At 70.7% G+C, this 57,671-nt stretch carries 29 protein-coding genes (2 of these 29 only partly in view); 17 read left to right on the top strand and 12 right to left on the bottom strand.

Translation table 11 applies throughout. The features are described 5' to 3' along the window. On the bottom strand, positions 1–286 hold the 5' portion of the coding sequence (dgcN, locus tag GTZ93_RS09070) for an N-acetyltransferase DgcN (protein WP_139915083.1). Its footprint begins 728 nt before the window's first position; only the first 286 of its 1,014 coding nucleotides appear in the window; its start codon is at positions 284–286; the stop codon falls past the left edge of the window. 115 nt (positions 287–401) lie between these two features. Here dgcN and GTZ93_RS09075 point away from each other — a divergent pair, with 115 nt between their 5' ends. The 5 genes from GTZ93_RS09075 to GTZ93_RS09095 all read left to right on the top strand — a co-directional run bounded on the left by GTZ93_RS09075 (position 402) and on the right by GTZ93_RS09095 (position 6,658). Beyond that, a complete protein-coding gene (locus GTZ93_RS09075) occupies positions 402–1,022 on the top strand; it encodes a hypothetical protein (protein WP_139915082.1) in 621 nt (206 codons plus the stop codon). 170 nt (positions 1,023–1,192) lie between these two features. Then, on the top strand, positions 1,193–1,738 hold the full coding sequence (locus GTZ93_RS09080; RefSeq protein WP_257978912.1) for an RNA polymerase sigma factor: 546 nt from the start codon (positions 1,193–1,195) through the stop codon (positions 1,736–1,738). Next, positions 1,735–4,836, top strand: a complete 3,102-nt coding sequence (locus tag GTZ93_RS43230) for a CHAT domain-containing protein (protein WP_139915080.1) — start codon at positions 1,735–1,737, stop codon at positions 4,834–4,836. The genes GTZ93_RS09080 and GTZ93_RS43230 overlap by 4 nt, the downstream gene beginning before the upstream one ends. Positions 4,837–4,919: 83 nt before the next feature. Further along, the gene (locus GTZ93_RS09090; protein WP_139915079.1) at positions 4,920–5,402 is read left to right on the top strand and encodes a hypothetical protein; all 483 of its coding nucleotides are present in this window, start codon (positions 4,920–4,922) and stop codon (positions 5,400–5,402) included. Between the two features lie 311 nt (positions 5,403–5,713). After that, positions 5,714–6,658, top strand: a complete 945-nt coding sequence (locus tag GTZ93_RS09095; RefSeq protein ID WP_139915078.1) for a hypothetical protein — start codon at positions 5,714–5,716, stop codon at positions 6,656–6,658. Between the two features lie 18 nt (positions 6,659–6,676). On the opposite strand, the gene GTZ93_RS09100 is transcribed toward GTZ93_RS09095, so the two are convergent. Then, the gene (locus GTZ93_RS09100) at positions 6,677–7,207 is read right to left on the bottom strand and encodes an FHA domain-containing protein (protein WP_120574237.1); all 531 of its coding nucleotides are present in this window, start codon (positions 7,205–7,207) and stop codon (positions 6,677–6,679) included. Between the two features lie 183 nt (positions 7,208–7,390). Between GTZ93_RS09100 and greA the strand changes: the two genes are divergently transcribed. From greA to thrC, 5 genes are all read left to right on the top strand, one after another. Then, complete coding sequence (gene greA, locus GTZ93_RS09105; RefSeq protein WP_120574236.1) at positions 7,391–7,897, top strand: transcription elongation factor GreA; 507 nt, start codon at positions 7,391–7,393, stop codon at positions 7,895–7,897. Between the two features lie 116 nt (positions 7,898–8,013). Next, a complete protein-coding gene (gene recG / locus GTZ93_RS09110; protein ID WP_139915077.1) occupies positions 8,014–10,986 on the top strand; it encodes an ATP-dependent DNA helicase RecG in 2,973 nt (990 codons plus the stop codon). A gap of 87 nt (positions 10,987–11,073) precedes the next feature. Continuing rightward, positions 11,074–11,709: a protein-L-isoaspartate(D-aspartate) O-methyltransferase gene (locus GTZ93_RS09115; protein ID WP_139915076.1), complete on the top strand. Its 636-nt coding sequence runs from the start codon at positions 11,074–11,076 to the stop codon at positions 11,707–11,709. Between the two features lie 101 nt (positions 11,710–11,810). Then, the gene (locus GTZ93_RS09120; RefSeq protein WP_139915075.1) at positions 11,811–12,377 is read left to right on the top strand and encodes a hypothetical protein; all 567 of its coding nucleotides are present in this window, start codon (positions 11,811–11,813) and stop codon (positions 12,375–12,377) included. Continuing rightward, positions 12,374–13,705, top strand: coding sequence for a threonine synthase (thrC, locus tag GTZ93_RS09125; protein ID WP_139915074.1), 1,332 nt, complete (start codon positions 12,374–12,376; stop codon positions 13,703–13,705). Before GTZ93_RS09120 ends, thrC begins: the two co-directional genes overlap by 4 nt. Before the next feature lie 24 nt (positions 13,706–13,729). Here the strand turns inward: thrC and ribB are convergent, their stop codons facing one another. Then, a complete protein-coding gene (gene ribB, locus GTZ93_RS09130; RefSeq protein ID WP_120574231.1) occupies positions 13,730–14,857 on the bottom strand; it encodes a 3,4-dihydroxy-2-butanone-4-phosphate synthase in 1,128 nt (375 codons plus the stop codon). A 214-nt stretch (positions 14,858–15,071) separates the two neighbouring features. On the opposite strand from ribB, the gene GTZ93_RS09135 reads away from it, so the two are divergent. Further along, positions 15,072–15,413 (top strand): hypothetical protein, encoded by a 342-nt coding sequence (locus tag GTZ93_RS09135; protein ID WP_233596525.1) that lies wholly within the window; start codon positions 15,072–15,074, stop codon positions 15,411–15,413. After that, positions 15,410–16,066, top strand: coding sequence for a dTMP kinase (tmk, locus tag GTZ93_RS09140; protein WP_139915073.1), 657 nt, complete (start codon positions 15,410–15,412; stop codon positions 16,064–16,066). Before GTZ93_RS09135 ends, tmk begins: the two co-directional genes overlap by 4 nt. Here tmk and GTZ93_RS09145 read toward each other — a convergent pair. Continuing rightward, entirely contained in the window at positions 16,029–17,315 is a 1,287-nt protein-coding gene (locus GTZ93_RS09145) for an AMP-binding protein (protein ID WP_139915072.1), read from the bottom strand. The genes tmk and GTZ93_RS09145 overlap by 38 nt on opposite strands. A 390-nt stretch (positions 17,316–17,705) precedes the next feature. Here GTZ93_RS09145 and GTZ93_RS09150 point away from each other — a divergent pair, with 390 nt between their 5' ends. The 3 genes from GTZ93_RS09150 to GTZ93_RS09160 all read left to right on the top strand — a co-directional run bounded on the left by GTZ93_RS09150 (position 17,706) and on the right by GTZ93_RS09160 (position 20,462). Next, positions 17,706–18,722 (top strand): peptidoglycan recognition protein family protein, encoded by a 1,017-nt coding sequence (locus GTZ93_RS09150; protein WP_161662735.1) that lies wholly within the window; start codon positions 17,706–17,708, stop codon positions 18,720–18,722. A 9-nt stretch (positions 18,723–18,731) separates the two neighbouring features. Beyond that, entirely contained in the window at positions 18,732–19,406 is a 675-nt protein-coding gene (locus GTZ93_RS09155) for a hypothetical protein (protein WP_139915070.1), read from the top strand. Between the two features lie 318 nt (positions 19,407–19,724). Then, entirely contained in the window at positions 19,725–20,462 is a 738-nt protein-coding gene (locus tag GTZ93_RS09160; RefSeq protein WP_120574216.1) for a competence/damage-inducible protein A, read from the top strand. Positions 20,463–20,471: 9 nt separating this feature from the next. Here GTZ93_RS09160 and GTZ93_RS09165 read toward each other — a convergent pair whose 3' ends face one another. Then, the gene (locus GTZ93_RS09165; RefSeq protein ID WP_139915069.1) at positions 20,472–25,541 is read right to left on the bottom strand and encodes a tetratricopeptide repeat protein; all 5,070 of its coding nucleotides are present in this window, start codon (positions 25,539–25,541) and stop codon (positions 20,472–20,474) included. Between the two features lie 259 nt (positions 25,542–25,800). On the opposite strand from GTZ93_RS09165, the gene GTZ93_RS09170 reads away from it, so the two are divergent. Both GTZ93_RS09170 and GTZ93_RS09175 read left to right on the top strand, forming a co-directional pair. Continuing rightward, on the top strand, positions 25,801–27,018 hold the full coding sequence (locus GTZ93_RS09170) for a DUF1015 domain-containing protein (RefSeq protein ID WP_120574214.1): 1,218 nt from the start codon (positions 25,801–25,803) through the stop codon (positions 27,016–27,018). Positions 27,019–27,022: 4 nt separating this feature from the next. After that, positions 27,023–28,270: a threonine synthase gene (locus GTZ93_RS09175; protein ID WP_139915068.1), complete on the top strand. Its 1,248-nt coding sequence runs from the start codon at positions 27,023–27,025 to the stop codon at positions 28,268–28,270. A gap of 12 nt (positions 28,271–28,282) precedes the next feature. Here GTZ93_RS09175 and GTZ93_RS09180 read toward each other — a convergent pair whose 3' ends face one another. The 7 genes in view from GTZ93_RS09180 to GTZ93_RS09210 are tightly spaced (at most 53 nt apart) and all read right to left on the bottom strand, a layout consistent with a single transcriptional unit that may run on beyond the window. Further along, positions 28,283–29,134, bottom strand: coding sequence for an aspartyl/asparaginyl beta-hydroxylase domain-containing protein (locus GTZ93_RS09180; RefSeq protein WP_161662736.1), 852 nt, complete (start codon positions 29,132–29,134; stop codon positions 28,283–28,285). Between the two features lie 29 nt (positions 29,135–29,163). Further along, positions 29,164–30,129: a biosynthetic peptidoglycan transglycosylase gene (locus tag GTZ93_RS09185; RefSeq protein ID WP_161662737.1), complete on the bottom strand. Its 966-nt coding sequence runs from the start codon at positions 30,127–30,129 to the stop codon at positions 29,164–29,166. Positions 30,130–30,182: 53 nt separating this feature from the next. Beyond that, positions 30,183–31,508 (bottom strand): glycosyltransferase, encoded by a 1,326-nt coding sequence (locus tag GTZ93_RS09190; RefSeq protein ID WP_139915065.1) that lies wholly within the window; start codon positions 31,506–31,508, stop codon positions 30,183–30,185. A gap of 24 nt (positions 31,509–31,532) precedes the next feature. After that, positions 31,533–33,053: a glycosyltransferase gene (locus tag GTZ93_RS09195; protein WP_139915064.1), complete on the bottom strand. Its 1,521-nt coding sequence runs from the start codon at positions 33,051–33,053 to the stop codon at positions 31,533–31,535. Then, the gene (locus tag GTZ93_RS09200; protein ID WP_161662738.1) at positions 33,050–48,652 is read right to left on the bottom strand and encodes a non-ribosomal peptide synthase/polyketide synthase; all 15,603 of its coding nucleotides are present in this window, start codon (positions 48,650–48,652) and stop codon (positions 33,050–33,052) included. Before GTZ93_RS09200 ends, GTZ93_RS09195 begins: the two co-directional genes overlap by 4 nt. Positions 48,653–48,696: 44 nt before the next feature. After that, entirely contained in the window at positions 48,697–53,241 is a 4,545-nt protein-coding gene (locus GTZ93_RS09205) for a type I polyketide synthase (protein WP_139922974.1), read from the bottom strand. After that, positions 53,241–57,671, bottom strand: partial view of a non-ribosomal peptide synthetase gene (locus GTZ93_RS09210; protein WP_161662739.1) — the 3' end only. It continues 10,491 nt past the right edge of the window; 4,431 of the gene's 14,922 nt are visible here — the last part of the coding sequence; its start codon lies beyond the right edge, outside the window; the stop codon is at positions 53,241–53,243. The genes GTZ93_RS09205 and GTZ93_RS09210 overlap by 1 nt, the downstream gene beginning before the upstream one ends.

Below are 57,671 nucleotides of genomic sequence, written 5' to 3' on the forward strand. Positions count from 1 at the left end.
TGGCCACGTCCATCCCGGCCTCCAGCGCCCGCACCAGCGTGTCCACCCACGCGTCCGCCAGCACGCCGCCCGGATTCACCACGCCCACCACCAGCGTTCGCGCGCCCTTCGCCTTCGCCTGGGCGATGTCCATGTCCGGCAGGCCACAGTCCGCCACGCAGCCCGGGAGGCGCAGTTGACCCACGCACCAGTCGGGCCGCCAGTCCACGATGCCGTGCGCCGTCTTGGCCGCGAGCTGATCCCTCACGTCTCCCAGGAACAGCAGGTAGGGCTTGTCGATGTCCACGCGCGGTGCCTTAGCACGGCCGAAAAACGGCGTGGAAATGGCGCGGGGGAATAAGCGCGACACCGGACGTAACAGGGAGGAGCCCGCGGATGGGCTCACTCTTCCGGAGTCACCCATGCGCTTCATCCCTACCGCCGCGTTCGTGTTCGCCGCCTCGCTCGCCACCGCCTGTGGGGGACCTCTCGAGGAGGAGACCCCTGGCGCCGAGGTCGTGGACGAGTCCATCGCCAGCCAGGAGCAGGGCGTCGACGAGTCCTGCGTGGGCTCGGGCGTGGTGCTGGCGCAGCCGGACGGCGCGTCGGTGGCGGCCGTCTTCCCCCACTGCTCGTACGCGGACATCTCCGCGGCCTCCAACGACGGCACCTATGATCAGCCGTCCTGCGTGCACCGCTTCGTGACGGAGATCACCGGCCTGAACGGCAACTACGCCCAGCCGTTCGTGGAGGTCATCCCGGCGTCGAGCAACGTCACGGAGAGCGCCTGCAAGGGCGTGGCGATCACCGGCGCCGCGTTCGGCTACGCGAACGGCGTCTGGTGGGGGCTGGGCTCGGTGAGCACCACCGGTACCTGGTACCCGGCGGGTCCCTTCTTCCCGGCGTTCTGCGGGCTGCGCGTCAACATCGGCACGGGCGGGTCCGGCTACAGCAAGATTCGCGTCACGGGCTTCGGAGCGGCGCTGGGCGTCTTCAAGGCCCGGGTGCGCACGGGCGTTCGCATCGGCAACGGCCCCTGCTAGCCCTCCTGCCTGCCATTCCGGGTCTCCCACCTGTCGGGTGGGAAGCGCCTGGGAGGGTGTCGATGGACTTCGCGGGCGGGGCGGCTCCTGCTAGGAACGCCCCCGTGGTCTTCCGCCCGCGATCGCCCCGCGCCGTCCCGCCCGGGGAGTCCTCCGCATCCGAGCCGGAGGTGCCTTCGGCCTCCCGTGGGGACGCCGCGGAGTTCCAGGCGCTCATCGCGCGGTGCGCTCCGGCGTTGGAGGAGCGGGCCCGCATCCTCTGCCGGGGCCGCAACCCGTCGGACGCGAAGGACCTGTTGCAAGAGACCTACGAGCGGGCCTTCCGCGCGTTTCATACGTATGACCGGTCCGCGCCTCCCATGGCGTGGCTGGCGTCCATCCTCGTTCGACGCTTCCTCGACTGGTGCCGGCATGACCGGCGCCACCCCCAGGATGAATTCACCGACGCGATGGGGGACACCCTGGCGGAGGCCGAAGCCGCCCCGGAGACATGGGCGCGCTACACGTTGGATGACGTGTGGAAGGCGGTGGAACAGCTTCCCCCGGAGCTGCGCGAGGTGGTCCGCATGAAGGACATGGAGCGACAGAGCTACGCGGAGATCGGCCGACGGCTCGGCATCCCGTCCATGACGGTGGGCACCCGTCTGTTCCGCGCACGCAAGAAGCTCAAGGAGCTGCTCCTCGCGCGGGAAGGCACCGCGGGGGGCACGGCGTGACCGTCTCCTGTGAACAGCTCGCCGCCTTCGTGGACGGGGAGCTTCCGCCAGAAGAGGCCGAGGCCTTCCAGGCCCACCTTGCGACCTGCGCGGAGTGCCAGGCCGGCCTGGAGGACCAGGTGCAGGCGAGCCTCCTCGTGCAGGCCGCCGCTGACGCGCGTGCCGTGTCCGGCGCCGGGGAAGCCGTGAGGCCTCCCGGTACGGACGCACGGCCCGTGGCGTCCCCCGGTTCGGCTGGTTCGGAAGGTGGCTCCGCGGGTTCAGGACTCCGTGCCGTTCCCGGGACGGGAAGCCGGTCCGAGCCGGCGTCCGATGCCGGGACGCGCGCCCCGTCCGCTCGCCCCCGCGCCCGTACGGCATGGGATCGCCGCCGCGTGGCGGGTTTCGCGGCCGCTGCCGCCGCGGTGGTGCTCGCGGTGCTGCTGGTGGGACGTCCGTGGCGCTCCTCGGAGACAGAGCGCGCGCTGCCCTTCGCGCTGGCTTCCGCGCGCCCGCTGGAGGGCCGGCTCAGTCACCCGGGCCTCGCGGACTACCGGGCCACGGGCACGATGCGCGGCGGCGCTGATGGACGGCCGGAGCTGGATCTCAAGGCCCTGTCGGAGCTGGAGGCGAAGGGCGATCTGCACGGCGTCGCGACCGCCTGGCTCGCGGCCGGGGACTTCGAGCGCGCGGAGCGCATCCTGGAGCGGCTGCCCGCGTCTCCCGCCGTCACGGGCGACCTGGCGCTGGCGGCCCTGGGCCGTGCCCAGCCGGAGCGCGCGCTGACGCTTCTGGAGAGGGGCCTGGAGACCGCTCCGGACGACGCACGGCTGCACTGGAACCGGGGCCTCGCGCTCCAGGCGCTCTCTCTGGAGCTGGCCGCCGCGGCGGAGTTCTCCCGCGTGGCGCAGGCGAAGGAGCCCGGCTGGAGCACCGAAGCCACCGAGCGCGCGGACGGCCTGCGCAAGGGCGCGCTGGCGCGTCGGGACTCGTGGCAGGCCATGAACGCGGCCGGCATGGAGTTGGCGCTGGAAGGCACGCCGTACCCGGGCTCGATGGCGCGGCGCAACCCGGACCTGGCGCGGCTGTACCTCTACCACGCGTTGCGCGCGGCCCCGTCCGTGGAGCGCGTGAAGACGCTGGCCCCGCTGGCCGCGCTGCTGGACGACGTCACCCGCACCCAGACCGCGAGCGCCTACGCGACGCGCGTGGCGGCGGCGGACTTCAGCAAGCGCGGCCCACTGGCCAACACCTACCGCGAGCTGCTGGCCGGCACGCATTCGCTGCAGGGCGCGGAGGTGGACGCGTTCCTCGCGCGGCTGCGGCGCTCCGGCGAGCGCGACCTGCTGCTGGGCGCCATCCTGCTGCTCCACCAGGAGGACCGCTTCGTCGACGAGCTGGCGACGCTGGTCCGTCAGTCCGGTGAGCCCGCCTGGTATGACGCTCCGCTCGCCCGTGGCCGGGCCCAGGTGGCGCAGGCCCGGGGCGACATGGAGACGGCGGAGACGTCCCTCAAGAACGGGTTGGCGGCCTGCCGGAGCGCGGGCTTCCAGGACCGTTGCGTGGACCTCCAGCGGCACCTGGCGGCGCTCTACAACCGGATGGATCGCCGCCACGAGGCCGGGTCGCTGGCGCGCTCCGCGCTGGAAGAGGCGTTCCGCACCGACAGCTGGTTCCAGGAGGAGGTGCTCCTGTCGGACCTGGTGACGAGCGCGCGGCTGAGCCACGCCCCGGCGCTCGCCCGTGCCTACCTGGACGAGTTCGTCCAGCACGCACCGGAGGACTGCGCACGCCGGTCGGAGTACCACCACGCACGGGCGCTCCTCTTCGTGGAGGACCTGGACGCGAAGCGGGCCCGGCGCGAGGTGCAGGACTCGCTCGCCTGTCCCACCGCGCCCACGCTCCTGGAGGTCGCCGTCGCGGGAGACCTGCTGCGGCTGGAGGGCAGCACGGTGCCGGGCCGCGAACTGGACCGCGTGCGCGAGCGCATCCGCGTGCTGCGTGAGGACCCGTCGCTGACCACCGGCGAGCGGTTGCTCGTGGACCACATCGAAGGGCGCATCCTCATCGAGCGCGACCGTGAAGACGGCCAGAAGCTCCTGCGCGGGGTCATCACCGGCTCGGTGCTCCACCGTTCCACCGACATCGAGGCACGCAAGGCCTGGGCCCACAGCCACCACGTGCTGGTGATGGACGCGGGCCGGGCGAAGGAGTGGGGCCCCGCGGTGGACCTGCTCGCGCGGGAGGTGGACCGCACCGCGCCCACGTCGTGCCTGCTGGCGCTGGCGGGCCAGGATGAACGGATGCTCTTCGTCGCCCGAGGCCCCACCGGCGCGAGCGACGGCCTGTACCTCCACGCCCTCAAGCAGCCCCTGCGCGAACAGGTGCCCGCGGTGCCGGAGAGACTCCTGCAGTTGCTCGCCGGCTGCGACGTGGTGCGAGTGCTCGCGGAGCCCATCCTCCTGGGGCGTCCGGGGCTGCTGCCCGGGGACCGTGCGTGGAGCTATCTGGCTCCGGGCGGTCACCGCGTGGAGGCTCCGGCCTCGGCGCCCGTGCCGAAGCGGCTGGTGGTGTCGGACGTGGAGCCGCCCGCGACGCTGGGGCTGCCGCGCCTGATGCCGTGGAAGGGCATGACGGGGCAGGGCGACGTCCACCTGCGGGGCCGCGCGGCGACGCCGGAGGCGGTCCTCGCGGAGATGGAGGACGCCACGGAGGTGGAGCTGCACACGCACGGCCTCTCAGGCACCGTGTCCGACGCGGCCTTCCTGGCGCTGTCCCCGGACGCGGCCGGCCGCTACGCGCTCACCGCGGAGGAGCTGGAAGGGCACACGCTCCGGGGCACCCCGGTGGTGATGCTGGCCGCTTGCGACGCGAACGTGGGCGCGTGGCGCTACCACGCGGTGTCCAGCCTGCCGTCCGCGCTGATTCAAGCGGGCGCGCGGGCCGTGGTCGCGCCCTCCACGGAGGTGCCGGACGTGGAGGCCAGTGCCTTCTTCCAGGCGCTGGTGGACTCGCTGCGGCGAGGCACTCCGCCTGCCCAGGCGCTCCGGGACACCCGCGCGCGGTGGCTCCAGCAGGGCAGCGCCCGGTGGGTCCAGGACCTGGTCGCGTTCGAATAGACTCCCGGCGAATATCCGCGCCGCCGCGCGTAAAGGAACCGGGAGGATTCATGATCACGCGTTGGAAATCCGCAGTGGGAAGCATGGCCGTGGGGGTTGTCGCCCTGTCGGCGGCGCAGGCAGGGGCCCAGCCGGCGAGGGTCCAGAACAATCAGGTGAAGCTCGCTCCGGCGAAGCCCATCGCGAGCCCGGCGAAGTCGAAGTCCACCGGCTCCGTGGACGTGGCCGTGGACGAAGGCGCCAAGGGCACCCGCATGTACCGGTACGACCGGGGCAGCGGAAAGCTCACGCTGGTGAAGCAGCTCACCCAGAGAGAGGCGGCCAGCACCACCGCCGGCTTCAAGGAGCTGTCGGCCGTGGAGGCTGGTGGCGGCACGGCCCTGGTGGATCCGGACCGCGGCGGCGCCGTCGCCCCCGAAGGCAAGCCTCCCAAGGGCGGCCCCCCGGGCGGACATGATCCGGGCCAGCATCTCACCCAGACGGACCTGGCCAACATCAACCGCGAGCTGGGCAGCCTGAAGCTGAACAAGTCCCAGGTGAAGATCGCCACCCAGGCCCAGCGGTAATCCCAGCCGCTCAGCGGAAGGAACGGACGGCCGTGGCGCAGGGGTGAGGACACGTATCCTTGCCCCGGAGGGCCACGGCCTTCACGTTCCTGGATGAACTCCGGCCCACGCGTTCAACCCCAGACGCCCGGAGTGTCTGCCCTGACCTCGCTCCCGCGTTTCCCGCACCTCTCGCGCCTTGCCACACGTACAACGTGCTCGCACTTTTCGTGCGTGAGGGGGCACTGCTCGCCCGTTTGTCTTTGACGCCCTCCTTGTCCAAACGTTCGTGGGTCCGGCTGGAGCGCCCGCGGCAGCAGGAGGTTGCACACATGGGGAACGTGGAGAACGGGCGTCGTCGTGGCGCGGGGGTGCTCTCATGGTGGGCGTGGGGACTGACCGTGGCCGTCCTGGGCGCGGGATGTGACCCGGGCGGCCGGGAGCCCGCGCCAGCGGATCCGCTGGCCACGCAGGAGCAGGCGGCCCTCAGTTACAACAGCCTTTCGTACAACGGGTTGTCGTTCAACGGGCTGTCATTCAATGGCCTGTCCTTCAACGGGCTGTCGTTCAATGGCTTGTCATCCACGGCCTTCGCGTCGTGGTACGGCGCGAATCCGGCGCTCGCGGCGGAGGTCATGCGCTACATCGTGCGTTGCGCCATCCCGGAAGGGCAGACGCGCACGTACACAGATGCGCAGACGAACACGGTGCACACGTGGACGGGCCTGCTGGGCCTGGCGCCGGGCTGGGCCGGAGGGGCGCCCGCGACGGAGGCGGAACAGCAGATCGTCTCCGCGTGCCTCGCGGCGCACAGCAATCCCTTCGGCGTGAGCGTGCCCATCTCCGTGTTGGGCCGGGACGGCCTGGGGGTGGCCATCCCCGCCTCCGAGGGTGAGCTGGCCACCTTCGCCCGGCCGGAGTCGTGCTTCTTCGGCAATCTCTTTCAGGGGCAGGGGCTCTACGCGGGCAGCCAGAACCCGCCCCTGGACGCGACCCAGAGCACCACGCGCGCGTGCGCGGTGGTGGATGGCTCCGGGATGCCTCGCATGACGTGCGCGCCGCTCATCTACGTGGGCAGCTGCTCGGACGTGTGCACGCAGGAGGGAACGACCTTCGCGAGCTGCACGGTGGGTGGCGTGAGCTTCCAGCCGCTCACCACGCGCGTGCGCGACTCGGACCTGTCCGTGTGCGGCGATGGCACCTGCCAGGTGACGGAGTCCTGCGGAGCGTCCAACTCATACAACGCGTGCGCGGCGGACTGCGGCGCCTGTCCGTGAGGTGCGCGCGGGCGGCCTTCAGCCGGAGTGGGAGCCCAGGCCGGAGGCCGCGCCCACGCGCAGCCGTTCATGCAGCGCGTCCGTGAGCAGGTACCAGAACTGGACGTTGCCGAAGCTGAGGATGTCGCCGCCCCGGAGCGGCACCTCGCGCTGCCCGATGGTGCTGGCATTGACGAAGGTGCCGTTGGTGGAGCCCAGGTCGCGCACGGTGCAGCGGCCCGCCGCCCGGCTCCACTTGAGCTCCGCGTGCTGCTTGGACACGGACGCATCGTCCAGCACCAGCTCGCAGTCCAGCCTGCGGCCAATGCGGAGCACCTCCGAATCCCGGAGGGTGGGGAGGGTGGCGACGAGCAGATCGTCGAACTCGAAGAGCAGGGCGAGCATGCCCTGCTCGACGTCGCCGGGGTCCGCCATGCGGGTGGGCGCGAGCGCGGCGGCGGACAGCTCCGACGGCGGACGCTGCACCAGCGCGAAGGGGCCCAGCTGATGCTGGAAGGCGCCCACGGGGAGGGCGGAGGCGAGTGCGCGCAATTCCTGGACGGACAGCACGTGGAGCAGCCTAACGGGTCGGCCGTCGGGCGCCCAGCCACTACCGGACGATGGTTGTAAGGCTTTCGTTGACCGGCCAGTCACTCGTTCCCTACATTGACCCTTTCGAGTCGCGGGTCGGGTTCCAGGAGGGAACGCCAGACCCCCGATGCGCAGCCAGGTGATGGAAGGAGCGGTGGTTCGATGAGCGGGAGCGACAACATCCCGATGACCCCCCACGGTCTGCAGAAGCTCAAGGACGAGCTGAAGCACCTCCAGTCCGTGGAGCGGGGCAAGATTTCGCGTGAGATCGAGGTCGCGCGTGCGCACGGCGACCTGCGAGAGAACGCGGAGTACCACGCGGCCAAGGAGAAGCAGTCGCACATCGAGGGGCGCATCTTGACCCTCGGCGACTGGATCGCCCGCTCGGAGGTCATCGACCCGGCGAAGCTGGGCGGCGACAAGGTCATCTTCGGCGCCACCGTGGAGCTGGTGGACACGGAGAACGACAAGACCATCAGCTACCGCCTGGTGGGTGAGACGGAGGCCGACCTGAAGAAGCGGTGGATCGCGGTGACCTCGCCGGTGGCGCGCGCGCTCATCGGCAAGAAGGTGGGCGACGTCGCCACGGTGCAGAGCCCCGGCGGCGTGCGCGAGCTGGAGGTCACGGCCATCAGCTTCGAGGATCCGCAGGAAGAGTCGGCCAGCTAGCGCTGAAGCCCGGCTGGCCGGGTGTCCTTCGGGGGGGCGGGCCTGGGCTCGCTCCCCCGGTTTCGTTTTCCCTGCGGCGTCAGAGCCCTTCGTAGGATGGAGGCTGGAAATCCCGCGTGAACCACCCGCTCGCCAGCCTTGTTGGACCTCTCAAGTACGCGTGTCAGCGTGACTTCGCCCAGCTCGGGATCGTGCGGGATCTGCGCACGTTGATGGAGCGCACCCTGGCGTCGGCCGGGGGCGTGGACGCGCGGGCCCTGGAGGACTTGAGGGCGGCGCTGCCGCACGTGGATCCGCCCGCGCCGCCGGAGCACCGCAAGGCCGCGCTGCGCCAGGTGCTGGGCGCGCTGAAGCTCAGCGGCGTGGTGCTGCCGGAGGAGCTGGAGCGGGTGGTCGTCACGGGGGAGATCAACGCCGTGGCGGCGGGCTTTCCCCGGTCGCCGGAGCGTGCGCACGTGCTGGAAGGGGAGCTGAACGCCGCGCCGCCGCGCCGCCGGTTGACGCCGCCGCAGGGGACGGTGGAGGCGCGTGGCAACACCGTGCCGCCGTGGCGTTCGCAGGACCCCGTGCCGCAGGTGGGTGGTGGCGTTCCGGCGGCAACGCCCGCGCCCGCATCCCGGCAGCCGCAGGCCCGTGCAGCTGCGTTCTCGCCGGGAGCGGGTCCTCAAGGTGGGAATGCAGGTCCCACGAAGGGCGAGCCCGTGCCCTACGGCGCGCGCATGGCGGCATCCCGGGGCGCCGCGATGGGGCCCGCGCAAGGTGACGCCCAGCCCTACGGTGCGCGCATGGCCGCGGCCCGGAACGCCGCAGTTCCCTCGGGTGCTGCGGCCCGTGCTCCCGGCACGAAGCCCAATGCGAGCACCGAGCCTCGCAAGGGAGCACCGCCGGCGGACCGCGCTCCCGCGGAGAAGGCCCGGAAGAAGAAGGCCAAGGCCGTGGGCGCGGAGGCGTCCCGCTCCGAGGCGAAGCTGCTGTCCATCGCGCCGCGCACCGGCCCGCTGTCCGCGCCGCTCAAGACGCTGGGCAAGCGCCTGGGGCCGCGGCTCGTCGCGGTGCTCGACAAGAAGGGCCTGCGCCGCACCGGCGACATCCTGTTCCTGTTGCCACGCTGTTACGAGGACCGCCGCAAGCTGCGCACCATCGCGGAGCTCATCCCCGGCGAGCGCGGCGTGACGGTGGGCACCGTGAAGACGGCCGACTTCGTCCCGGGGCGCGGCGGCAAGCGCATGTTCCGCGCCGTCGTGGGGGACCGCTCCGGCAGCATCGCGGCCACCTATTTCAACGCCGGACCGTGGCTCAAGAGCCGCTTCTCCGTGGGCAAGCAGCTGGTGCTCTCCGGCGAGGTGCGCGCGTCCATGAACGGCCGGGAGATGGCCCACCCGGAGCTGGAGCCCGCCGAGGACCTGGAGAACACGACCTCCGTCCACTTCCACCGCATCGTCCCCGTCTACCCGGGCTTCGAGCGCGGCGAGCAGCGCTCCTTCCGCGAGCTGACCTCGCGCATCAGCGAACAGCACGCGCACCACCTGGAAGAGCCGCTGCCCGCGGACCTGCGCCGCCGCTACCACCTGATGGGCCTGCCGGACGCGCTGCGCTTCATCCACTTCCCGCCCGACGACGCGGACCTGGAGGCGCTGGACGCGCACCAGAGCCCCGCGCACCGCCGGCTCGCGTTCGACGAGCTGTTCTTCCTCCAGCTGGGCATGGCCCTCAAGCGTCAGGGCATCAAGGCGGAGGAGGGCATCGCCTTCGACGTCACCCCGGCGCGGCTGGACAAGGCGCGCGCCGCGCTGCCCTTCCAGCTCACCGGGGCGCAGGCGCGCGTGGTGGGAGACCTCGCCCGGGACATGGCGCGTCCGGAGCCCATGAACCGGCTGGTGCAGGGCGACGTGGGCAGCGGCAAGACGGCCGTGGCGCTGGTGGCCGGCATGGTGGCGCTCCAGGACGGCTACCAGGTGGCGGTGATGGCCCCCACCGAAATCCTGGCCGAACAGCACGAGCGCACCTTCCGCCGCATCCTGGAGCCGCTGGGCTACCGCGTGGGGCTCATCAGCGCGGCGGGCACCGCGAAGCACAAGCGCGAGGTGCGCGAGTCCGTGGCGAAGGGCGACATCCACCTCGCCGTGGGCACGCACGCGCTGCTGGAGGGCGGCGTGTCCTTCCAGAAGCTGGGGCTGGTGGTCATCGACGAGCAGCACCGCTTCGGCGTGCTCCAGCGCCACACGCTCATGAGCAAGGGGCTCACGCCGGACGTGCTGGTGATGACCGCCACGCCCATCCCGCGCACGCTCGCGATGACGCTCTACGGCGACCTGGACGTGTCCATCATCGACCAGCTGCCGCCGGGCCGCACGCCCATCACCACGCGCGTCTTCAACAACGAGCAGCGCGCGCGCGTCTACGAAGCGGTGGGCTCGGAGCTGGCCAAGGGCCACCAGGCCTACGTCGTCTATCCGCTGGTGGAGGAGTCGGAGAAGCTGGACCTGGAGGACGCCACCCAGGGCGCGACGAAGCTCCAGGGGGTGTTCCCCAACGCCAGCGTGGGCCTGCTGCACGGGCGCATGAAGCCGGAGGAGAAGGACGCCGTGATGGAGGCCTTCCGCGACAAGCGCATCCAACTGCTCGTCTGCACCACGGTGGTGGAGGTGGGCGTGGACGTGCCCAACGCATCCGTCATGGTGGTGGAGGCCGCGGAGCGCTTCGGCCTGTCGCAGCTGCACCAGCTGCGCGGACGCGTGGGCCGTGGCGCCGCGGCCAGCTACTGCTTCCTCGTCGCGGGCGCCGCGCGCTCCTGGGAGTCCACCGAGCGGCTGGGCGTGATGGAGCGCAGCAGCGACGGCTTCGTCATCGCGGAGAAGGATCTGGAGATCCGCGGCCCCGGCGAGTTCCTGGGTACGCGGCAGAGCGGCCTCCCGGAGCTGGCCGTGGCGAACCTCGTGCGCGACGGCGATCTCTTGTCGCTCGCCCAGACGGAAGCGCGGCGGATCATGGACGCCGACCCCCAGCTCCAGAAGCCGGATCACCAGGGGCTCGTGAAGGCGCTGGAGGAGCGCTGGGAGGGCCGGCTCGCGCTTGCCCGGGTGGGGTAGGCGCGGAGAAGCCAGCGCCTGCTCCCCGGATTGTCCCGGACTGGGGTCGTGCTTACATTTCCGCCTGGAGGACCACGGGGGTACGCGATGGGAGACTGGGGGCGAGCGGAGTATCTGGCGCGGCAGGGCATCCGGGATCGCCGGGTGCTCGCGGCGATCGCCAACCTGAGCCGCGCGGACTTCGTGCCCGTGGGCTCGCGGGACTCGGCCCATCAAGACGTGCCGCTGCCCATTGGCCACGGGCAGACCATCAGCCAGCCCTACGTGGTGGCCCTGATGACGGAGGCCCTGCGCCTGCGCGGCTGTGAGCGCGTGCTCGAAATCGGCACCGGCTCCGGCTACCAGACGGCGGTGCTGGCGATGCTGGCCCGCGAGGTCTTCACGGTGGAGATCGTCCGCGAGCTGGCCCGGCCCGCCCGGCGGTTGCTCCACCATCTGGGCTTCACCAACGTGTTCTACCGGGAGGGTGACGGCTCCCAGGGTTGGGCCCAGGCCGCGCCCTTCGACGCCATCATCGCCACCGCCGCGCCGGAGGACATCCCCCGGGAGCTCCTGCGCCAGCTGAGGCCCGGGGGGCGGATGGTCATCCCCGTGGGCTCCGTGAACGAGCCGCAGGAGTTGCTGCGCATCCGCCGGAGACAGCCGGGGATGCTGCCCCGGGTGGAGCGCCTGCTGCCGGTGCGCTTCGTCCCCATGACGGGACTGGGCTCCGCCCTGCGCTGAGCGCCACCCGGCGGGTGCGACAGGCCGCGCGCCTGCATGCCCACTCCCCGCCTCCCCAGGTCGCGTTGCCGAGCGGTGAGGGGACCGGTAACGTCCCGACCATGATCATCTGCCCGGTCTGCGACCACGTGCAGTCGGAAGGCGAAGAGTGCGAAGGCTGCGGCAAGCGCTTCCCCGGCCTCATGAACATCCCCGCGCCTGTCGTGGCCCCGTTGGCGGAGCTGGAGCTGACGCACCACGCGGGAGGCCGTGTGCCGGTGGACGCGCCCGCGCTGCCGGAGCTGGACCTGACGCGGCTGCGCTCGGGGCCGGACCTGCCGGCGATGGTCGTGCCCGACCTGGAGTTGACCCGTTCAGGCGCCACGGGCGAGGTGCCCGTCGCGCAGATGACGGACCTGGACACGGGCCGCGCGCAGGACGACGGCGTGCGCACCGCTGCCCCGGTGGGCGCGGTGACGTGCCGCTACTGCCGCAATGTCCAGGCGGAAGGCCTCTTGTGTGATGGCTGCGGCATGCGGCTGCCCCGGGTCCGGGTGGCGGCTCCCGCGACGGCGAAGCGCGGCGGCGGGGACGAGGACGAGCGCGTGCCCTGTCCCTCGTGCCACGTGCCGTCCAGGCCGGGCCGCCCGTGCGTGGCGTGCGGCACGAAGGTGGAGGTGGAGGCGTGACGGCTCCAGCGCTGAAGGCGGGCTACGCGTGCAGCGAGGGTTGCGGCTTCACGGCCTCGCTGTGGGACGTCGTCTACCGCTGCCCGCGCTGTGAAGGCCTGCTGGAGGTGGCCCACGACGAGGCCGCCCTGCGCGCAATCCCCGCGGCGGAGTGGAAGCGCCGCTTCGAGTCCCGCTTCGCGACGTCGCGGCTGCCGGACGGCTCCGGCGTCTGGGGCAAGCGCGAGTGGGCGCTGCCCGAGCTGCCGGTGGAGGACATCGTCTCGCTGGGCGAGGGGCGGGTGCCGCTCAAGCCGCTGCCTCGCATGGCGGCGGAGCTGGGGCTGGGCTCGCTGATGTTGAAGGAGTGCGGCGTCTCTCCGACGGGCAGCTTCAAGGACTGGGGGATGACGGTCCTGGTGTCCGCGGTGAAGCACCTGCGCTCGCGCGGCACGCCCATCCGCGCGGTGGCGTGCGCGTCCACGGGCGACACGTCCGCGGCGCTGTCCGCGTACGCCGCGGCGGCGGGTATTCCGGCGGTGGTGTTCCTGCCGAAGAACAAGGTGTCGCTCGCGCAGCTGGTGCAGCCCATCGCCAACGGGGCGCGCGTGCTGTCGCTGGACACGGACTTCGACGGCTGCATGAAGCTGGTGCAGGCGGTGACGGCGGACACGGGGTTGTACCTGGCGAACTCGATGAACTCGCTGCGCATCGAGGGCCAGAAGATGATCGCCATCGAGCTGTGCCAGGACCTGGGCTGGGAGCCGCCGGATTGGATCGTCATCCCGGGCGGTAACCTGGGCAACGCGAGCGCCCTGGGCCGGGGACTGGATCTGCTCTTCACCCTGGGGCTCATCACCCGCCGGCCGCGCATCGCGGTGGCGCAGGCGCAGCGGGCGAACCCCCTGGCGCGTGCCTTCCGGGGCGGCTTCCAGGAGCTGGTGCCCATGCAGGCGGGAGCGACGCTCGCGTCCGCCATCCAGATTGGCAACCCGGTGTCCTTCCGCCGCGCGGTGCGGATGCTGCGCGCGTTCGACGGCGTGGTGGAGGAGGCGTCGGAGTCCGAGCTGGCGAATGCGGCGGCCCGGGCGGACCGCGAGGGCACCTTCGCCTGTCCGCAGACGGGCGTCGCGCTGGCGGCGGTGGAGAAGCTGGCCGCGTCGGGCGTGATGGCGAAGGGCTCCAGCGTCGCGGTGGTGGCCACCGCTCACGGGCTGAAGTTCGCGGACTTCAAGGTCGGCTACCACCGGGAGACGCTGAGCGACGTGAAGGCCGCGCACGCGAACCCGCCGGTGGAGCTGCCCGCGGACCTGTCCGCCGTGCGCGAGGCCCTGAAGGACCTGGGCTGAAGCCTCGCGCGCCTCCGGGTTTCGCTACTCCACGTCGAGCGACAGGCGCGACTCGATGGTGAGACCGAAGCCGGAGAGGCCCCGGTAGGTCATGTCCGTGTTGGACATCACGCGCATGGTGCTCACGCCCAGGTCGGTGAGGATCTGGCAGCCCATGCCCACGTCGCGGGACTCGTTGGCCGCGCGGCTGACGGACGCGTTGCTGCCGTCGCCCGCGCGCTTGTGGTGGATGCCGAAGTCGTTGCCGTGCATGCCGGGCAGGTAGACGATGACGCCCGTGCCCTCGCGCGCGACGTTCTCCATCGCGCGGTCCAGCAGCAGGTTGCACTTGCAATCCGGTGACCCGAACACGTCGCCCAGGGCGCAGGCGCCGTGCAGGCGCACCAGCGGAGCGGGCTGGACCTTCGACGGGTCGCCCTTCACCAGGACGAGCGACTTCGCGCCGTCGGGCGTCCACGTGTAGGTGAGGGCGGTGAACTCACCGTGGCGGGTGCGCACGACGCTCTGGCCGGACTCACGGCGCACCAGGCGGTCCTTGCGGCTGCGGTACTCGATGAGGTCCGCGATGGTGACGAGCTTGAGGTCGTGCTCACGCGCGAACTGCTTGAGGTCCGGCATGCGCTGCATGGTGCCGTCGTCCTTCACCAGCTCGCAGAGGATGCCGGACGGCTGCAGGCCGGCGAGCCGCGCCAGGTCCACGGCCGCCTCGGTGTGGCCCGCGCGGCGCAGCACGCCGCCTTCGCGGTAGCGCAGCGGGAAGATGTGGCCGGGGCGCAGGAAGTCGTCCGCGGTGGTGTTCGGGTCGGCGAGCGCGCGGATGGTCTTCGTGCGGTCGCTGGCGGAGACGCCCGTGGTGGTGCCGTGGCGGAAGTCCACGGAGACGGTGAAGGCGGTGCGGTGGGACTCGGTGTTCTCCGCCACCATCTGGGGCAGGCGGAGCGAGTCGAGCCGCTCGGCGAGCATGGGCTGGCAGATGATGCCGCTGGTGTGGCGGACCATGAACGCCAGCATCTCCGGGGTGGCGAGCTCGGCGGCCATGATGAGGTCGCCTTCGTTCTCACGGTCCTCGTCGTCGGCGACGATGACGCACTTGCCAGCCTGGATGTCGCGGATGGCCTCCTCGATGGTGTTCAACTCGGAGTCACGGCTCATGTCGGGGGAACTCATCCTGCTGACGACGTGGAGAGGCATGGTTCGCGGCATGTAACGCGAGGGGGGTGGGGTGGCAAGCCATGCTCGGGGAGCGAGCGTGCGTCCGTTCAATGGCTGGGATGAGCGCAAGCTGTGACTGCGCGTCTGTGTAGGTGGGTGCTGCCCGGCGGGCGACTCGACGGGCTGGGGCACGTGATGTAGGGTGCTCGGCTCCGTGAGCGCAGACATCCAGCAGGACAAGCGGGCCCGGTTCGACCAGTTGCAGGAGAGCCTGTCGACCCGCCAGAGCACCACCCACTTCACCCACGCGGGTGTGTCCGTCATCGCCTTCATGTTGATTTCAGGGGCGGCGGGGAAGCTGTTCTACGACTCGCTGCGCACGCCGCTCTTGGCCTGGGGTGCCGCACTGCTGGCGCTGGGGCTGCTGGCGTACGGCTTCCTCAGCTACCGAAAGGGTCGCGCGGTGCTGGTGGAGGAGCTGCAGCAGTACGAGGCGCTGCTCGCGCTGCGCCGCGAGCTGCACCTGGACAACCCCGCCGCGCTCCTTCCCCGGTGAGCGCCGCCAGGAAGGTCGCCCTGCCGGGGCGATTCGTCGTGCTGGAAGGCCTGGACGGAGCGGGCACCACCACGCAGACGGAGCGGCTGGCGTCCGCGCTGAGGGCGGACGGGCACGCGGTGGTGACGACGCGCGAGCCGTCCGACGGTCCAGTGGGAACGATGCTGCGCCAGGCGCTCACGGGCCGCCTGGGCTTGCCGCAGGGCCGTGGACCGTTGGCGCAGGAGACGTTGGCGCTGCTGTTCGCGGCGGACCGGACGGATCACCTGCACGCGCGAGTGCTGCCGGCGCTGGAGGAGGGCAAGGTGGTGTTGTGCGACCGCTACGTGCTGTCCTCGCTGGCGTACCAGGGCGCGAGCCTGCCCATGGCGTGGGTGGACTCGGTGAACGCGCACGCGGTGTCGCCGGACCTGACGCTGTTCGTGGGCGTGGATCCGAAGGTCGCGGCGAAGCGCCGGGCCGTGCGCGGAGGCCCCGCGGAGCTGTTCGAAGCGGACGAGGCCCAGCGGCGGATCGCGAAGCAGTACCTCAAGGCCATCACGCTGCGCACGAAGCGCGAGCGCATCGTGCACATCGACGGTGAGCTGTCCGTGGAGGCCGTGACGGAAGCGTGCCTCAAGGAAGTGCGGCGGCTGCTCGCGCGCAAGCGCTGAGCCCCGGCTGTCGAGGGTGGGGTGCTCCCGCGACGCGGAAGCCGCGGACGAGCGTCCACAACAGCTCCAGCACGGAGCTGTCGAAGCAGATGCGGCTGACGGCGAGCCAAGTGCCCACGGGCGCCGCGCCCACCCGTGAGTCCATGGCGCTGAAGAAGTCCGCCACGCTCCGGTGCGTCACCATCACGCCCTGGGGCCTGCCGGAGGCGCCGGATGCGTAGAGGACGTAGGCAGGGGCGTCCAGCGTCGTGCCCGCGCGCGGAGGCCCCATCACGTCCAGTTCGAACGCGTCCTCCGAGTCCAGCAGGACGGTGCACACGCCGTCCGTCGGCAGGTACTGGACCAGGCGGGACTCCGTGACGAGCACCCGAGCCCGTGAGTCCTCCATCATCGCGGCCAGCTGTTCCCGCGGGCAGTCCGGATCCAGCGGAACGAACGCGCCGCCTGCCTTGAGGACGCCGAGCATCGCCACCACCATGCGGGTGGGGCGCTCCACGCACAGACCCACGCGCACGTCCCGATCGACGCCGTGCTCGCGCAGGTGCCACGCCAGCGCGTCGCTGGCCGCATCCAGCTGCGCGTAGGTGAGCGTTTCATCTTCCACCGCGACCGCGTCCGGCGTGCGAGCCACCTGCGCGCGGAACTGCGCGGGGAGGCAGCGCGAGTCATCCGGCGGCGTCGGGCCGTTCGACTCGGGGAGCAGCATGTACCGTTCGTCCGTGTCGAGCAGCGGCACGTCCATGGACACGGAGGGCAAGGCTTTCTGCGCCCGGGCTGGCGGCGTCCAGTCCTCCGCGAGGGACGGCGGCACCATGTCCGTGGCCACCCAATGGAGCTCCCCCAGCTCCGGCGTCTCCGACGTGAGGCGAGGGGACATCTCCAGGATGCCGCTCGTCGTCAGCACGAAGCGCGCGCCGCAATCCCGAGCGATGGCAAGCAGCTGCGGCAGTGCGCTGTCCAACTGGGAAGGATCCGGCGGGGAGCACGGCACCGCGATGGCGTCCACGTACAGGCAGCCCATGAACCCCACGAGGTATTCGTGGCCCGGGGGATACAGCAGCAGCACCCGTTCGCCGGCCGCGTTCAGCGTCCGCAGCCACGTACCCAGTGCCCGTGCCCGGGTGTCCAGGTGCGAGAAGCTCCACTCCTCGGATGTGCCCTCTCCCAGTTGCTCCGCATGTGGATAGAGCAGGTCCGCCAGGTGGATGGTCGAATGGAAGAGGTCTTCGGCGTTCTCCGCTGCATCCATGAACAAGCCCTCAAACGAGGAATATCAGATAGTCACGGATGGTGGCACATGGGTCTGACATCACCTTCGCGAAGAAGGGGGCGGTGTTCGTAAGTGCGACACGGTGGGTTCGAATCCTGCCGCCCCTGGCGCTCACGCAGTGGCCTTCGTGCTATTCCTGCTTTTGCTGCTCTTGGACTGTCACAACTTCCTGCGGGGTGACCATTGCGCCAGGGGAGACCCATGCTTCAGAACCCAAGCAAGTCTTTGTCGACTCGAGCCCCTCCTCAGCGCCAGCTTCGTTGGATTGGCAGGATCCGCCCCTCTAGCGCGCGGATTCACAAGAAGCCGCACAGGAATCCCCAAGGTCAAATTCACGATGTCGTCGTCGACCTCCCGATGGGTACCCGCGTGACGGTGATTGGCAAGGAAGGAGCGAACTTGCATGTCCAGGCAATGCAGGGTGGTAAAGCCTACGACGGATATGTCTCGCAGGAATTGGTCGAGCATCTTTCGCCCAGTGCTCCTGGATTCGAGGAGTCCCTGGCCGCCAAGGATTGGCCAGCGGCAGCGCAGCACCTCAGCAAGCTTCAAAGAACCGAGATTGATGATTTATTGAAGTTATGCAGCGCAAGTGAGCTCGCGCACCTGACCCTGGGCGTGCTTTCCTCCAAGCCGGGCCCGTATCAACGTGTCTCCGAAGCCATCGCACGCTTGAACTTTGCCGCCTCGATTGCGGGAACGCAGTTGTGGCTCGCGCAGAGCGCCCTCGAATCAGAGCAGGCAAAGTTCCAGGTGAAAGTGATTGCTCGTGAAGCCTGGGGGGCCCTTCCGCCGGACAAAGGCAAAGGATGGGACGAATATCCCTCAAACACACACCTGCCGCTCACCCGCATTGTCGTCCATCATACTGCCGACCCGCTGGGGCAGACCGTCAAGGACCTGGAGAGCAAGGAGCGAAAAGCGGGCTATGCTGATATGCCATATCACTTCGTCATCGCCAGGAATGGTGAGATCTACGAGGGACGCAGGATCAATATCGTGGGCGCCCATGCAGGGGAGTTCAAGAATAACAAAGACATTACCAAGGATCCTGACTATGGGGCTATTGGCATTGTTCTGACTGGCGACTTCGAGAGTAGGATGGAGAATGGATGGTCGCCAGATAAACCCACGCAGGCACAACTCACCAGCCTGCAACGGCTCCTCAGTCATCTTGTATGGAAGTATAGCCTTTCCCCTGATTCCATCTTGAAGCATTCTGAGGTCAAGCGGGATGGCAAGCCAAAGGTCTGCCCGGGTGAACACCTGAGCTCTTATGTGGATCTTGGCAAGACAGTCGCGCGCCAGGCACTGAAAAGGCTGAAGGCCGCCGAAGATGAGTTCCAGGCCGCCGAGCAGCGTGCGTCGACGCTCAAGCTCAAATAGGATGATGGGATGGACACGGGCGACACCAATACCGCGCTAAGGCGCATGGAGGCCGAGCAACAACGGCTCCGCCTGCAGGTTCGCTGGCTGAGCATTTTGCTGGTCAGTTCGCTCGCTCTGTTTCTGGTGGGTGAGTGGCTCCGGTGGAAGAGCTTGTTGGGCGCACCTGGTGAGAGGCCAAGTGAACTGCGGGTGTCGCGCCTGATCATCCAGGATGAGCAAGGGCGGGTACGGGGGGAGTTGGGGCTCATGCCAGGTGCGCAAGAGCCCTCCTTGGCGCTCTATCATCCGCAAGGACAACGCTGGGCCTCACTCGCCATGGCGACCCCACCCGGCGCGCCACCTGCGCACCAGAGTGCTTCACTTTCTCTCCACGATGAATCAGGCAAGGCTCGGATCTTCCTGGGGGCTTCCGGCCGCGACAATGGCCTGGTCCTCTACGAATCCGAGGGGCATCCAGGCCTTGCCTTGTATCTTGATACAGACTCCCAAGGCCTGGTCATCAGGGGGAGCGACGCACCGCGGATACAACTCAGGTACACAGAACACGATGATGCCCGCCTCTCCGAACTCATCTTCCGGGATGATCAGAGCAGGCCGCAGGCTGCTCTGCAGGGAGGAGGCGGGGGAGGGGCCTTGAACATCTACCGCCCCGATGGCGAAAGCGCCTTCCGGACGCCCTGACACTGAGAGAGAGAGCAGTTCCGTGAAGCACGGCGGGATGGGCTGGAACAGAGCGGACGCGGCGGGATATCGACGCTGAGGCACTCCGCGACGCGCCAGAGAACACCTTGTCTCCGCGGTCTCCAACGCGAGCCGCTGGGTGACCTCCCTGCACACGGCTTGCACCTGCTGCACGGTGTCCGCGTAGGCGAGCACAGGATGGCCGCGCCGGAGAGCGCCGTGCCCGTGCCCCTTGCTGACTCCAGGACAGCACGGGTCCGCGACAGCGCACCGCGTGAGTCCACCCCCGGGGTCCGTTGGAGTAGACTCCCCGGCTCCATGGAGCGGACCGGCGCGGCGGCGATCATCATTGGCAACGAGGTCCTCACCGCGAAGGTGAAGGACGAGAATGGCCCCCACCTCATCCAGCGGCTGCGGGAGCTGGGCATCCCGCTCGTCTCGGTGGAGACCATCCTGGATGACGTGGACGCCATCGTGGACGCGGTGTCCCGCGCCCGGCGCAAGGCCCGCTACGTCTTCACCAGCGGCGGCATTGGTCCCACCCATGACGACGTCACCGTGCGCGCGGTGGCGCTCGCGCTGGGCCGGCCCGTGGTGCGCTTGCCGGAGATGGTGTCGGCCATCCAGGCCCGCGCGGGCACGTCGCCGGTGACGCCTGAGTCGCTGCGCCTGGCGGATGCTCCCGAGGGCGCGGTGCTCCTGGCCCAGCCGGGCATGTGGTTCCCGGTGCTGACAGTGGGGGACATGTTCCTGCTGCCCGGGGTGCCGCAGCTCTTCCGGCTGCAGCTGGAGACGGTGCTCTCACGGCTGAGCGGTACGCCGGTGCACCTGGTCAACCTGTACTTCAATCTGGGCGAGAGCGCCCTGGCCGCCGTGCTGGACCGCGTGGCGCTGGACATGCCCCACGTGGCCATCGGCTCCTATCCCGTCTTCGACGCGGCCATGGACTACCGCGTGAAGGTGACGGTGGAGGCCCCGGAGCGGGCCCACGTGGACGATGCCGTGGGCCGGCTGCTCGCGGGGTTCCCGGCGGACTCGCTGGTCCGCCGGGAGTAGCGCGGCGGACTACAGCGACAGGCCGATGCGCTGACGCAGGCGGAAGAAGTCGTCCGTCAGCAGCCACGACAGCAGGGCCTTCAGGTCCGCGCGCTCGCGCACCGCCTTGAGGATGTCGTCGGTGGTGCCGTCCTGGCGGTTGGCCACCACGTTCGGATCCTCGCGCAGCACCATGGTGAGGCCCACGGACGGGTCGCCGCAGACGAGCAGGCCCGCGCGGTCCGCCGAGAAGCCGAGCGCGTCCACCACCGTCGCGACGTCGATCTTCGACTGCTCGGACAGCGTCTGCGCGGGGCCTTCCGAGGCCTTCATCGCCTTGCGGTTGAAGGCCTTCTTGAGCTGCTTCGTCATCTCGTCGTTGCGCCGGCCCAGGCCGTTGAACTGCTGCGCGTGGACGCGGATGGCGTTGCCGAACAGGTCCACGGTCTCGCCCTGGGACAGCTTGGAGAGGACGGCCGTCTTGTTGAGCAGGCCCAGCACCGCCTTGCCGATGAGGAACTTCTGCTCACGGGCGTTGAAGCGGCGCACCACGTCCTGGCCCACGCACAGGGACAGGGGCTCCGTCGTCTCCGGCTGCAACATGCCGCGCCGGGCGAGGTAGACCTCGAACTCCTCCACGCCGAAGGTCTGCGCCACCGCGCGCACGGCCTTGAACACGGCCGAGTCCGGCTTGAGCTTGTCCTGCTTCGGGTTGACGCCGAGCATCTCGAACTGCGGCGGGTACACCTTGCCCAGGTGCTCACCCATGGCGCGCAGCAGGTCCGTCAGCGGGCCGCGCGCGGCCGGGTGCATGAGGACGGTGTCCACGTCCGCGGCGGGCAGCGCTTCACGCGGCTCCTGCGGCTGCCGGGCGCGGGCCTCCGAGTAGAAGGCCTGCTCCACCTCGTTGGTGGCGCGCATGAAGGTCAGCACCGCGGCGACGGCGAACGTCTTGTCCTGCTGCTTCTGGGCATCCCACAGCTTGAACAGCGCATGCAGGCTGTCCACGCGAGCGGGGTCCTGCCGCAGGATCTGACGGTGCTCTTCGATGGCGAGCGGGAAGCTGGCCATGTCGCGGCCATACAGATCCGCCAGCGCGGCGCGCGCCTGGAGGTTCTGTGGGTCCTGCTCCACCAGCTGCCGGTAGATGACGGTGGCGCGAGCCGGCTCGGTCAGGGGGCCCGCGTAGAAGCTCGCCACGCGCATGCGCAGGGACGCCGCGCGCTTGACGTCCGTGGACGCGGTGGCGGCCGCCTGGGCCTCCAGCATCTGCGCCAGCTCCGGCAGGTTGCGCTGGCGCTCGTAGAGGGCCACCAGCCGGTCCACCAGCGCGGGCTCGCCCGGCGTCAGCTCCAGTGCCTTCTTGTAGAGCGCCGTGGCGGAGGCGACGTCGCCCAGGCCCTCTTCGTGGATGCGCGCCAGCTCCACGGTGAAGCGCGCGCGGGCGTCGTTGGGCAGGTCCTGATCCAACAGCCGCCGCAGGCAGTCCACCGCGCCGCCGAAGTTGCGGCCCTGCGCGTACACCGTGGCCAGCCGCTCCAGCGCCTCCGGGTGGCGGGGCAGGGTGGCCAGCGCCGTCTGGAGGTGCGCCGCCGCGCGGCCCGGGTCGTTGAGGTGCTGCTGGTAGAGCGCGCCCAGCGTCAGGTGGTGCTGCGCGAGCACGCGAGGGTCACCGCCCTGCTGCACGCGCTGGCCGAGCATCTGCGCGGCCTCCGCGTACTGCTGCGCCTCCAGGAGGAGCAGGCCGCGAGTCTCCAGTGCGTCGGGGAAGCCGGGCTTGGCCGCCAGGGCCTTCTCCAGCACCTCGAGCGCACGGGCCCGGTCACCCAGGGCCACGTTGTGCAGCCGGGCCGCGGTGACGTACGCCGCCGCGGCGGCCTCCACGTCGCGCTGCGCGAGCCGGGCCTCCGCGCGCCGCTCGTGCAGGGCCGCGAGGTCGGAGGAACCGCCGCGCTGCGCGAGCAGCTCCTCCAGGCCGGTGGCCGCGCCCGGGTGCAGCGGGTCGCGCTCCAGCGCCAGGCGGTAGAGGGCCGAGGCGCCGTCCGGATCGTTGAGCTTCTGGGCCGCGAGCTTCGCGGCGGCGACGAAGCCCTCGATGGCGCTCTTGGTGTCGCGGCTCGCGCGGGCCTCGGTCTCCATCATGGTGCGCGCGGTGGCGAAGTCGCCCCGGCGCAGGGCCACGCGGCGGGCGCCCTGGAGCGCGGGGAGGCACTGCGCCTGGAGCTCCAGCGCCTGCAGGTACAGCGCGGCGGCCTGCTCCTGGTCGGGGTTCTTCTCCGCCAGCTCGGCGGCGCGCAGGAGCAGCTCCAGCGCCTCCGTGGCGTCGGTGGTGACGGCCAGCCGCATGCCGTACATGCGCGACAGGCCGGCGGTGTCACCGCTCTGGCGCAGCACGCGCTCCAGACCGAAGGCGAGGCGCGCATCGGAAGGGTCCGCGTCGAAGGCGCGCTGGTAGACCTCCAGGGTGCGCTCGGAGGGCGGGCCCTTCTCTTGATCCGCGGCGGCCAGGATGCGCAGGGCGCTGGACAGGCGCGTGTCGGTGACGCGCTCGGCGATGCGGGCGCGCAGCTCCGCGCGGCGGACGCGGTCCGACACGCGGATGCGCTCCAGCAGCATGAGGGCGGTGAGGTTGCCGGCCTCCAGGCCCAGCACGGACTCGCAGCACTGCGCGGCGCGGGACGGCTCCTGGAAGCGGTCCAGGTACAGCCGCGCGAGCTTGAGGTACGCCGTCACCTTGGCCGAGGGCGTCTGGCCCACCTGCGTCTCGCGGTCGAGGATGGACACCAGCTCCTTCACGTTGTCCTGCGCGACGTACAGGCGCTCCAGCGCGCGCAGCGTGGCGGCGTGGCCCGGCGTGAGGCGAAGGACTTCCTGGTAGCCCTCGATGGCCAGCTCCGGGCGGCCCAGCTGGTCCTCCCAGATGGCGGCGGCCTGGTAGAGCGCGTTGGCGCGCTCCAGCGGATCCGTGCGGTTGGCGGCGTCCGCGCGCAGCACCTCCACCAGGCTCTCCCACGCCTCGTGGGCGCGGTGGATGCGGGCGAGCGCGCGCAGCGCCGGGAAGTAGCTGGGCGCCAGCATCAGCGCCTCCTGGTACGACGCCAGGGCCTCGTTCTCCTGCTTGAGGCGGTGCTCGTATAGCTCGCCGATCTTGTAGATGAGCGCGGCGGCCGCGTCGGTGGAGGGAGAGATCTCCGACTCCGCGCGGTACATGTCGATGAGCTTCTCCCACCGGGTGTCCTGCGCGTACAGCCGGCCCAGGGCCTTGAGCGCGGGCAGGTACGAGGGCGACAGCGCGAGCACGCGCTCATACGCGGTGATGGCGCCCACGCGGTCCTTCAGGTGCTCGTCGAGGATCTCCGCGTTGCGGTGGAGCAGCGACAGCACCTGCTTGGTGTCCCCGGCGAACGACGCCTCCAGGTCGTTGGTCTCCAGCAGCTCACGGAAGCGTCCGGCGCGCTCGTAGAGGCGGGCCAGGTTGCGCAGCGTGGGCAGGTGATCCGACGCCAGGTCGAGGATGCGCTTCATGCACTCGATGGCGTGGTCCAGGTCACCCAGGCGGTCCTCGTAGATGACCGCCATCTTGTTGAGCGTGGTGATGACCTGATCGCGGTCGGACGTCTGGAGCAGGTCCTGCTCGAACATCGACACCAGCTCCGCGAAGCGGCCCTGGCGCTCGTAGAGGCGGGTGAGGGCCTTCTGCGCTGGGAGGTAGCCCGGCTGGAGCTGGAGGCACGCGTTGTAGCGCGCGATGGCGTCCTCCTGGCGGCTCAGGCGCTCCTCCAAAATCTCGGCCGCTTTGTACATGCGCGCGGCCTTGCCCTTGGCGTCCTCTGCGGCGGTGACCTCCGCGTCGAAGACGGCGACGAGGCCTTCCCAGTTCTTCATCCGGTACGACAGCTTGCCCAGGCCCGCGAGCGCGGCGGCGTGGCTGGGGATGCGGGCGAGGATGGCCTGGTAGCGGGCGGCGGCCTCCTGGTCGCGCTTGAGGTCGTCCTCGTACAACGCGGCGAGGCGCAGGTTGATGGCGACGAGCTCGCTCTCGTCGTTGATGGAGCCCACCCACGCGAGCAGCACGTCGGCCAGCTCCTCGAAGCGGCCTTGGGTCTCGTAGATGCCGGCGAGCGCGTTCAACACGAGCGGCTCATGAGGGCTCACGCGGCGCGCGGCGAGCAGCGCGGACAGCGCGTCGTCCTTGCGGCCCAGGCGGTCATGCACCTTGGCGATGTGGAGGTACGCGGGAGCGCCCTGGGAGCCCTGGCCCTTGGCCTCGGAGAGGAGGGCGGAGAGGAGCTCGTCGGTGCGGCCCTCGCGCTCGGCGACGCGCTTGACGGCGGCCTGGAGCAGCGGGTCGGAGCGGTCGAGCGCGAAGGCCTCACGGAACGCAGCGGCGGCGGCATCTTTCTGCTTGAGGCGCTCCTCCAACAGCATGCCCGCGGAGGTGAGGTAGTGGGCGCGCAGGGACGGCGGGACGACGGCGGTGGCGAGCAGCCGGTAGATCTCCACCAGCGCGCCCGCGTCGTTGCGCGAGGCGTAGACGGACTCCAGCTGGGTGAGGAGGGTGACGTCGGTGGGCTTGCGGTCCAGGGCCTGGCGCAGGGCATCCGCGGCGTCGTTGTCGCGGGACAGGCGCTCCTCGAGGATCTGCCCCTTCTCGAAGAGGAGGGCCGCCTGCTGACGAGGGTCCTCGGCGGCGATGAGCTCCGCGTCGATGAGCTGCACGACCATCTGCCAGTTGCCGACGTCGGCGAACAGGCGGCGAGCGGCGCGGATGTTGGCGAGGAACCGGGGCGCCAGCTTGTACGCGTTCTGGAACGCGACAGCGGCGTTGCGAGGGTTCTTGAGCGGCTCTTCCCAGAGCAGGCCGACCTCATGGAAGAGGAGGGCGGCGGTCTGCGGCTCGGTGGTGGCGAGCGCCTTGGCCTCGCGCTCCATGGACGCGATGCGCTCGCGGGCATCGTCCTCGGCGCTGGCCTGGGGGACGGGAGCGGGGAGGGTGCTCACGTTCTGGGCGAGTGTCTGGGCCGCGCCGGCCTCGGGGGCCCCGGGGGGAGGCACCGATGCGGAGGACGAAGGCCGCGTGACGTCATTGCTCTCGCTCATGGAAGCCGGCTCCAGGCACTTTGGAAATGAGAGGGGGAGACTGAACGGGAGTTCGTACCACGCGCTCGGCTGGCCCCTCAACTTCCCGTCTTTCCTGGCGATTTGAGTGCTGGGGAGGCAAGCGGACGGGCGGTGGGAGGGTGCTGGGGACACGTCACGCACCGCGCGCGGAACGCTACGCCCATGTCACCGTTATCCATGGGTTGCCTGGTATTCTTTGCCAGCTTACAAAGCAGGCCTACAACCAGGAGCGACATCCGTGGCCGACCTTCAGCCGTTCCGTGGGGTCCGTCCCGCCGAGGCGCTGGGACAGACGCTGTGCACGCCCCCCTACGACGTGGTGAGCACCGCGGAAGCGCGCGCCTACGCCGACGGCAACCCGCGCAGCTTCTTCCACGTCTCGCGGCCGGAGATTGGTTTGCCGCCGGGCACGGACGAGCACTCCGAGCCCGTGTATGCGCAGGGCCGACGCAACCTGGAGCGCTTCTTCGCCGAGGGCTGGCTGCGGCAGGACGACGAGGCGTGCTTCTACCTGTACCGGCAGCGCATGGGCGCGCACGTGCAGACGGGCGTCGTCGCCCTGGCCAGGGTCGACGAGTACGACCAGGGCCTCATCCGGAAGCATGAGCTCACGCGCCCGGACAAGGAGGACGATCGCACCCGGCACATCGACACGCTCGGGGGCAATGACGAACCCGTCTTCCTCACGTATCGGGCCGTGCCATCCATTGGCGCACTGATGGAGGAGGGGATGCGCTCCAGTCCCCAGTATGACTTCACCACCGAGGATGGCATTGGCCACACCTTCTGGAGGGTGAACGGGAGTCTCAACACGCGGCTCACGGCGGCGTTCCACGAAGTGCCCATGCTCTACATCGCGGACGGTCACCACCGTTCGGCGGCGGCCTCGCGGGTCCATTCGTTGCGCAGCCAGCGCGGTGAGAGCGGTGGACACAGCCGCTTCCTGGCGGTGGTCTTCCCTCACGACCAGATGCGCATCCTCGCCTACAACCGCGTGGTGAAGGATTTGAACGGGCTGTCGCCGGAGGCCTTCCTGGCGCGGCTGGGCGAGCGGTTCGAGGTGACGCGCGGGCAATCGAAGACTCAGGACCGGGCGCACCAGTTCGGCATGTATCTGGAGGGCGCCTGGTATCAGCTCACCGCCAGGCCGGGCTCGTTTGGCGCCACGCCGACGGAGGAGCTGGACGTGAGCATCCTCCAGAACAACGTGCTGGGGGCGCTCCTGGGCATCCGTGATCCGCGCAAGGACGAGCGCATCCAGTTCGTGGGCGGCATCCGGGGTACGGAGGAGCTGGAGCGCCTGGTGGACTCGGGCGCGTGGCGCGTGGCCTTTTCGCTTCCTCCGACGAGCCTGGAGCAGCTCATGACCATCGCGGACGCGGGCGAGATCATGCCGCCCAAGTCGACCTGGTTCGAGCCGAAGCTGCGCAGCGGCCTCGTGCTGCACCTGTTCTGAACCCATGGGGCTCGAACATCTGGTCCGCGCGACCTGCGTGCGCTGCGGCAGCCACTACGGCACGCAAGGGGTCTACACGTGCCCTGGCTGCGGCATCGAGGGCATCCTGGACCTCGAGTATGACTATGACGCCGTGGCGCGGACGCTGACCCGCGAGGCGCTGCGATCTCGCGTAGGGGACTTGTGGCGCTACCTGGAGCTGCTCCCGGTGGACAGCACCCGGGAGCTGCCGCATCCCCACGTCGGCATGACGCCCATCTACGACGTGCCTCGGCTGGCGGCCGCGGTGGGCGTGAGGGCGTTGAAGGTGAAGGACGACGGCCGCAACCCCACGGCTTCCTTCAAGGACCGCGCGAGCGCCGTCGGTGTCCTCAAGGCCCGGGAGCAGGGGAGCGACGTCATCGCCTGTGCGTCGGCTGGTAACGCGGCCGCTTCGCTCGCGGGGTTCTCCGCGGCCGTGGGATTGAAGAGCGTCATCTTCGTCCCGGAGCGCACGCCCGAGCCCAAGGTGGCGCAGGTCCTCATCTTCGGGGGCACCGTCCTGCGCGTGAAGGGCTCGTATGACGACGCCTACGCGGTCTGCCAGGACGCCTGTGCGCGCTTCGGTTGGTACAACCGCAACTGCGCGGTCAATCCCTATCTCATCGAGGGCAAGAAGACGGTGGGCCTGGAGATGGCGGAGCAGCTTGGAGAGGAATTGCCAGACTGGGTGGTCTTCTCCGTGGGCGATGGCTGCACCCTGGCCGGGGCCTGGAAGGGGTTGTGGGAGATGCACCGGCTGGGCTTCCTCTCCCGGCTGCCGCGCATGCTCGGCGTTCAGGCGCAGGGGAGCGCGCCCCTGGTGGACGAATACGTCCGGCGGGAGGGCTCCATCCGTCCGGTGGAGGCCCGGACGCTCGCGGACTCCATCGCGGTGGGACAGCCGCGCAACTGGCGCAAGGCCTTGCGTGCCATTTCCGAATCGCGGGGCGCCATGCTCGCGGTGGACGACGCGAGCATCCTGGAGGCGATGCGGAGGACGGCCCGGCTCGCGGCGGTCTTCGCCGAGCCCGCGGGGGCTTGCGCCGTCGCGGGGCTGACTCGCGCGGTGGAGCAGGGAATCGTGGGGCGCGACGAGTCCGCGCTGGTGGTCATCACGGGCAACGGGCTCAAGGACGTCCGGAGCGCGACCGAGGCCTCCGCGCAGCCCATCGACCTGCCCGCGGACATGGCGGGCCTGGAGCAGGTGCTCCGGGCGCGCCAGTTGATTTGATTTGCCGCGGGCTCAGGCCCGCTTGCCGGACGGGGGATTGCGCACGAGGTCGAACTCCTCGCCGAAGTACTCCTCCCACTTTCGTGAGTTCTGCTCGCTCCGGGTGATGTAGGGCGACAGGCTGATGAGCTTCACCACCGTGCGGTTGAGCCCGGACAGCACTGGCGGCAGCGGCCTCAGGAAGTCCACGAAGAGCACCACTCGGTCGCCGTCGTTCTCCTTGCGCACCTCGTGTTCGTGGGTGTCGTCGAAGATGAGGCTTTGCCCCTCGCGCCAGGAGGCCGTCTTGTCGCCCACGCGGATGTGACACGCGTCCGCGGGCTCGGGGACCAGCAGCCCCAGGTGGTAGCGCAGCACTCCCTTGTAGTGCCCGGAGTGCGGGGGGATGTGCTTGCGGCCCCGGAGGATGGAGAACATGGCGCTCGTCATGCCCGGGATGCTCTCCAAGAGACGCGTCGTTTCCGGACACCGGCGGCAGTTGTCCTCGAACTTCACCCCGTAGCCGTAGAAGACGAACGTCTTCCACCTGTCATCCGTGGTCAGCTCGCGCTGCTCGGGCATCAGGTCCTGGAAGTTGGGGATGATCTCCACCCCCCGCATCACCGCGTCCAATTCCTGTCGGATGACCTTCCAGTTCCGCTCCATGCGGCTGGTGAAGGGAAACGCCGCGGGGTCGAAGAAGGTGTTGTTTGCGTCCGGCCGCTGGTGGATGGCCTGGGTGACCTGCCTGGCCGTGAAGAGGGCCCCTTGCGTGAGGGCCGTGCCGGCCAGCTCCAGCGCCTGTTGTTTCAGCGCCTGACGCAGACCCGGGGGGCGCGGGGGAGGATTGTTCCCGGTGCTGGAGGGGCTTTGGGTGTCTTCCATGTCTGGCTTCCTGGAGAGGGATTGGAGGGTTAGAAGGGACCGAAGTGCGCCTCGGCCCGGTCCAGGCCACATTGCTCCGCGAGCAATTGATGTTCGGCGACGGGCGGCGACGGCTTGAGGCTGGACATGTCTGGTTTGGAGCGGGTGGGGCCCGGCGGTAGCGCCAGCGCTTGCTCGACGGGCAACGCCAGGGCTTCGCGCACGGGCCTTCCCGCGTGCAGCGCTCTGTAGATTCCCTCCAGGCGCTGGTGGGACAGGAGCCACTCGTCCGCGTTGATGACCGTGGCGCCGTGGAGCACGTCCAGGACGATGCGCTGGATGAAGGCGGACCGCTCCAGGTGGGTGTCCGCCAGCGGGCGCGAGGGCGCCGGCAGCAGCGAGGCCAGGAACACCGCCTCGAAGACGGTGAGATGATCCGGTGGCTTGCCCCAGTAGTGCTCGCTGGCCTGCGCGAGGCCCCAGACCCCTGGGCCCCACTCGACGACGTTGACGTACAGCTCGAGGATGCGGCGCTTGCCCAGCGTCTGCTCCAGCCGCGCGGCGATGACGGCCTCGCGCAGCTTGCGCGACACCGTCTGTTCAGGCCCCAGGTAGAGGTTGCGCGCCAGTTGCTGGGACAGCGTGCTGCTGCCGACGGTCCTTCCCGCGAGCCGGCTCACCAGCGCGGAGAGCATCAGGGAGTGGTTGAAGCCCCGGTGCCGGAAGAAGAGGGGATCCTCCGCCATCACCACCGCGCAGAGGACGCGAGGAGACACCTCCGCCAGCCCCACCCAGTCCAGCGAATGCTCCGCGCCCAGCCGCCCTTCGACGACGGCCCGTTGCATGTAGCTCGTCTGTCGCGGCGCCTGTTCCGCGAGCCCTGCGATTCGCGCGGTGGAGGGAGCCTCCGTCAGGGCATCCGCCAGGGCCGCCCCTGCCATGCCCAGGCCGCCCAGGCCCAGGACCAGCGCGGACCGCGCCAGCCACGTCCTCCAGCGCGGTCGTGGCGGCGTCATCCCTGGAGCAACTGCGGGCGGCGGGGGCATGGGCGGGCTTGGTTGAGAAGGGCTCACGCCCGGACCATGTGCTGCTCGAGGGACTCGGCCAGTGCCTGGTCCTGTTCGGCGGCCTGGAAGCAGTCCTGCATCCGCTCCAGGGCGCCGCGATACGAGGGCCCGCCGATGATCTCCTCCAACTGCTGGACGAGGAGGTCCGGCGTCAGCGTGTCGATGCGGGTGCGCACGCCCAGCCCGTGGTGGGCGACCCGCGCCGCCATGCCGGGTTGATCCCACTGGACCGGCAACACCACCATGGGCACGCCGAAGTAGATGCATTCCTTGATGCTGTTGAAGCCGCCGTGGGTCACCATCGCGGTCGCGCGCCGCAGCATCCGCAGCTGGGGCACGTGCTTCACGGACACGAGGTTGTCCGGTGTTCCTCCCGGGACCTCCTCCGTCCACTGGTTGGTGGCGACCACGAACTGCCAGCCCGGACGCTGGCGGGCCGCCTGGGCGACGGACTGGTGGAAGCGGCGGGCCTGATCCGCCTGGTTGACCATCGTCCCCAGCGAACACACCACCAGCGGGCGCTCCTCATCGAGCCGCTCCCAGGGGAAGTCCGGCTCCTGCCGCTCCAGGTCGATGCAGGGCCCCGTGTAGTGGAGGCCGGCGGAGGGCTTCGCGCCGCGGAACTCCACGAACTCGCGCGGGCAGGGCACGAGCAGGGGCTCGTGCGCGCCGGTGACGCGGCCGCCGAAGTCCAGGCTCGACACCGGGTAGCCATGCTTGCGCGCCAGCGCGCGCCGGAACTTCATCGCGTCCGGCTCCAGGCCCACCCAACTGCCCAGCGAGCCCAGCTTCGTGTCCAGCAGGATGCGCCCCCAGTCCACGGTGTTCCGCACGAGCGTGGGGAGGCCCTGGTCGGGGATGAGCCCCGAGCTGGTCGGTGGCGTCCGCGGCTCCCAGCGCAGGGGGATGCTCGTGCTCAGCGCGACGGCCGGCACCCGGTGGCCGTGGAGGACGAGCGACGGCTCCGGCAACAGAATGTCGACGACTCCGAGGTCCGGGCGCGTCCGCTCGACGATCGCGTCGAACTCGCCCTGGAGCAGCGCCTCCAGCATCTGCGTCTGCCTGCGGGCCATGTCGCGCAGGAACACCAGCTTGGACAGGCCGCTCAGCGTGCCGAGCTGGGCCTTGCTCCTGGCCTGGAAGCCCTTCGGATAGAGGGCCTGGAAGAGGCACTCGAAGCCGAAGCCCTCCGCGCGGATGAAGTCCTCCGTGTCAGGGAGGCTGCAGTAGATGATCCGGTGTCCGCGCTTCTGGAGCGCGCGGGCCATCTTGAACGTGGGGTTGATGTGCCCGCGTTCGGGCAGGGGAACGAAGAGGATGGTGGACATGCATGCACCTGGAAGAAGGGGCGGCTAACGCGGGCCGGGGTCGCGCAAGAGGGAGGGCTCCATGAAGGCGGAGTCCGGCGGGTACCAGGCCCATGCGCCCGGCGTGGACCCTGGTGGGCGGGTGGACTCTGGCGTCGCGAGCGACAGCACGCCCTTGTCGAAGAGCGCCTCCAGCGGCGCGAGCGGGGGGGCTCCGCGCAGGACGTCGCCCGCGGATTTGCCCAGCACCCGTGGCAGCAGCGCCTGTTCCTCCCCGCCCAATTGATCATCGCGGTAGTCGGACCGGAAGCGTCCACTGGCCGCGTCGAGCCGACGCACGGTGGGGCTCAGCCGCACGACCAGGTCCTCGAACGCCCAGTCAGGCCGCGCGGCGTCCGACTCCAGCCGGGAGAGGCAGGCGCGGAAGCTGGAGGAGAAGGCGGCGCGAGTGAAGGTGCGGCGGATGAGCGCGGAGCCTCGCTGGCAGGCCTCACGCAGCGGCGCTGGCGCGAGCACGTCCTGGAAGATGCGAGCCGCCAGGGAGGCGTAGGCGTCCGGGGCGCCAGCGGCCATCGCCTCGGTCTCGTGGACGAGGATGCCGTGGCCCGGCGGGAGCGCGTGGCGGTTGTTGCCCGCGCCGTTGGTGTAGACGGGACAGCCGTTGAGCACGGACTCCAGCACGTACATCCCGAAGGGCTCCGGGGTGACGTTGTAGGAGAGCCCGAAGCGGGCCTCGCGGACGAGGCGGAAGAGGGCGGGTTGGCTCAGGTGCGGGACGGGCAGCAGCAGGTCCTCCAGCGTCGCGTCCGCGGCCTGAAGTGCCTGGGCGAGCGCGTGCGCCTGGAAGGGGAAGCCGAAGCGGAGCACGTGTTGCAGCATCGCGAAGTCCTGGGCGGCCACCACCAGCCGCACGGGGGGATGGCCGTGCTCGCGGGCTTGCGCGCGCAGGCCCAGGAGGATGGCGCAGACGGCCTGCCAGTCCGCCTTGCCGGGCTGGATGGCGTGGCCCAGCACCTCGCCGCGATCCAGCGCCTCCTGCACGGTCCGGGGCAGCTCGACACCCGGGAGGCGCCCCTCGCCGTCGGGGGACTCCAGGCACGGCAGCGTCGGCACAATCGTGCTCACGTTCGCGGCTGCGCGCGGATCCAGGCACCGCCGCCCGGACCAGTCCGGGGTCAGCAGCAATGACTCAATGGTGTCGTGCATGTAGGGCGACAGCGCCCCGTACAGGTCGATGAGCGGGTTGCCCAGCCACGTCGCAGGGTGGCCGTGGAGGCCGTGGAAGAACACGAACGTCCGCCGCGCCAGCTCGCGGTTGGGCGCGCGGATGCCCAGGCCCATGTCGCAGTAGATGGCCAGGTCCGCGACGGGCCGGGAGTGCAGCGCCAGCACACGCCGCGCGTTCGCCACCGGGATGCCGGAGTCCCCCGCGTTGGGGTAGTGGCGGTTGAAGCGCTCGACGTCGTGGCCGAGCGCTCGCAGCTCCTCCTCCATCCAGGCGTTGATGGCGCCCGCGGCGTTCTGGAACGGCTCCGCCTCCAGGTACAGCCGGGTCCTCGTACTCATGCGACCTCCCGTGGCTTCGAGTCCGAAGGGGGCGGGGACAGCGACGTCAGCGGCCGGTCCGGTTCCTCCACCACCTCCATCAACAGCGCCTGGAGCGCGTCCGCCATCCGCGCGATCGTCGCGGCGTCGAAGAGCTCCGTGCGGTACTCCAGGTGGCCCGTGAGTCCATCCGGGCCGTCCGTCAGCAGCAACTGCAAGTCGTTGAGCAGCAGCCCCAGGTCCGCGTCCAGCGGCTGGATCTCCAGCCCGGCCAGCGTGACCGTGGGCGCGGCGGAGGCGTGGAAGACGTAGCCGAGCGGGCTCAGCGGACGGCGGTCCACGACACCTGGACGCAGCAGCGACACCAGCTCCGCGTGGGGCAGGTCCTGGTGCTCGGAGGACTCCAGGTAGCTGGCACGCACGCGCCGCAGGACCTCTCGGAAGGAGGGGTTGCCGGACAGGTCCGTGCGCAGCAGCAGGTAGCTGGCGAACATGCCCACCAGCGGCTCCAGCTCCGGGCGCGGGCGGTTGGCGTGCACGATGCCCACCACCGTGTCGCCGCACTGGAGTGTCCGCGCGAGGAACGTCTTGAAGGCCGCCAGCCCCAGCAGGAAGGGGGTGACGCTCTCGCGCCGGGCCAGCGAGTGGAACCGGGCCGACAGCGCGGGTGGGAGCGTGAAGCCGTGGCGGCCCTTGTGGAAGGTGCCATCCTCCGGGCGCGGGCGGTCCAGGGGCAGCGACGCCGGCAGCGGCTTCTCCAGGCGGCGGATCCACCAGTTGCGGTGGTGCTCCAGCACCTCGCCGCGCATCCACTCGCGCTGCCAGCGGGTGTAGTCGCGGTAGCTCACGGTGAGCTCCGGCAGCGGCGAGGGCTGCTCGTCGCGGAAGGCGGGGTAGAGCGCAGTCAGCTCTCGCAGCATCACTCCGCCGGACACCTGGTCGGTGAGTGCGTGGTGGACGGCGAGCATGAGGACGTGGCGGCTGTCCGTGACGCGGAAGAGGCGCGTGCGCATCAGCGGCCCGTGCTCCATGTCGAACGGGCGCCAGCCTTCTTCTTCCAGCCGAGACATCAGCGCCTGCTCGCGCGTGTCCTCGGGCAGGGGGCGGAGATCCTCCACGGGGAGTTCCCACTCCGTGGGCGGGGCCACGCGCTGCACGGGCTGACCGTCCACGCTGGGGAAGGTGGTGCGCAGCGGTTCGTGGCGGCGCACCAGTTCTTCAATCGTCCGCCTCAGGGCCTCCACGTCCAGGGGGCCGTCGAGGCGCAGCGGGGTGAGCACCTGGTTGTAGACGCTCGCCGCGCCCATGCGCTCCGGGGACCAGTAGGCGGCCTGTGCGTGCGAGAGGGGGACTTCGCCGTCCTCGGTAGAGGGCGTGATGGGGGGCGGCCTCGCGAGTGAACCGCTGCGTGGGGCCCGGAGCCGATCCGCGAGGCGGGCCACGGTGGTGCGGTCGAACAGCTCCTGAAGCGACACGTCCACGTCGAACACGGCGCGCAGGCGCGCCACCAGCTGCGTGGCGAGTAGCGAGTGGCCGCCCAGGTCGAAGAAGTCGTCGTGGATGCCCACGCGCTCCACACCCAGCAGCTCCGCCCACAGCGTCGCGAGCAGTTCCTCCACCGTGTCGCGAGGCGCGACCTGGAGCGCTGCCCGTGCGGGCGGAGTGCCCGGGACGGGCAGCGCGCGCGTGTCCACCTTGCCGCTGGCGGTGAGAGGCAGTGCGTCCAGGAACACGAACGCCGCCGGCACCATGTACTCCGGCACGCGTGCCTTGAGCATCGCGCGCAGCGGGGCTTCGTCGGGGGACTCGTCTCGCGAGACGACGTAGGAGACGAGTCGGAGGAGGGAGGGAGAGTCTTCGCGAAGGAGGGTGAAGGCGTCGAGGACGGAGGAGTGGTCGCGAAGGAGGGCGGAGACTTCGGAGGGCTCGATGCGGAAGCCGCGCAGCTTCACCTGGGAGTCGAGGCGGCCGAGGAACTCAAGGCGGCCGGAAGGCAGCCAGCGGACGCGGTCGCCAGTGCGGTAGAGGCGCTCACCCGGCTCGCGCGAGAACGGATGGGGAATGAACTTCTCCGCGGTGAGGGAGGGCTGGCCGAGGTAGCCGCGAGCAACGCCAGGGCCGGAGACGAAGAGCTCACCGGGGAGGCCGACGGGGACGGGGCGCAGGAGTGAGTCGAGGACGAAGAGGCGGACGTTGGGGAAGGGAGCGCCGATGGTGGGCTGAGAGGGAATGAGCTGCGACTCGATGGAAGCGCAGACAGTCACTTCAGTGGGGCCGTAGGCGTTGAGCAGGAGGCGCTGGGGGTGGGCCCAGCGTGAGGCGACGGCAGCCGGGAGCGCCTCGCCCGCGGAGATGACGGTGCGAAGGGAGTCGAGCCCCGTGGGGTCTAGCTGCGCGAGGACGGAAGGCGTGAGGGTAACGGCGGAGATGGAGCGGTCGCGGAGCAGGGAGTGGAGGGGCGGCCCTGGGAGGAGTTGCTCGCGAGGAGCAAGGTGGAGGCAGGCGCCAGCGAGGAGGGAAGAGAAGACCTCGCAGACGCAGGCATCGAAGCCGATGGAGGCGAACTGGAGGACGCGGGAGGAGGCGTCGAAGCGGTGCTCGCGGACGGCGGCGAGGGCGGTGTTGGCGAGGCCGCGGTGGGTGAGGAGGGTGCCCTTGGGCTTGCCGGTGGAGCCAGAGGTGTAGATGACGTAGGCGAGCGAATCGGGCAGGGAGCGTGGAGGAGGCGGCTGGGTGGAGCGCGAGGCCACCTGACTCCAATCCGCATCCACGCACACCAGTACTCCGCCGTGCGCCGGCAGCTCATCCGCTAGATGATCCTGGGTGACGACCACGGGAGCGCCGGAGTCGGCGAGCATGAAGGCGAGGCGGTCTGAGGGAAGCGTCGGATCCAGCGGCACCCAGGCGCCGCCGGCCTTGAGGACCGCGAGCATGGAGACGACGAGATCGAAGGAGCGCTCGAGGCAGAGCGCGACGCGGGTCTCGGGACCGACGCCGTAAGCGCGCAGATGCCAGGCGAGCTGGTTGGCGCGTGCGTCGAGCTGCTGGAACGAAAGGGTGTCGTCGCCAGCAGCGAGAGCGGCAGCGTCGGGAGTGCGGGCTACCTGCGCTTCGAAGAGCTGGTGGACGAGGCGCTCCTGGGGGAAGGCCACGTCGCTGGCATTCCACTCCACCAGCACCTGGCGCCGTGCCTCTTCCGTGAAGAGCGACAGCGCGCCCAGCGGCTGGTCGGGCGAGGCGAGCACCGCCTCCAGTGCGGTGCTCCAGTGCGACAGGAGCTGGTCGATGGCTTCCGCGCTGAAGCGCGCCGGGTCATACCCCAGCCGCAGGAGCAGCTGGCGGTCGGGGATGACCATCGCCGCGAGCGGATAGTTGATGCGCTCCAGGAAGCTGATGTCGCGGATCGCCAGGGCGCTGCCCCGCTCGATGACGGACGTGTCCACCGGGTAGTTTTCGAAGACGAGGAAGCTGTCGAAGAGGGACGAGCCGCGCGGCAGCTCGCTCCAGCCCTGCACCTTCACCAGCGGGCTGTGCTCGTGCTGGCGCATCTCCGCCTGCCATGCCTGAAGCTCCTTCAACCACCGCAGCACCGGCACGTCCGGATCCATCCGCACGCGCACCGGCAGGGCGTTGATGAAGAGGCCCACCATGGACTCCACGTCCGTCAGCTCCGGCGGACGTCCGGAGACAGTGGTGCCGAAGACAGCGTCGGTCGTGCCCGCGCAGCGGCCGAGCACCAGGCCCCACGTCGCCTGCACCAGCGTGTTGAGCGTGAGCTGGTGGTCGCGAGCGAACGCCTGGAGCGCCAGGGTCCGCTCCGCGCTCAGGTGGATCTCCCGCTCGCCGGGAGCCAGGGGCGCCGCGTCCGCGCTCACGGGCCGGGCGAGGGGCAGGGGCGTGGGCTCCGTGAAGCCTCGCAGCGACTTGCGCCAGAAGGCCTCCGAACCGGCGTCGTCCCGGCGCTGGAGCCATGCCACGTAATCGCGGAAGGGAGGGCTGGACCGGTCCGGAAGAGGCTCGTCGCGCAGGAGCGCCTGGTAGGTGGTGAAGAGCTCCTGGAACAGCAGGCCCAGGCTCCACCCGTCCAGCAGCACGTGGTGGTACGTCCACACCATGCGCGTGACGTTCTCCTCCAGCCGGATGAGCGCCAGCCGCATCAGCGGAGGCCGGGACAGGTCGAAGCCCTGGGCGCGATCGCGGGCCAGGAAGTCCTCCAGCCGGAGCTGCTGATCCGCCGGGGACGCGTCGCGCCAGTCCAGCTCCAGCCACGGGAGTGGGGCGCGGGCGCTGACCACCTGGAGCGGCTCGGCCAGTCCCTCCCAGAAGAGCGCGGTGCGCAGCAGGGGCTGACGCTCCACCAGCCGGTCCATGGCGCGGTGGAAGGCGTCGCGGTCCAGCGGTGCGTGGAAGGTCCAGGTGAGCTGCTCCAGGTACATGCCCACCTGGGGCTCGAACAGCGCGTGGAAGAGCATGCCCTGCTGCATGGGCGACAGCGGGTAGATGTCCCTCGCGAGCGGCGCCGTCTGGAGGATGCGCTCCAGGGCGCTCGGGGCGAGGCGGGCCAGCGGGAAGTCGGCGGGGGTGCGCCGTTCCGCATCCGTGCCCAGGCGACCGGCGATGATCCTCCGCAGTGCGTCGCCCCAGGCGGTGGCGAGCGCCTGGATGGTGGCGTGGGAGTGGAGCGCTTCGCTGTAGCTGACGAAGAGGTCCATCCGGCCGGAGAGCACGTAGCCGCCTGCCTCCAGCACGTGCGGCCGGCGCTCCGAATCGCCGATGGTGGGGCCCGCGGACTCACGCACCAGGGTGAAGGGGCCCTCGGCGCGCGAGTCCGTGTCGAACTGGCCCAGGTAGTTGAAACTGAGCTCCGCGGCAGGCAGGGCGCGCAGCCGCCTCGCCGCTTCGTCCTCGCGCAGGTAGCGCAGCAGGCCGTGGCCCAGTCCGCGCGACGGTACCTTCGCCAGCGCCTCGCGCACGGCGCGCACCGCGTCTCCCGGGCTGGCCTCCGAGGGGACCTCCAGCAGCGCCGGGTACAGCGCCGTGAACCAGCCCACCGTGCGCGACAGGTCCACGTCGTCGAAAAGGTCCTCGCGGCCGTGGCCCTCCAGGTCCACCAGCTGGCGCGGCTGGCCCGTCCAGGCCGCCAACGCCTGCATCAGCGCCGCGAGCAGCACGTCGTCGATGCGCGCCCGGTACGCGGCCGGCACGTCCTGCAACAGCAGGCGCGTCTCCTCCGCGCTCAGCGACACCGTCACTCCTCGCGCCGACGCGAAGGTGGCGTCACCGCCGGCACCATCCCGGGGCAGCGGGCGCACGCGTGAACGGGACGCGTCCAGCCAGAAGGGCAGCTCCGCCGTCACCGCTGGCGAATGCGCGTGCGCCACCAGCCGCTCCGCCCAGGCCTTGAAGGACGTGCTCTTGGGAGGCAGTGACACCGCGCGCGCCTCCTGGAGCTGCCGGTACACCGTGGCCAGGTCCTCCAGCAGCGTGCGCCACGAGACGCCGTCCACCGCCAGGTGGTGGATGACGAGCAGCAGGCGTCCAGACTTCTCCTCCGACGGGTCCACCAGCGCCGCCGCCACCAGCGGGCCGGCCTCCAGCGACAGGCCGCGCTGCAACTCCCCGGCGACCTGCTCCAGGCGCGTCGCGTCCACCCGACGCACCACCACTCCGCCGGGGCCGGGCTCGGCGCACGTCTGCCGCCAGCCCTCCGCCGTCCGGGTGAGGCGCAGCCGGAGCGCGTCGTGGTGCGCGAGCAGGTGGCCCAGCGCCGCTTCCAGCAGCGGCACTTCCATTGGTTGGCGCAGCTCCAGCACCATGGCCTGGTTGTTGTGGTGCGGTGCCTTCAGCTCGCGCTCCACGAGCCAGCGCTGGATGGGTGTGAGCGGCACCGGACCCACCACCGGCCCCTGCTCCCCGGTGGGCACGTCCGCCGGAACCACCAGCGGCGCAAGCTCCGCGATGGTCGGGTGCTGGAAGAGCTGCCGGGGCGTGAGGCGCAGGCCCACGCGGTGCGCGCGGGCGATGATCTGCAGGCTGACGATGGAGTCTCCGCCCAGCGCGAAGAAGTTGTCGTGCAGGCCCACCTTCTCCCGGCGCAGCACCTTCGCCCAGATGTCCGCCAGCCGCTGCTCGACCTCCGTCCGGGGCGCCACGAACGGTGTCCCCACCGAGCGCTCCAGCTCCGGCGCGGGCAGCGCCCTTCGGTCCACCTTGCCGTTGGACGTGAGCGGCAGGGACTCCAGCGCGACGAGCGCCGCGGGCACCATGTAGTCCGGCAGCCGCTGCTGAAGGTGCTGGCGCAGCGTTTCGATGTCTGGCGTCTGGCCCACGGCGGGCGTCACGTAGCCCACCAGCCGCTTGCCGCCCGGCGCGTCCTCGCGCGCCACCACCACCGCTTCGCGCACGGAGGGGTGCAAGGCCAGCGCGGTTTCAATCTCGCCCAGCTCGATGCGGAAGCCGCGGATCTTCACCTGCAGGTCCAAGCGGCCCAGGTACTCCAGCTGCCCGTCGGCGCGTACGCGCGCCAGGTCTCCCGTCTTGTAGAGGCGCTCGCCGGGGCGCGTGGCGAAAGGGTGCGGCACGAAGCGCTCCGCTGTCAGCTCCGGACGGTGGAGGTAGCCGCGCGCCAGGCCCGGGCCTCCCACGTACAACTCGCCCGGGATGCCCACGGGCTGGGGCTGGAGGCGCGAGTCCAGGACGAAGGTCTGGAGGTCCGGGATGGGCACACCCACGATGCTTCCCGAGCCCCCTTCCGCGTCGGCCGTGTGCACCACGCGGTAGGTGACGTGCACCGTCGTCTCGGTGATGCCGTACATGTTGATCAGCTGGGGCCGCGCGTCCCCGTGCCGGGCGAACCAGGGCCGCAGGCTGGCGAATTCCAGGGCCTCGCCGCCGAAGATGACGTAGCGCAGGGACAGCGCGCCGGGCTCGTCGGAGGTCGCGTCCGCGTGGAGCAGCTGGCGGAAGGCGGAGGGCGTCTGGTTGAGGACCGTCACCCGCTCGCGGCGCAGCAGCGACAGGAAGCTCTCCGGCGAGCGGCTCACCCAGTAGGGCACCACCACCACGCGCCCGCCGTACAGCAGCGCGCCCCACAGCTCCCAGACGGAGAAGTCGAACGCGTACGAGTGGAAGAACGTCCACACGTCCTGTGCGCCGAAGCCGTACCAGGGCTCCGTGGCGGTCATCAGGCGCACCACCTGCTCGTGCGCCAGCTGCACGCCCTTGGGCCGGCCCGTGGAGCCGGAGGTGTAGATGACGTACGCCAGGTTCTCCGGGGCGACTCCCGCGTCGGGGGCGTGGACGGGCTCCGCTTCGAGGCCGCGGTCGTCCAGCAGCACCACATGGGCGCCGTGCGCCGGCAGTGCTCCCTGGAGAGAAGTCTGGGTGACGAGCACCGGGACCCGGGTGTCCTCCAGCATGAAGGCCAGGCGCTCCACGGGGTACGACGGATCCATGGGGACGTAGGCGCCGCCCGCCTTGAGGATGGCGAGCAGGCCCACCACCATGTCCAGCGAACGCTCCACGCACAGCCCGACGAGCGTCTCCGGTCCCACGCCGAAGGAGCGCAGTCGCCACGCGACCTGGTTGGCGCGCGCGTCCAGCTGCCGATAGGTGAGGTGCTGCTCGCCGCAGGTGGCGGCGAGGGCGTCCGGCGTGAGGGCCACCTGCGCCTCGAAGCGCTGGTGCAGGGTGGGGCCTCGTGCGAAGCCCTCGCGCGGGGTGTTCCACTCCACCAGGTGCTGGTGGCGCTCGGCTTCGGTGAGCAGCGGCAACTCCGCCACGCGCCGCTCCGGGTGGGCGGTGACGTCGCGCAGCAGCACCTCCAGGTGCCCAAGCATCCGCTCCGCGGTGGCCGGCTCGAAGAGGTCGGCGTTGTACTCCAGTCCCAGCTGCTGGCCCTGCTCACTGTCGGTGACGTAGAGGGTGAGGTCGAACTTGGCGGTGCGCCCCTCCACGGGCAGCGGGCGCATCGTCAGCCCCGGCAGGGCCCGCTCCAGCTCCAGGCCGTGCTGGTGGACCAGCATCACCTGGAACAGCGGCGTGCGGCTCAGGTCGCGCTCCGGCTGGAGCACCTCCACCAGTCGCTCGAAGGGCACGTCCTGATGGGAGAAGGCGCCCAGCACCGCCTCGCGCGCCTGGGCGAGCAGCTCGCGGAACGAACGCTCGCCGTCGATGCGGGCACGCAGCACCAGCGTGTTGATGAAGAGGCCGATGAGCCCCTCCAGCTCCGGGCGCCCGCGGCCGGACACCGGCGTTCCCACGCCCAGGTCGTCCTGGCCTGAGTAGCGGAACAGCAGCGCCTGGAGCGCGGCCAGGTACGTGGTGAAGGGCGTGACGCCCTCTCGGCGGTGGAATGCTCGCAGTGCGTCCGACAGGTCGCGCGGCAGCCGGCGGGTGGCCACCGCACCCCTCGATGTGACGAGCGCGGGACGCGGCCGATCCGTGGGCAGCTCCAGCGCGCGGGGCATCCCGTCCAGCTGCTGGCGCCACCAGCCGAGCTGCGCGTCGAGCACATCACCCTGGAGCCAGGAGCGCTGCCACACAGCGTAGTCCGCGTACTGCACCGGCAGCGGCGGCAGCGGTGAAGGTTCGTCGCGCAGGAAAGCGTCGTGGAGCACGGCCAGCTCGCGCAGGAGCACCTCCAGCGACCAGCCATCGGAGACGATGTGGTGCAGCGTCAGGAGCAGCACGTGGCGCAGGGATTCCAGGCGCAGCAGCGTGACGCGCATCAAGGGGCCACGGGCGAGGTCGAAGGGCCGGTGCGCCTCTTCGACGGCGAGCCTGCGCGCCTCCTGCTCGCGCTCCGTCGCGGGCAGCGCCTCCAGGTCCACCACGGTGAGGGGCGCGGTGGCCTCCGCGTGCACGCGCTGCTCTCCGCCGTGCTCGCCTTGGAGGAACGTCGTGCGCAGCGGCTCGTGGCGCCGGATGAGTTCCTGGAAGCAACGCTCCAGCAGGCCCACGTCCAACTCTCCCTCCAGCTCCAGCGCGGCGGGGATGTTGTAGAGCGGGCTGCCGGGCTGCCACTGATCCAGGAACCACAGGCGCTGCTGGGAGAAGGACAGGGGCAGCGCGCCGTCGCGCGGCACGGGGCGAGGGGCCGGAGCGGAGCCTTCCTCGGGAGTCCGTGCGTCCACCAGGACTGCGAGCTTCGCGACCGTGGGCGCGTCGAAGAAGGCGCGCAGGGGCAGCTCCACGCCGAAGGTCTCCTGCACGCGAGCCACCAGGCGTGTGGCGAGCAGGGAGTGGCCACCGAGCGCGAAGAAGTCGTCGTGCGGGCCCACGCGCTCCAGCCGCAGCACGCGAGCGAAGAGGCCGCACAGCAGTTGCTCCGTGCGGGTCCGTGGCGGGGCGGAGGTGCGCGTCGCCTCCAACGCGGTGGTGGGCGCGGGCAGTGCCCTCCGCTCCAGCTTGCCGTTGGCGGAGAGCGGCAGTGCGGTCATCACCACGAAGGCCGCGGGCACCATGTACTCGGGCAGCCGCTGCTGGAGGTGCTGGCGCAGCGTGGCCGTGTCGGCCTCTTGGCCCGGGCCGGGCACCACGTAGGCCACCAGACGCGGATCGCCCGGCACGTCCTCGCGCGCCACGACCACGGCCTCGCGCACGGCGGGGTGCAGGCCGAGGCAGGCTTCGATTTCGCCCAGCTCGATGCGGAAGCCGCGCAGCTTCACCTGGAAGTCGGTGCGGCCCAGGTACTCGATGGCTCCGTCGGGCCGGTAGCGCGCCAGGTCTCCCGTCCGGTAGAGGCGCGCACCGGGCTGTGTACCGACGGGGTCCGGCACGAAGCGTTCAGCGGTGAGGTCCGGCCGGTGGTGGTAGCCGCGCGCCAGGCCCAGGCCTCCAATGTAGAGCTCGCCCGGGATGCCCACGGGCACGGGGCGCAGCCTCGCGTCGAGGACGTGCAGACGCAGGTTCGTGATGGGACGGCCAATGGGGACCGTGCGCGACGGGTCGCCGTGCTCGCACGTCCAATGCGTGACGTCGACTGCCGCCTCCGTGGGGCCGTAGAGGTTGAACAGCCGCGCCGGCAGCCGCTCCAGGCAGCGCCGCGCGAGGTCCGCGGGCAGGGCTTCGCCGCTGGAGAAGATGCGCTGGAGGGAAGCGCAGGACTCCAGTCCCGGCTGCTCCATGAAGACCTGGAGCATGGACGGCACGAAGTGCAGCGTGGTGATGCGCTCCTCGGCGATGGTGCGCGCCAGGTAAGCAGCGTCCTGGTGGCCTCCGGGGCGAGCCATCACCAGCCGCGCGCCGGTCATCAGCGGCCAGAAGAACTCCCACACGGAGACGTCGAAGCCGAAGGGCGTCTTCTGCAGGACGGCGTCACCGGGTGTGAGCGAATAGGCGGACTGCATCCACGCCAGCCGGTTGTGGATCGCGGCGTGGGTGTTGAGCGCGCCCTTGGGCCGGCCGGTGGAGCCCGACGTGTAGATGATGTACGCGGCGCCCTCGGGCGCGATGGTTACGTGGTGACGGTGATCAGGCGCGCGCGCGACGGTGTCCCAGTCCGAGTCCAGGCACACCACGCGCCCGGAGGTCGCGGGCAGCGCGGGCTTCAGAGTCTTCTGGGTGAGGAGCACCGGGGCCTTGGCGTCCTCCAGCATGAAGGTCAGTCGCTCGGCCGGATACGACGGATCCATCGGCACCCAGGCTCCACCCGCCTTGAGGATGGCGAGCAGGCCCACCACCATCTCTAGCGAGCGCTCCAGACACACGGCCACCGGCACTTCCGGGCCCACGCCCAGCGAGCGCAGGTGGTGCGCGAGCTGGTTGGCGCGGGTGTCCAGCTCCCGGTACGTGAGCCGCTGGCCTTCGAACATGACCGCCGGTGCGTCCGGCGTGCGGTCCACCTGTGCCTCCACGAGCTCGTGCAGCCTCGCTCCGGCCGGTGCCTGCGTGCCGGTGTCGTTCCACGCCACGAGCAGCGTCTGGCGCTCTGCGGGCGTCAGCAGCGGCAGCTCGGAGAGGGGCGCTTCCGGCCGCGCCACGATGCCGGTGAGCAGCTCCTGCAGGTGGCCGGCCATGCGGGCCACCGTGGCCGTGTCGTAGAGGTCGGTGTTGTATTCGAAGGAGAGGCCCAGCCCTTCGGGATGGTCGGTGAAGGCCAGAGACAGGTCGAAGCGCGCGGTGTGGCCCTCCACCTCCAGCGGGAGCAGGGTGAGGCCCGGCATCGCGCCGGTGAGCTCCAGCCCCTGCTGGTAGATGATCATCACCTGGAAGAGCGGCGAGCGGCTGGGGTCGCGCTTCGGCTGGAGCGCCTCCACCAGCTTCTCGAAGGGCACGTCCTGGTGCGCGAGCGCGCCGAGCGTGGACTCGCGCGCCTGGGCGAGCAGCTCCCGGAAGGAGAGCCCCGGCCGTGGCCGCGCGCGCAGGACCACGGTGTTGATGAAGAACCCGATGAGCCCTTCCAGCCCCTGCTGCTCACGGCCCTCCACGGGCGTACCGAGCGCGAAGTCCTCCTGGCCGGAGTAGCGGTGCAGCAGCACCAGCGTGGCCGCCAGCAGCGTCACGAAGGGAGTGACGCCCTCGCGGCGGTGGAAGGCGCGCAGGGAATCGGAGAGGGCGCGCGACAGCCGGGTCTCGCTCACGGCGCCGCGGTGGCCCTGGGTCGCGGGCCGGGGACGATCCGTGGGCAGCTCCAGCGCATGGGGCATCCCGTCCAACTGCTGACGCCACCAGCCGAGCCGCGCGTCGAGCACGTCGCCCTGAAGCCAGGAGCGCTGCCACACGGCGTAGTCCGCGTACTGCACCGGCAGCGGTGGGAGCGGTGACGGCTGTCCCCGCTGGAAGGCGTCGTAGAGCGCGGCCACCTCGCGAAGCAGCACCTGGATGGAGCGATCATCCGAGACGATGTGGTGCATCACCCCGAGGAGCACGTGCTCCTGCTCCTCCAGCCGCAACAGCGTGAGCCGCAGGACGGGTCCCTCCGACAGGTCAAAGGGCCGCTGCGCTTCCGCGTCGGCGAGCCTGCGCGCCTCGGGCATCCGCTCGGCGGTGGGCAGGCTGCTCAGGTCGATGACTTGAAGCGGAATGGAACGCGCCGGGTGGATGAGCTGATGGGGCTCCTCCTCCGTGGAGTCGAAGGTGGTGCGCAAGGATTCGTGACGGCGGATCAGCTCGTCGAAGGCGGACTGGAGCGCGGGGAGGTGGAGGGCGCCGAGGAGTCGGAGCGCGGAGGGGACGTTGTAGAAGGCGCTCTGGGGCTGCCAGCGGTCGAGGAACCAGAGTCGCTGCTGGGCGAAGGAGAGAGGCGGGGGCGCGCCATCGCGAGGTGTGGGGCGAAGCGGAGGCGCGGAGGAAGAGAAGGAGGAGTCGCGAAGGGCGTCGAGGCGCTGGGCGAGGAGCGCGGGAGAAGAGGCCTCGAAGAGAGCGCGAAGGGGCAGCTCCAGGCCGAGGGCTTCGCGCACGTGGGCGACGAGGCGGGTGGCGAGGAGTGAGTGGCCACCGAGGGCGAAGAAGTCGTCGTCGATGCCGACGCGCTCCAGCCGCAGCAAGCGAGCGAAGAGGCCGCAGAGGAGGGCCTCGGTGCGCGAGCGGGGCGGGACGAAGGATGCGGCGCGAGAGGCGTCTGCGTCGGGGAGAGGAAGTGCCTTGCGGTTCACCTTGCCGTTGGAGCTGAGGGGCAGGGCGTCGAGGAGGACGAAGGCCGAAGGCACCATGTACTCGGGCAGGTGCGAGGCGAGCGACGCGCGGACTTCGGAGACGTCGAGAGGCAGGCCCGGGCGCGGGCAGAGGTACGCGACGAGACGCGCGTCACCGGGGGAGTCCTGGCGAACGAGGACGACGACGTCACGCACGGCGGGCAGCTGGCGCAGAGAGGCTTCGATTTCGCCCAACTCAATGCGGAAGCCGCGCAGCTTCACCTGGAAATCGATGCGGCCCAGGAAGTCGAGGGAGCCGTCAGGCAGCCAGCGGACGCGGTCACCGGTGCGGTAGAGGCGCGCGCCAGGCGAGGAGGAGAAGGGGTCCGGAATGAAGGAGACGGCGGTGCGAGAGGAATCGAAGAGGTAACCGCGGCCGACACCTATGCCCGCGACGAAGAGCTCCCCGGGGATGCCGAGGGGGCAGGGGCGCAGGAGCGAGTCGAGGACGTAGAGGCGGGTGTTGCAGACGGGGCGTCCGATGGGGACGACGGAGGAGGCGGGAGGTGTGGAGAGGAAGGCGTGGGTGACGTCGTCGGAGCACTCGGTGGGGCCGTAGGCGTTGACGAGGGGAATGGAGGGCCAGGCGAGGAGCCAGCGGCGGGCGGTTTCGGCGGGAAGCGCCTCACCCGTGGGAAGCATGAAGCGCAGGTGCGAAAGGGCGGGACGCGCGGAGCCGCGAGAGTCCGCCTCTTCGAGCAGGGCATTCAGCAGCGAGGGCACGGACTCGACGATGGAGACGGCGTGAGCCTCCAGCGCGTCAAGCAGTGAAGCGGGAGAGTGAGCGACGTCATCGCCAAGCACCAGCGTCTGGCCACCGACGAGCAGGGCAACGAAGGACTGCCAGACGGAGATGTCGAAGCACTGGGAAGCCGTCTGGGCGACGACGTCCTTGGGCCCGAGGCCGAGTGCAAGCACCTTGGCATGCAGGTGGTTGAGCATGCCGCGCTGCTCGACCATGGCGCCCTTGGGGGTGCCGGTGGAGCCAGAGGTGAAGATGACGTAGGCGAGGTGCGAAGGAGACGCGCGAGGAGCGAGACGCGAAGAGGGAACGTCCGCGTTCAGGGAAGCTTCGAGCGAGAGGACGCGAGGACGTGCACCCTCAGGAATCAGCGCGAGGGCTGAAGCCAGCAGCGGCGCGAAGACATCCGCGACGAGGACGAAGGGAGCGCGGCTGAGGGAGAGAATCTGGGCGAGGCGCTGGGGCGGATGGAGCGGATCGAGGGGCAGCCAGGCAGCGGCGGCCTTGAGGACGCCGAGGTTGGAGGCGACGAAGTCGCAGCTACGAGGGGCCAGCAGGGCGACGAGGGAATCAGGCTGGACGCCAGAGGCGACGAGGAGGTGGGCGAGGCGGTTGGAGCGAGCGTCGAGGGCGCGGTAGCTGAAGGAAGAAGACGCGTCGCGGACGGCGACGGCGTCGGGAGCGCGGTCTGCCTGGGCCTCGAAGAGCTGATGGAAGCAGACGTCGAGAGGGACGTCAGCGTGGGTGCGGTTGAAGTCGAGGAGCACCTGACGCTGCTCGGCCTCGGGCATGAGGGGCAGTGAAGCCAGGGGCGCTTCGGGGCGCGCGACAGCGGCCTCCAGTACCGTGCGCAGGTGCTGGGTGAGGCGCGCGATGGTCGCCTCCTCGAACAAGTCGGTGCTGTACTCCACGTGACCGACGAGCCCGCCTCGCTCCACCTCCACCAGCGACAGGGTGAGGTCGAACATCGACCGGCCCGCGGTGCTCTTGATGGCCTCCAGCGCCAGGCCTCCCAACTGGGGACGGCCCTGCGGCTTCTGGAGGATGAGCATCACCTGGAACAGTGGCGTGTAGCTGAGGCTGCGCCGGGGCTGGAGCTCCTCCACCAGCTTCTCGAAGGGCACGTCCTGGTTGTCGAACGCGCCCGTCGCGGCCTCGCGCACCCGGCCCAGCAGCCCCAGGAAGGTGGGATCGCCGGACAGGTCCGTGCGCAGCACCAGCGTGTTGAGGAAGAAGCCGATGAGGCCCTCCAACTCGGCCTGGCTCCGGCCGGCGCTGGGCGTGCCCACGCAGACCTCGTCCTGCCCCGAGTACCGGTGCAGCACCGTCTGGAAGGCCGCGAGCAGCACCATGTAGAGCGTGGCTCCGCTGCGCCGGCCCAGCGCCTTGAGCTGCTCCACCAGCGCGGCGGGCAGCTCCACTCGCAGCTCCGCCCCCTGGAACGTCTGCACGGCCGGACGCGGCAAGTCCGTGGGCAGCTCCAGCACCTGCGGCGCTCCGCTCAGCCGCGCCTTCCAGTAGTCCAGCTGACGCCGCAGGGTCTCGCCCTCGCGTCCCTGCTGCTGGCGCGCGAAGTCCGCGTACTGCAATGGCAGCGCCGGGAGCACCGGCGCGGTGCCGGCGACGAAGGCCTCGTAGAAGACGCCCACCTCGCGGATCAGCACTTCGATGGACCAGCCGTCGGAGACGATGTGGTGCATCGTCAGGAGCAGCACGTGCTCCTCCGATGACAGCCGCAGCAGCCGGGTGCGTAGCAGCGGTCCGCGCGTCAGGTCGAACGGCCGTCGCGCCTCCTCCGCCATTCGCTTGCGCGTCTGCTCCTCGCGCTGCTCCAGCGGCAGGCCCGTCAGGTCCTCCGGTGCCAGCGCCAGCGTCAGTGACGGCTCCGCCACCTGCACGGGCTGACCGTCCTGCTCCATGAAGCGCGTCCGCAGTGATTCATGGCGCTCCACGAGCGCGTTGAAAGCGCGCCCCAGGGCCGTCTCGTCCAGCGGCCCGCGCAGGCGGAACGCGGCCGGGAGGTTGAACAGCGTCGTCCCGGGCTCCATCCGATCCAGGAACCACAGCCGCTGCTGAGCGAAGGACAGCGGCGACGGTTCGGACGCCGCGCGCGCGGGCCTCGGGGCTGGCGGAAGGTCCAGCGCCGGCGCACCGGAGGCCTGCTGCCGCTCGGCCATCTTGCGCAGCAGTTGCTCGCGCTTTTCGGGAGGAAGGTGGGCGATCCGGTTGCGAATGTCGCTCATGGTGCTCGGTCGGTGAAGAAGGTGGGGCGAAGAGGGGGAGCGGCTCACTCCAGCTCGGACAGGAGGGACTCCAGCTCTTCCTCGCTCATGTTCTCGGTGCGGCTTTTGACGATGGCCACGGCCATGCCCGCGATGGTGGGCGTCTCGAAGAGCGTCCCCAGGCGCAGCTCCACCTGGAACGCCTGCCGGACGCGCGCCACGACCTGCGCGCCCACCAGCGAGTGTCCGCCCAGCTCGAAGAAGTCGTCGTGGATGCCCGGCTCCGCGACGCCGAGCAGCTCCGCCCAGATGGCGGCGATCCCCTGCTCGACGGAGTCTCGGGGCGCCACGAAAGCGGTCCGCACGCCGCGCCGGGAGTGCCCGGCTCCCGTGCTCGTGGCCGGCGCCGTGCCGGTGCGCTCGCGCCGCAGCCACATCGCCTGCCGCGCGGAGAGGTCCGTGGTGGACACCGCCCAGCGGCCCTCGGCTCGCGCGGACAACAGCCGCCGCAGGGCGTCCGAGCCCTCGGCGAGCGTCATGTCCGACGCGCCAGGCACTTCACCGTCCTGATGCCAGCCGTCCCAGTCCACGCTGAGCCATTGCGTCCCGCCCGCCCGAGCGCGCTCGCACGCCAGCGTGTCCATGAAGGCATTGGCCGCCGCGTAGGCGCTGAACCCCGGGCCGCCCAGCACGGTGGACAGCGAGGACTGCAACACCACGAAGTCCAGAGGCGGCCCACCGGCCAGCGCGGCCGTGAGCCACCGGGTGCCATGCACCTTGGCGGCGAGCTGCTCCTCACTCCGCTCGCGTTCCAGGTCCACCAGCGGCACCGACGTCCGAGCGCCAATGATGCCCGCGGAGTGCACCACGCCATGCAGGGCCCCGAAGCGCGCTCGCGCGCGGGCCACCACGGACTCCAGCTCCGCCCGCCGGGACACGTCCGCCGACAGCACCAGCACCTGCGCGCCACGGGCCTCCATCGCCCGCAGGCGATGAATCTTCCGCGACACCTCATCCTCCTCGCCGTGCGCGCGCAGCCACGCGTCCCATTCTTCCGGAGAGGGGAAGGGCGAGCGGCCCACCAGCACCAGCCGCGCCCGCACCGCCGCCGCCAGGTGCTCGGCCAGGCCCAGGCCGATCCGCCCCAGGCCTCCGGTCAGCAGGTACACGCCCGCTTCACGCAGCGGCGCTGTGTCCGCGCTCGCGGAGGGCAGCCGCGTCGCCTCGAAGTGCTCGGCGTAGCGGCGCGAGCCGCGCCAGGCCACCACGGGCTCCGCCGCGTCCAGGCGAACCTCCGCCGCCAGCCGTTCCAGCAGGCCCGCCTGTTTTGACGCGTCCTCGGGCAGGCGCACGTCGATGCAGCGCGTGCGCAGCCCCACGTGCTCCTGCGGAACCACCTTGCAGGGGCCCACCATGAGCGCGCGGGCGGGCACCAGCGGCTCGTCTCCCGTCACCTCCAATGCGCCACTCACCAGCACCGCGACGTCCACCGGCCCATTCACCGGCCGGGCCTGGATCGCCCGCAGCAGGGCGACGAGGCCGTGGAACCCCCGCTCCAGCTCCGTGGCGAGCGCCGCGTCTGCATCCCCACCGATGGCGGGGCCCAGGCCCCATGCGTGCACCACGCGCCGGGGCGTACCCACGGCCTCCAGCAGCGCGCGGTAGTGCGCGGGTTCTCCAGGCACGAGCTCGAAGGTGCGCGCGTCGCGTTGGGAGAATCCGGACGCGGGCACCACTCGCACCACCTCCGAGCCCCCCGCCTCCAGCCGCGCCGCCAGCTCCGCGACGAATCCGGTGGCGTCGACGAAGGCGAGCACACGCTCACCACTGACAGCCGAGGGAGCAGGTGGCGGCGTGGGCTTCCAGGCCGGCTGATAGAACCACTCCGCCGCGTCGTCCCGCTTGCGGAGCGCCGTCCCGGCCGTCCGGGGATCCGCCGCCGCGTACGTTCCCGCCACGGCCTCCAGCCAGTAGTCCTCCCGCTGGAAGGGATAGGGCGGCAGCTCGACGCGGCGGTGCTCGCCCGGGCCCAGGAGCCGCTCCACGTCCAGCTCCGCGCCCGCCAACCACAGCCGCCCCGCGGCATTCAGGAGCACCGCGGCGTCCGGCTGAGGATCCTGCGGCCGGCGCATCGAGGCGACAATCGTGCGCCCCGCCGCGTTCGTGGCCTGCCGCGCCAGCATCGTCAGCGCCTGCCCCGGCCCCACCTCCAACAGCAGCCGGTCCGGCTCCTCGAGCAGCGTCGCCACGCCTTCCGCGAAGCGCACCGGTCGCCGCACCTGTTCCGCCCACGCGCGCGGATCCGTTGCCTCCGCGTCGGTGAGCCAGGTGCCGGTGAGGTTCGAGACGCAGGGGATGGACGGAGGCGACAGGCGCACGCGGCGCAGCGCCTCTTCCAGGGGCCGCAGCATCGGCTCCAGCATCGCGGAGTGCCCGGCGTAGGTGCTGTGCAGCAGGCGGCACTCCACGCCGCGCGCCACCAGCTCCGCCTGGACCGAGTGCACTGCGTCGGGGGGACCCGACACGACGCACAGCGAGGGCGCGTTGCTGGCGGCGATGCCCACCGGTCTTCCCGCCAGCAGCGGGCGCACCTCTGCTTCAGGGAGCGCCACGGACAACATGGACCCCGCGGGCAGCTGCTGGATGAGCCGGGCGCGCAGCGCCAACATCGCCGTGGCGTCCTCCAGCGTGAAGATGCCCGCCACACATGCCGCCGCGTACATGCCGACGCTATGGCCGATGAGCGCCTGGGGCCGCACGCCCACGTCCATCCACCAGCGCGCCAGCGCGTACTCGATGGTGAAGAGCGCCGGGTGGCCGAACGTCGTCTGCTCCAGCTTCCGGGTGGCCTCCGCGTGCTCCGACGCGGCCGGGAAGAGGATGCGCCGCAAGTCGGAGCCCAGGTGCGGGGCGAAGCGCTCGCAGCACGCGTCCACGTGCTCGCGGAAGCGGGGCTCCGCGGCGTACAGGCCCCGGCCCATGTCCACGTGGTGCGAACCCTGCCCGGGGAAGAGGAACGCCACCGAGCAACGCCCGTCCCTCGCGGCCTCCGTGAGCAGCCGCGCGTCGCGTGCCGCCAGGGCCTCCCGGGCCTCGCGCGCGTCCTGGGACACCAGCACCCGCCGGTGCTCGAAGCGACGACGTCCCACCATCAGCGTGTGGGCGACGTCCGCCAGCGCGACCTCCGGGTGCTGCTCCAGGTGCGTGGCCAGCCGGTCCGTCATCTCCTCCAGCGCGGGCGCGGTCCGAGCGGACAGAGCCAGGAGCTGCCATGGACGCTGCGCGGGCGTGCGCTGCGCGGGCGTGGGTGCCTCCTCCAGCACCACGTGCGCGTTGGTGCCTCCCATGCCGAAGGAGCTCACACCCGCGCGCCGGGACTTCGCGCCGGGCCACGGCCGCGACGCGGTGTTGACGGCGAAGGGACCGTCGTCGAAGGGGACGCGCGGGTTGGGATTCTGGAAGTGCAGGCTGGGGGGAAGCCGCCGGTGCTCCAGGGCCAGCGCCGTCTTGATGAGGCTCACCACGCCGGCCGCCGCGTCCATGTGGCCCAGGTTGCTCTTCACCGAGCCCAGGGCGATGGAGCCCCGAGGCAGCCCCTGGAACACCTGGTTGAGCGCGGCCACTTCAATGGGGTCTCCCAGTTGGGTGGCCGTCCCATGGGCCTCCACATACTGGATGGAGTCGGGCTCCACGCACGCCACCGCGAGCGCCTCGGAGATGACCTGGGACTGTCCGTCCACGCTGGGCGCGGTGAAGCCTACCTTGTCCGCGCCGTCGTTGTTGATGGCCGAACCACGGATGACCGCGTGGATGCGGTCTCCCGCCTCCAGCGCGTCCGACAGGCGCTTGAGCGCCACCACCCCCACGCCCGAGCCGCCAATGGTGCCTTCGCCCCGAGCGTCGAAGGGACGGCAGCGTCCATCCGGAGAGAGGATGCCCCCGTCCCGATACGAGTAGCCGGCGCGCTGGGGCAGCGCCAGCGCGACACCGCCCGCGAGCGACAGATCCGACTCGCCGGACAGCAGGCTCTGGCAGGCCAGGTGCACCGCCACCAGTGACGTGGAGCACGCCGTCTGCACGGTGAGGCTCGGGCCGCGCAGGTCCAGGCGGTGGGAGACGCGCGTGGCGAGGAAGTCCTTCTCGTTGGCCACCATCAGCGAGAACAGGCCCTGCGACGCCACCAGGTCCGGCCGGGTCAGCAGGTTCGCGATGAGGTAGGTGCTCCGGCCCTCGCCCGCGAAGACGGACGTGGCGCCACGCCCACGTGCGTCCCCATGGCCGGAGCGCTCCAGCGCCTCCCATGCGCACTCCAGGAAGAGGCGGTGCTGGGGATCCAGCAGCTCCGCCTCCCGGGGGCTGTAGCCGAAGAAGGCCGCGTCGAAGGCAGCCACGCCGTCCAGGACGAAGCCCTCGCGTACGTAGCCCGGCTGCTCGCGCACGGCGCGCGGCACTCCGGCCGACTCCAGTTCCGCGTCGGAGAAGGACGTGCGCGGCTCCACGCCGTCGTCGATCAACCGCCAGAAGGAATCGGGATCGCGAGCGCCCGGAACACGCAGCGCCATGCCGACGATGGCGACGGCCTCGGACGGAGACGAAGGGTCCTGAGCCATCACGCGCTTCCCTTCTTGCGGCGGTTCAGCCGCTGCTCCCGCTGTTGATCCATGCGCTCCTTGCGGCCCTCGCCGCGCTCCTGGCTGGACTCCAGCCGCGAGCCTCCGCCGGACTGGGACAGGTGTTCGGCCAGGCCCGCGATGGTGGGGTACTGGAAGAGCACGGGCAGGGAGAGCCGCAGGTCCAGCTTCGTCTGGAGGCGCTCCTGCACGCGGACGATGAGCAGGGAGTTGCCGCCCACGTCGAAGAAGCGCTCGTGGCGTCCCACGCGCTTGAGGCCCAGCAGCTCGCACCAGAGGGCCGCCAGCGTGCGCTCCAGCTCGCCCTGCGGCTCCACGTAGCCCTGACCGCCGCCGACATGGGTCTCGTCGGGAGCGGGCAGCGCACGCGTGTCCACCTTGCCGCTGGCGGTGAGGGGCAGCGCGTCCAGGAACACGAACGCCGCCGGCACCATGTACTCCGGCACGCGCTCGCGCAGGAACGTGCGGAGCGCCACCGGATCGCGCTCGGGCTCGCGCGAGACGACGTAGGAGACGAGGCGGGTGAGGGAGGGAGAGTCCTCGCGAAGGAGGGTGAAGGCGTCGAGGACGGAGGAGTGGTCGCGAAGGAGGGAGGAGACTTCGGAGGGCTCGATGCGGAAGCCGCGCAGCTTCACCTGGGAGTCGAGGCGGCCGAGGAACTCAAGGCGGCCGGAAGGCAGCCAGCGGACGCGGTCGCCAGTGCGGTAGAGGCGCTCACCCGGCTCGCGCGAGAACGGATGGGGAATGAACTTCTCCGCGGTGAGGGAGGGCTGGCCGAGGTAGCCGCGAGCAACGCCAGGGCCGGAGACGAAGAGCTCACCGGGGAGGCCGACGGGGACGGGGCGCAGGAGTGAGTCGAGGACGAAGAGGCGGACGTTGGGGAAGGGAGCGCCGATGGTGGGCTGAGAGGGAATGAGCTGCGACTCGATGGAAGCGCAGACAGTCACTTCAGTGGGGCCGTAGGCGTTGAGCAGGAGGCGCTGGGGGTGGGCCCAGCGTGAGGCGACGGCAGCCGGGAGAGCCTCGCCCGCGGAGATGACGGTGCGAAGGGAGTCGAGCCCCGTGGGGTCTAGCTGAGCGAGGACGGAAGGCGTGAGGGTAACGGCGGAGATGGAGCGGGAGCGAAGCAGGGTGTGGAGAGGAGTCCCTGGGAGGAGCTGCTCGCGAGGGGCGAGGTGGAGGCAGGCACCCGCGAGGAGGGAAGAGAAGACCTCGCAGACGCAGGCATCGAAGCCGATGGATGCGAACTGGAGGACGCGGGAGGAGGAGTCGAAGCGGTGTTCGCGGACGGCGGCGAGGGCGGTGTTGGCGAGGCCGCGGTGGGTGAGGAGGGTGCCCTTGGGCTTGCCGGTGGAGCCAGAGGTGTAGATGACGTAGGCGAGCGAATCGGGCAGGGAGCGGGGAGGAGGCGGCTGGGTGGAGCGCGAGGCCACCTGACTCCAATCCGCGTCCACGCACACCAACACGCCAGCATGCGCGGGGAGCACGGACTTCAAGCGCTCCTGGGTGAGAACGACGCGAGCGCCGGAGTCGGCGAGCATGAACGCGAGTCGGTCCGCGGGCAGGGTCGGATCCAGCGGAACCCAGGCGCCACCGGCCTTGAGGACGGCGAGCATCGAGACGACGAGGTCGAAGGAGTGCTCGACGCAGAGCGCGACGCGAGTCTCGGGGCCGACTCCGAGCGAGAGCAGATGCCAGGCGAGCTGGTTGGCGCGTTCGTCGAGCTGCTGGAACGAGAGGGTGTCGTCGCCGGAGGCGAGCGCGGGGGCATCGGGCGAGCGGGCCACCTGGGCTTCGAAGAGCTGGTGGACGAGGCGCTCCTGGGGGAAGGCGACGTCGCTGGCGTTCCACTCCACCAGCACCTGATGACGCTCTTGTTCCGGAAGGAGCGACAGCGAGGCGAGCGGGCGGGCCGGCGCGGCGATGACCTCGGTGAGCAACGCGGACAGGTGATCCGCCATGCGCGCCACCGTGGCCTCGTCATGGAGGTCGGTGTTGTATTCGAACGACGCGCGGAGGCCTTCGTCGGTGTCGGTGAAGGAGACGGTCAGGTCGAACTTGGCGCCCTGTCCATCCAGGGGCACCGGGCGCGTGATGAGGCCGGGCAGTGCCTGCTCGACGTGCAGGTCCTGCTGGTAGGCCACCATCACCTGGAAGAGGGGTGAGCGGCTGAGGTCGCGCTCGGGCTGGAGCGCCTCCACCAGCTTCTCGAAGGGTACGTCCTGGTGCGCGAGCGCGCCCAGGGTGGACTCGCGCGCCTGTGCGAGCAGTTCCCGGAAGCTGATGCGTGGAGCGAACCGGGCACGCAGCACCAGCGTGTTGACGAAGAATCCGACGAGCGCCTCCATCCCGGCATGCGTGCGGCCGGAGACGGGAGCGCCCACGGTGAAGTCGTCCTGGCCCGAGTAGTGATGCAGCAGCGCCTGCGTCGCCGCCAGCAGGGTCATGAACGGGGTGACGCCTTCAGCGCGGTGGAACGCGCGCAGCGCTTCGGAGAGCGTGCGTGGCAGCACGCGGGTGAGAAGGGCACCCTGGAACGTCTGAAGCGCCGGACGCGGTCGGTCCGTGGGCAGTCGCAGCGCATGCGGCGCGCTGTTGAGCTGCTGGCGCCACCAGCCGAGCTGCGCGTCGAGCACGTCGCCCTGGAGCCAGGAGCGCTGCCACACGGCGTAGTCCGCGTACTGCACCGGCAGCGGTGGAAGCGGTGAAGACTCGTCGCGGAGGAAGGCGTCGTAGAGCGCGGCCAGTTCACGCAGCACCACCTCCGACGATCCGCCGTCGGAGATGATGTGATGCATCACCACCACCAGCACATGGTGTTCCACGTCGAGCCGCACCAGCGTGGTGCGCAGCAGCGGTCCATGCGCGAGGTCGAAGGGCCGCCGGGCCTCGTCACTGGCGATGCTGAGCGCTTCCGGTTCGCGCTGCTCGGAAGACAGCTCGCGCAGATCCACCAAGGTGAGCGGAGCCGTGAGCACGGGGTGGATGAGCTGCACCGGGCCCTCGGGGCCGTCCTGGAACGTCGTCCGGAAAGATTCGTGACGATGGATCAGTTCGTCGAAGGCGGACTGGAGCGCGGGGAGGTGAAGGGGGCCGGTGAGCCGGAGCGCGGAGGGGATGTTGTAGAAGGCGCTCTGGGGTTGCCAGCGGTCGAGGAACCAGAGTCGCTGCTGGGCGAAGGAGAGAGGCGGAGGCGCGCCATCGCGGGGAGAGGGGCGAAGAGGAGGCGCGGAGGAAGAGAAGGAGGAGTCGCGAAGGGCGTCGAGGCGCTGGGCGAGGAGCGCGGGAGAAGAGGCCTCGAAGAGAGCGCGAAGGGGCAGCTCCAGGCCGAGGGCTTCGCGCACATGGGCGACGAGGCGGGTGGCGAGGAGTGAGTGGCCACCGAGAGCGAAGAAGTCGTCGTGAATGCCGACGCGCTCCAGCCGCAGCAGGCGAGCGAAGAGGCCGCAGAGAAGGGCCTCGGTGCGCGTGCGGGGCGGGACGAAGGAGGAGGCGTGGGAGGCGTCTGCGTCGGGGAGAGGAAGGGCCTTGCGGTCCACCTTGCCGTTGGCGCTGAGGGGCAGGGCGTCCAGCACCACGAAGGCGGCGGGCACCATGTACTCGGGAAGCCCCTGACTCAGGTGGAGCTTGAGGGCTTCCAATTCCAGCGAGGCATCTGCCTTGGGCGTGACGTACGCGACGAGACGCGCGTCGCCGGGGGAGTCCTGGCGAACGAGGACGACGACGTCACGCACGGCGGGCAGCCCGCGCAGAGAGGCTTCGATTTCACCCAACTCAATGCGGAAGCCGCGCAGCTTCACCTGGAAGTCGATGCGGCCCAGGAAGTCGAGGGAGCCGTCGGGAAGCCAGCGGACACGGTCACCGGTGCGGTAGAGGCGCGCGCCAGGCGAGGAGGAGAAGGGGTCCGGAATGAAGGAGACGGCGGTGCGGGACGCGTCGAAGAGGTAGCCGCGGCCAACGCCCGTGCCCGCGACGAAGAGCTCGCCCGGAATGCCGAGGGGGCAGGGCCGCAGGAGCGAGTCGAGGACGTAGAGGCGGGTGTTGCAGACGGGGCGGCCGATGGGGACGACGGAGGAGGCCGGAGGAGAGGAGAGGAAAGCGTGGGTGACGTCGTCGGAGCACTCGGTGGGGCCGTAGGCGTTGACGAGGGGAATGGCGGGCCAAGCGAGGAGCCAGCGGCGAGCGGTTTCCGCCGGAAGCGCCTCACCCGTGGGAACCATGAAGCGCAGGCGGGAGAGGGCGGGACGTGCAGAGCCGCGAGAGTCGGCCTCGTCGAGCAGGGCGCTCAGCAGGGAGGGGACGGACTCGACGATGGAGACGGCGTGAGCCTCCAGCGCGTCGAGGAGGGCGGAAGGCGAGTGGGAGACGTCGTCGCCAAGCACCAGCGTCTGGCCACCAACGAGCAGGGC

The sequence above is a fragment of the Corallococcus exiguus genome (assembly GCF_009909105.1).
Classification (GTDB): Bacteria; Myxococcota; Myxococcia; order Myxococcales; family Myxococcaceae; genus Corallococcus; species Corallococcus exiguus.

Excerpts from the sequence above, each read along its gene's own strand:
- GTZ93_RS09075 (WP_139915082.1), top strand. The coding sequence starts at position 402 with ATGCGCTTCATCCCTACCGCCGCGTTCGTGTTCGCCGCCTCGCTCGCC.
- GTZ93_RS09090 (WP_139915079.1), top strand. The coding sequence starts at position 4,920 with ATGGCCGTGGGGGTTGTCGCCCTGTCGGCGGCGCAGGCAGGGGCCCAG.
- GTZ93_RS09095 (WP_139915078.1), top strand. The coding sequence starts at position 5,714 with ATGGGGAACGTGGAGAACGGGCGTCGTCGTGGCGCGGGGGTGCTCTCA.
- greA (WP_120574236.1), top strand. The coding sequence starts at position 7,391 with ATGAGCGGGAGCGACAACATCCCGATGACCCCCCACGGTCTGCAGAAG.
- GTZ93_RS09115 (WP_139915076.1), top strand. The coding sequence starts at position 11,074 with ATGGGAGACTGGGGGCGAGCGGAGTATCTGGCGCGGCAGGGCATCCGG.
- GTZ93_RS09120 (WP_139915075.1), top strand. The coding sequence starts at position 11,811 with ATGATCATCTGCCCGGTCTGCGACCACGTGCAGTCGGAAGGCGAAGAG.
- ribB (WP_120574231.1), bottom strand. The coding sequence starts at position 14,857 with ATGAGCCGTGACTCCGAGTTGAACACCATCGAGGAGGCCATCCGCGAC.
- GTZ93_RS09145 (WP_139915072.1), bottom strand. The coding sequence starts at position 17,315 with ATGGATGCAGCGGAGAACGCCGAAGACCTCTTCCATTCGACCATCCAC.
- GTZ93_RS09155 (WP_139915070.1), top strand. The coding sequence starts at position 18,732 with ATGGACACGGGCGACACCAATACCGCGCTAAGGCGCATGGAGGCCGAG.
- GTZ93_RS09160 (WP_120574216.1), top strand. The coding sequence starts at position 19,725 with ATGGAGCGGACCGGCGCGGCGGCGATCATCATTGGCAACGAGGTCCTC.
- GTZ93_RS09165 (WP_139915069.1), bottom strand. The coding sequence starts at position 25,541 with ATGAGCGAGAGCAATGACGTCACGCGGCCTTCGTCCTCCGCATCGGTG.
- GTZ93_RS09175 (WP_139915068.1), top strand. The coding sequence starts at position 27,023 with ATGGGGCTCGAACATCTGGTCCGCGCGACCTGCGTGCGCTGCGGCAGC.
- GTZ93_RS09180 (WP_161662736.1), bottom strand. The coding sequence starts at position 29,134 with ATGGAAGACACCCAAAGCCCCTCCAGCACCGGGAACAATCCTCCCCCG.
- GTZ93_RS09185 (WP_161662737.1), bottom strand. The coding sequence starts at position 30,129 with ATGACGCCGCCACGACCGCGCTGGAGGACGTGGCTGGCGCGGTCCGCG.
- GTZ93_RS09190 (WP_139915065.1), bottom strand. The coding sequence starts at position 31,508 with ATGTCCACCATCCTCTTCGTTCCCCTGCCCGAACGCGGGCACATCAAC.
- GTZ93_RS09195 (WP_139915064.1), bottom strand. The coding sequence starts at position 33,053 with ATGAGTACGAGGACCCGGCTGTACCTGGAGGCGGAGCCGTTCCAGAAC.
- GTZ93_RS09200 (WP_161662738.1), bottom strand. The coding sequence starts at position 48,652 with ATGAGCGACATTCGCAACCGGATCGCCCACCTTCCTCCCGAAAAGCGC.
- GTZ93_RS09205 (WP_139922974.1), bottom strand. The coding sequence starts at position 53,241 with ATGGCTCAGGACCCTTCGTCTCCGTCCGAGGCCGTCGCCATCGTCGGC.